The organism is Candidatus Nitrosotalea sp. FS (genome assembly GCF_011319475.1).
Classification (GTDB): domain Archaea; phylum Thermoproteota; class Nitrososphaeria; order Nitrososphaerales; family Nitrosopumilaceae; genus Nitrosotalea.
The window spans coordinates 55446-112434 of the sequence record NZ_RCMC01000239.1 but is presented as its reverse complement, the minus strand read 5'-3'; the positions used below and the strand labels follow the sequence as shown (position 1 = coordinate 112434).

At 37.8% G+C, this 56989-nt stretch carries 65 protein-coding genes, 2 tRNA genes and 12 pseudogenes (1 of these 79 running past the window's edge); 36 read left to right on the top strand and 43 right to left on the bottom strand.

From position 1 onward, the window contains the following. The first annotated feature begins 818 nt into the window (after positions 1-818). Entirely contained in the window at positions 819-1331 is a 513-nt protein-coding gene (locus DYY66_RS09595; protein WP_166288629.1) for an adenine phosphoribosyltransferase, read from the top strand. Further along, positions 1325-2122 (top strand): S-methyl-5'-thioadenosine phosphorylase, encoded by a 798-nt coding sequence (locus DYY66_RS09590; RefSeq protein WP_394352629.1) that lies wholly within the window; start codon positions 1325-1327, stop codon positions 2120-2122. Before DYY66_RS09595 ends, DYY66_RS09590 begins: the two co-directional genes overlap by 7 nt. On the opposite strand, the gene DYY66_RS09585 is transcribed toward DYY66_RS09590, so the two are convergent. Genes DYY66_RS09585 through DYY66_RS09575 form a run of 3 tightly spaced genes read right to left on the bottom strand, consistent with a single transcriptional unit; the run spans position 2119 to position 3217 of the window. After that, complete coding sequence (locus DYY66_RS09585) at positions 2119-2403, bottom strand: hypothetical protein (RefSeq protein ID WP_166288623.1); 285 nt, start codon at positions 2401-2403, stop codon at positions 2119-2121. The two genes, DYY66_RS09590 and DYY66_RS09585, sit on opposite strands and share 4 nt — an antisense overlap. Before the next feature lie 6 nt (positions 2404-2409). After that, positions 2410-2811, bottom strand: coding sequence for a hypothetical protein (locus tag DYY66_RS09580; protein WP_166288674.1), 402 nt, complete (start codon positions 2809-2811; stop codon positions 2410-2412). Positions 2812-2824: 13 nt separating this feature from the next. Beyond that, positions 2825-3217, bottom strand: a complete 393-nt coding sequence (locus tag DYY66_RS09575) for a helix-turn-helix domain-containing protein (RefSeq protein ID WP_218583700.1) — start codon at positions 3215-3217, stop codon at positions 2825-2827. 57 nt (positions 3218-3274) lie between these two features. On the opposite strand from DYY66_RS09575, the gene DYY66_RS09570 reads away from it, so the two are divergent. Both DYY66_RS09570 and DYY66_RS09565 read left to right on the top strand, forming a co-directional pair. Beyond that, positions 3275-3832 (top strand): UbiX family flavin prenyltransferase, encoded by a 558-nt coding sequence (locus DYY66_RS09570; protein WP_166288620.1) that lies wholly within the window; start codon positions 3275-3277, stop codon positions 3830-3832. A 204-nt stretch (positions 3833-4036) separates the two neighbouring features. Next, complete coding sequence (locus DYY66_RS09565) at positions 4037-4420, top strand: Hsp20/alpha crystallin family protein (protein ID WP_255496416.1); 384 nt, start codon at positions 4037-4039, stop codon at positions 4418-4420. Here DYY66_RS09565 and DYY66_RS09560 read toward each other — a convergent pair. The 8 genes and pseudogenes from DYY66_RS09560 to DYY66_RS09520 form a co-directional block, all read right to left on the bottom strand. Next, a complete protein-coding gene (locus DYY66_RS09560; protein WP_394352628.1) occupies positions 4406-5455 on the bottom strand; it encodes a DNA topoisomerase IV subunit A in 1050 nt (349 codons plus the stop codon). The genes DYY66_RS09565 and DYY66_RS09560 overlap by 15 nt on opposite strands. A 31-nt stretch (positions 5456-5486) precedes the next feature. Beyond that, the gene (locus DYY66_RS09555; protein ID WP_166288611.1) at positions 5487-7319 is read right to left on the bottom strand and encodes a DNA topoisomerase VI subunit B; all 1833 of its coding nucleotides are present in this window, start codon (positions 7317-7319) and stop codon (positions 5487-5489) included. Positions 7320-7856: 537 nt separating this feature from the next. Further along, positions 7857-8423, bottom strand: a complete 567-nt coding sequence (locus tag DYY66_RS09545; RefSeq protein ID WP_255496420.1) for a serine protein kinase RIO — start codon at positions 8421-8423, stop codon at positions 7857-7859. 468 nt (positions 8424-8891) lie between these two features. Then, positions 8892-9203, bottom strand: coding sequence for a translation initiation factor eIF-1A (eif1A, locus tag DYY66_RS09540; protein WP_166288608.1), 312 nt, complete (start codon positions 9201-9203; stop codon positions 8892-8894). Between the two features lie 47 nt (positions 9204-9250). Continuing rightward, positions 9251-9382, bottom strand: a pseudogene (locus DYY66_RS09535) (DUF424 family protein); the annotation flags it as partial. Positions 9383-9422: 40 nt separating this feature from the next. Continuing rightward, positions 9423-9698 (bottom strand): DUF424 domain-containing protein, encoded by a 276-nt coding sequence (locus DYY66_RS09530; RefSeq protein ID WP_309224001.1) that lies wholly within the window; start codon positions 9696-9698, stop codon positions 9423-9425. 21 nt (positions 9699-9719) lie between these two features. After that, positions 9720-10142, bottom strand: a complete 423-nt coding sequence (locus DYY66_RS09525; protein ID WP_148694432.1) for a translation initiation factor IF-2 subunit beta — start codon at positions 10140-10142, stop codon at positions 9720-9722. Positions 10143-10213: 71 nt separating this feature from the next. Continuing rightward, complete coding sequence (locus DYY66_RS09520; RefSeq protein WP_166288599.1) at positions 10214-10534, bottom strand: hypothetical protein; 321 nt, start codon at positions 10532-10534, stop codon at positions 10214-10216. A 320-nt stretch (positions 10535-10854) separates the two neighbouring features. Between DYY66_RS09520 and DYY66_RS09515 the strand changes: the two genes are divergently transcribed. Beyond that, on the top strand, positions 10855-11010 hold the full coding sequence (locus tag DYY66_RS09515) for a hypothetical protein (RefSeq protein WP_166288596.1): 156 nt from the start codon (positions 10855-10857) through the stop codon (positions 11008-11010). A gap of 245 nt (positions 11011-11255) precedes the next feature. After that, complete coding sequence (locus tag DYY66_RS09510; protein ID WP_166288593.1) at positions 11256-11489, top strand: hypothetical protein; 234 nt, start codon at positions 11256-11258, stop codon at positions 11487-11489. A gap of 243 nt (positions 11490-11732) precedes the next feature. Here the strand turns inward: DYY66_RS09510 and DYY66_RS09505 are convergent, their stop codons facing one another. Continuing rightward, positions 11733-11876, bottom strand: a complete 144-nt coding sequence (locus tag DYY66_RS09505; RefSeq protein WP_166288591.1) for a DUF5679 domain-containing protein — start codon at positions 11874-11876, stop codon at positions 11733-11735. 1165 nt (positions 11877-13041) lie between these two features. On the opposite strand from DYY66_RS09505, the gene DYY66_RS09495 reads away from it, so the two are divergent. The 3 genes from DYY66_RS09495 (at position 13042) to DYY66_RS09480 (ending at position 15517) form a co-directional block, all read left to right on the top strand. Further along, entirely contained in the window at positions 13042-14187 is a 1146-nt protein-coding gene (locus DYY66_RS09495; protein WP_166288586.1) for a DUF373 family protein, read from the top strand. Between the two features lie 341 nt (positions 14188-14528). Then, positions 14529-15081, top strand: a 553-nt coding sequence (uppS, locus tag DYY66_RS09485) for a polyprenyl diphosphate synthase (protein ID WP_255496415.1), incomplete at its 5' end; no start/stop codon positions are given. 31 nt (positions 15082-15112) lie between these two features. After that, on the top strand, positions 15113-15517 hold the full coding sequence (locus tag DYY66_RS09480; RefSeq protein WP_166288580.1) for a bis(5'-nucleosyl)-tetraphosphatase: 405 nt from the start codon (positions 15113-15115) through the stop codon (positions 15515-15517). Here the strand turns inward: DYY66_RS09480 and pyrF are convergent. The 3 genes from pyrF to DYY66_RS09465 are packed head-to-tail and all read right to left on the bottom strand — an operon-like array spanning position 15512 to position 17971. Next, entirely contained in the window at positions 15512-16261 is a 750-nt protein-coding gene (pyrF, locus tag DYY66_RS09475; protein WP_166288577.1) for an orotidine-5'-phosphate decarboxylase, read from the bottom strand. The two genes, DYY66_RS09480 and pyrF, sit on opposite strands and share 6 nt — an antisense overlap. Next, positions 16258-16914, bottom strand: coding sequence for a hypothetical protein (locus tag DYY66_RS09470; protein WP_166288574.1), 657 nt, complete (start codon positions 16912-16914; stop codon positions 16258-16260). Before DYY66_RS09470 ends, pyrF begins: the two co-directional genes overlap by 4 nt. A gap of 58 nt (positions 16915-16972) precedes the next feature. Continuing rightward, entirely contained in the window at positions 16973-17971 is a 999-nt protein-coding gene (locus DYY66_RS09465; protein ID WP_166288571.1) for an adenylosuccinate synthetase, read from the bottom strand. 81 nt (positions 17972-18052) lie between these two features. On the opposite strand from DYY66_RS09465, the gene DYY66_RS09460 reads away from it, so the two are divergent. Then, complete coding sequence (locus DYY66_RS09460) at positions 18053-18514, top strand: hypothetical protein (RefSeq protein ID WP_166288568.1); 462 nt, start codon at positions 18053-18055, stop codon at positions 18512-18514. Here DYY66_RS09460 and DYY66_RS09455 read toward each other — a convergent pair. Together DYY66_RS09455 and DYY66_RS09450 are read right to left on the bottom strand one after the other, a co-directional pair. Next, positions 18511-18786 carry a Fe(2+)-trafficking protein gene (locus tag DYY66_RS09455; protein ID WP_166288565.1) on the bottom strand — a complete coding sequence of 92 codons (276 nt, stop codon included), beginning with the start codon at positions 18784-18786 and terminating at the stop codon, positions 18511-18513. The two genes, DYY66_RS09460 and DYY66_RS09455, sit on opposite strands and share 4 nt — an antisense overlap. A 107-nt stretch (positions 18787-18893) precedes the next feature. Then, the gene (locus DYY66_RS09450; protein WP_166288562.1) at positions 18894-20354 is read right to left on the bottom strand and encodes a porin PorA family protein; all 1461 of its coding nucleotides are present in this window, start codon (positions 20352-20354) and stop codon (positions 18894-18896) included. 172 nt (positions 20355-20526) lie between these two features. Here DYY66_RS09450 and DYY66_RS09445 point away from each other — a divergent pair, with 172 nt between their 5' ends. From DYY66_RS09445 to DYY66_RS15315, 6 genes and pseudogenes are all read left to right on the top strand, one after another. Next, positions 20527-20733, top strand: a complete 207-nt coding sequence (locus DYY66_RS09445) for a hypothetical protein (RefSeq protein ID WP_166288559.1) — start codon at positions 20527-20529, stop codon at positions 20731-20733. Positions 20734-20783: 50 nt separating this feature from the next. Next, positions 20784-21428, top strand: a complete 645-nt coding sequence (locus DYY66_RS09440) for a hypothetical protein (protein ID WP_166288556.1) — start codon at positions 20784-20786, stop codon at positions 21426-21428. A gap of 7 nt (positions 21429-21435) precedes the next feature. Further along, positions 21436-21690: pseudogene (locus tag DYY66_RS09435) on the top strand (winged helix-turn-helix domain-containing protein); the annotation flags it as partial. Positions 21691-22291: 601 nt separating this feature from the next. After that, positions 22292-22454, top strand: a pseudogene (locus tag DYY66_RS09430) (L-threonylcarbamoyladenylate synthase); the annotation flags it as partial. A gap of 6 nt (positions 22455-22460) precedes the next feature. Further along, positions 22461-23006: an L-threonylcarbamoyladenylate synthase gene (locus DYY66_RS09425; protein ID WP_166288665.1), complete on the top strand. Its 546-nt coding sequence runs from the start codon at positions 22461-22463 to the stop codon at positions 23004-23006. Next, positions 23003-23524, top strand: a complete 522-nt coding sequence (locus DYY66_RS15315) for a THUMP domain-containing protein (RefSeq protein ID WP_166288550.1) — start codon at positions 23003-23005, stop codon at positions 23522-23524. The genes DYY66_RS09425 and DYY66_RS15315 overlap by 4 nt, the downstream gene beginning before the upstream one ends. Here DYY66_RS15315 and cgi121 read toward each other — a convergent pair. From cgi121 to DYY66_RS09400, 4 genes are all read right to left on the bottom strand, one after another. Next, positions 23513-24292 (bottom strand): KEOPS complex subunit Cgi121, encoded by a 780-nt coding sequence (cgi121, locus tag DYY66_RS09415; protein WP_166288547.1) that lies wholly within the window; start codon positions 24290-24292, stop codon positions 23513-23515. The genes DYY66_RS15315 and cgi121 overlap by 12 nt on opposite strands. A 45-nt stretch (positions 24293-24337) precedes the next feature. Then, entirely contained in the window at positions 24338-24595 is a 258-nt protein-coding gene (locus DYY66_RS09410; RefSeq protein ID WP_309224000.1) for a hypothetical protein, read from the bottom strand. 31 nt (positions 24596-24626) lie between these two features. Next, positions 24627-25295, bottom strand: a complete 669-nt coding sequence (locus DYY66_RS09405) for a TatD family hydrolase (protein WP_255496419.1) — start codon at positions 25293-25295, stop codon at positions 24627-24629. 20 nt (positions 25296-25315) lie between these two features. Continuing rightward, a partial coding sequence (locus DYY66_RS09400; protein WP_178085603.1) for a TatD family hydrolase occupies positions 25316-25523 on the bottom strand: 208 nt, incomplete at its 3' end. A gap of 100 nt (positions 25524-25623) precedes the next feature. Here DYY66_RS09400 and DYY66_RS09395 point away from each other — a divergent pair. From DYY66_RS09395 to DYY66_RS09385, 3 genes are all read left to right on the top strand, one after another. Continuing rightward, the gene (locus DYY66_RS09395) at positions 25624-25845 is read left to right on the top strand and encodes a histone family protein (protein WP_166288541.1); all 222 of its coding nucleotides are present in this window, start codon (positions 25624-25626) and stop codon (positions 25843-25845) included. Positions 25846-25886: 41 nt separating this feature from the next. After that, a tRNA-Cys gene (locus tag DYY66_RS09390) sits at positions 25887-25958 on the top strand. Between the two features lie 57 nt (positions 25959-26015). Beyond that, complete coding sequence (locus tag DYY66_RS09385) at positions 26016-27770, top strand: AIPR family protein (protein ID WP_166288538.1); 1755 nt, start codon at positions 26016-26018, stop codon at positions 27768-27770. Between the two features lie 317 nt (positions 27771-28087). Here DYY66_RS09385 and DYY66_RS09380 read toward each other — a convergent pair whose 3' ends face one another. Beyond that, positions 28088-28426 carry a YkgJ family cysteine cluster protein gene (locus DYY66_RS09380; protein WP_255496418.1) on the bottom strand — a complete coding sequence of 113 codons (339 nt, stop codon included), beginning with the start codon at positions 28424-28426 and terminating at the stop codon, positions 28088-28090. Between the two features lie 485 nt (positions 28427-28911). Between DYY66_RS09380 and DYY66_RS09370 the strand changes: the two genes are divergently transcribed. Continuing rightward, positions 28912-29172: a winged helix-turn-helix domain-containing protein gene (locus DYY66_RS09370; protein WP_166288656.1), complete on the top strand. Its 261-nt coding sequence runs from the start codon at positions 28912-28914 to the stop codon at positions 29170-29172. Positions 29173-29550: 378 nt separating this feature from the next. On the opposite strand, the gene DYY66_RS09365 is transcribed toward DYY66_RS09370, so the two are convergent. Continuing rightward, a tRNA-Thr gene (locus tag DYY66_RS09365) sits at positions 29551-29624 on the bottom strand. 53 nt (positions 29625-29677) lie between these two features. Here DYY66_RS09365 and DYY66_RS09360 point away from each other — a divergent pair. From DYY66_RS09360 to DYY66_RS09345, 4 genes are read left to right on the top strand one after another with little or no spacing between them, the layout of a single operon-like run. Then, positions 29678-30976 (top strand): phosphomannomutase, encoded by a 1299-nt coding sequence (locus DYY66_RS09360; protein WP_166288532.1) that lies wholly within the window; start codon positions 29678-29680, stop codon positions 30974-30976. After that, a complete protein-coding gene (locus tag DYY66_RS09355) occupies positions 30960-31304 on the top strand; it encodes an AIR synthase related protein (protein ID WP_166288529.1) in 345 nt (114 codons plus the stop codon). Before DYY66_RS09360 ends, DYY66_RS09355 begins: the two co-directional genes overlap by 17 nt. A 47-nt stretch (positions 31305-31351) precedes the next feature. Continuing rightward, positions 31352-31918, top strand: coding sequence for a thiamine-monophosphate kinase (locus DYY66_RS09350; protein ID WP_166288526.1), 567 nt, complete (start codon positions 31352-31354; stop codon positions 31916-31918). Between the two features lie 30 nt (positions 31919-31948). Next, a complete protein-coding gene (locus DYY66_RS09345) occupies positions 31949-32353 on the top strand; it encodes a 30S ribosomal protein S11 (RefSeq protein ID WP_166288523.1) in 405 nt (134 codons plus the stop codon). Here DYY66_RS09345 and DYY66_RS09340 read toward each other — a convergent pair. The 5 genes and pseudogenes from DYY66_RS09340 to DYY66_RS14870 form a co-directional block, all read right to left on the bottom strand. Next, complete coding sequence (locus DYY66_RS09340; protein WP_166288520.1) at positions 32350-32673, bottom strand: hypothetical protein; 324 nt, start codon at positions 32671-32673, stop codon at positions 32350-32352. The two genes, DYY66_RS09345 and DYY66_RS09340, sit on opposite strands and share 4 nt — an antisense overlap. A gap of 78 nt (positions 32674-32751) precedes the next feature. Further along, on the bottom strand, positions 32752-33192 hold the full coding sequence (locus DYY66_RS09335) for a DNA-binding protein (protein ID WP_255496414.1): 441 nt from the start codon (positions 33190-33192) through the stop codon (positions 32752-32754). Next, a pseudogene (locus tag DYY66_RS09330) lies at positions 33189-34184 on the bottom strand (RtcB family protein); the annotation flags it as partial. The gene DYY66_RS09335 and the pseudogene DYY66_RS09330, both read right to left, overlap by 4 nt. Before the next feature lies 1 nt (position 34185). Next, a partial coding sequence (locus tag DYY66_RS14875) for an RtcB family protein (RefSeq protein ID WP_394352627.1) occupies positions 34186-34516 on the bottom strand: 331 nt, incomplete at its 3' end. A 177-nt stretch (positions 34517-34693) separates the two neighbouring features. Then, positions 34694-34825, bottom strand: a complete 132-nt coding sequence (locus DYY66_RS14870; protein ID WP_255496413.1) for a hypothetical protein — start codon at positions 34823-34825, stop codon at positions 34694-34696. A 95-nt stretch (positions 34826-34920) separates the two neighbouring features. Here DYY66_RS14870 and purB point away from each other — a divergent pair, with 95 nt between their 5' ends. Beyond that, the gene (gene purB / locus DYY66_RS09325; RefSeq protein ID WP_166288517.1) at positions 34921-36282 is read left to right on the top strand and encodes an adenylosuccinate lyase; all 1362 of its coding nucleotides are present in this window, start codon (positions 34921-34923) and stop codon (positions 36280-36282) included. Here purB and DYY66_RS09320 read toward each other — a convergent pair. Then, on the bottom strand, positions 36254-37039 hold the full coding sequence (locus tag DYY66_RS09320) for an asparagine synthase C-terminal domain-containing protein (RefSeq protein WP_218583698.1): 786 nt from the start codon (positions 37037-37039) through the stop codon (positions 36254-36256). The genes purB and DYY66_RS09320 overlap by 29 nt on opposite strands. Before the next feature lie 55 nt (positions 37040-37094). On the opposite strand from DYY66_RS09320, the gene DYY66_RS09315 reads away from it, so the two are divergent. The 5 genes from DYY66_RS09315 to DYY66_RS15305 are packed head-to-tail and all read left to right on the top strand — an operon-like array spanning position 37095 to position 40988. After that, positions 37095-37373, top strand: coding sequence for a 4a-hydroxytetrahydrobiopterin dehydratase (locus tag DYY66_RS09315; protein WP_166288514.1), 279 nt, complete (start codon positions 37095-37097; stop codon positions 37371-37373). 54 nt (positions 37374-37427) lie between these two features. Then, positions 37428-38249: a 6-carboxytetrahydropterin synthase gene (locus tag DYY66_RS09310; protein ID WP_166288511.1), complete on the top strand. Its 822-nt coding sequence runs from the start codon at positions 37428-37430 to the stop codon at positions 38247-38249. Positions 38250-38252: 3 nt separating this feature from the next. Then, a complete protein-coding gene (locus tag DYY66_RS09305) occupies positions 38253-40568 on the top strand; it encodes a valine--tRNA ligase (protein ID WP_166288508.1) in 2316 nt (771 codons plus the stop codon). 50 nt (positions 40569-40618) lie between these two features. Beyond that, on the top strand, positions 40619-40774 hold the full coding sequence (locus tag DYY66_RS15310; RefSeq protein ID WP_309223999.1) for a hypothetical protein: 156 nt from the start codon (positions 40619-40621) through the stop codon (positions 40772-40774). A 7-nt stretch (positions 40775-40781) separates the two neighbouring features. Beyond that, positions 40782-40988, top strand: coding sequence for a hypothetical protein (locus DYY66_RS15305; protein ID WP_309223998.1), 207 nt, complete (start codon positions 40782-40784; stop codon positions 40986-40988). Between the two features lie 63 nt (positions 40989-41051). Here DYY66_RS15305 and DYY66_RS09295 read toward each other — a convergent pair whose 3' ends face one another. Further along, entirely contained in the window at positions 41052-41630 is a 579-nt protein-coding gene (locus DYY66_RS09295) for an NADPH-dependent FMN reductase (protein WP_166288505.1), read from the bottom strand. Between the two features lie 100 nt (positions 41631-41730). Here DYY66_RS09295 and DYY66_RS16470 point away from each other — a divergent pair. The 3 genes and pseudogenes from DYY66_RS16470 to DYY66_RS16460 all read left to right on the top strand — a co-directional run. After that, a pseudogene (locus DYY66_RS16470) lies at positions 41731-42439 on the top strand (zinc-binding dehydrogenase); the annotation flags it as partial. Between the two features lie 38 nt (positions 42440-42477). Next, a pseudogene (locus DYY66_RS16465) lies at positions 42478-42720 on the top strand (zinc-binding dehydrogenase); the annotation flags it as partial. A gap of 9 nt (positions 42721-42729) precedes the next feature. Then, entirely contained in the window at positions 42730-43212 is a 483-nt protein-coding gene (locus tag DYY66_RS16460; RefSeq protein ID WP_394352626.1) for a zinc-binding dehydrogenase, read from the top strand. Between the two features lie 263 nt (positions 43213-43475). Here DYY66_RS16460 and DYY66_RS09280 read toward each other — a convergent pair. The 6 genes and pseudogenes from DYY66_RS09280 to DYY66_RS09255 all read right to left on the bottom strand — a co-directional run. Then, positions 43476-45759, bottom strand: a pseudogene (locus DYY66_RS09280) (aconitate hydratase). A 67-nt stretch (positions 45760-45826) separates the two neighbouring features. Continuing rightward, positions 45827-46262: pseudogene (pdxT, locus tag DYY66_RS09275) on the bottom strand (pyridoxal 5'-phosphate synthase glutaminase subunit PdxT); the annotation flags it as partial. 1 nt (position 46263) lies between these two features. Beyond that, a pseudogene (locus DYY66_RS16455) lies at positions 46264-46358 on the bottom strand (pyridoxal 5'-phosphate synthase glutaminase subunit PdxT); the annotation flags it as partial. Between the two features lie 40 nt (positions 46359-46398). Continuing rightward, positions 46399-46590: pseudogene (locus tag DYY66_RS14860) on the bottom strand (pyridoxal 5'-phosphate synthase glutaminase subunit PdxT); the annotation flags it as partial. Beyond that, positions 46587-47555, bottom strand: a complete 969-nt coding sequence (gene pdxS, locus DYY66_RS09265) for a pyridoxal 5'-phosphate synthase lyase subunit PdxS (RefSeq protein WP_166288496.1) — start codon at positions 47553-47555, stop codon at positions 46587-46589. The gene pdxS and the pseudogene DYY66_RS14860, both read right to left, overlap by 4 nt. A gap of 494 nt (positions 47556-48049) precedes the next feature. Continuing rightward, positions 48050-48307 (bottom strand): annotated as a pseudogene (locus DYY66_RS09255) (hypothetical protein); the annotation flags it as partial. A 445-nt stretch (positions 48308-48752) separates the two neighbouring features. On the opposite strand from DYY66_RS09255, the gene DYY66_RS09250 reads away from it, so the two are divergent. Then, positions 48753-49385: a hypothetical protein gene (locus DYY66_RS09250; protein ID WP_166288487.1), complete on the top strand. Its 633-nt coding sequence runs from the start codon at positions 48753-48755 to the stop codon at positions 49383-49385. Between the two features lie 878 nt (positions 49386-50263). Here DYY66_RS09250 and DYY66_RS09240 read toward each other — a convergent pair. From DYY66_RS09240 to DYY66_RS09225, 4 genes and pseudogenes are all read right to left on the bottom strand, one after another. Continuing rightward, positions 50264-50503, bottom strand: coding sequence for an Lrp/AsnC family transcriptional regulator (locus tag DYY66_RS09240; protein WP_101009471.1), 240 nt, complete (start codon positions 50501-50503; stop codon positions 50264-50266). A gap of 556 nt (positions 50504-51059) precedes the next feature. Beyond that, on the bottom strand, positions 51060-51890 hold the full coding sequence (locus DYY66_RS16450; RefSeq protein ID WP_166288484.1) for a hypothetical protein: 831 nt from the start codon (positions 51888-51890) through the stop codon (positions 51060-51062). A gap of 19 nt (positions 51891-51909) precedes the next feature. Then, positions 51910-52797, bottom strand: a pseudogene (locus tag DYY66_RS09230) (phenylalanine--tRNA ligase beta subunit-related protein); the annotation flags it as partial. Then, on the bottom strand, positions 52788-54257 hold the full coding sequence (locus DYY66_RS09225; protein WP_166288478.1) for a phenylalanine--tRNA ligase subunit alpha: 1470 nt from the start codon (positions 54255-54257) through the stop codon (positions 52788-52790). The pseudogene DYY66_RS09230 and the gene DYY66_RS09225, both read right to left, overlap by 10 nt. Positions 54258-54309: 52 nt before the next feature. On the opposite strand from DYY66_RS09225, the gene DYY66_RS09220 reads away from it, so the two are divergent. Next, positions 54310-55425, top strand: coding sequence for a tryptophan--tRNA ligase (locus DYY66_RS09220; RefSeq protein ID WP_166288475.1), 1116 nt, complete (start codon positions 54310-54312; stop codon positions 55423-55425). Between the two features lie 5 nt (positions 55426-55430). Beyond that, positions 55431-55712, top strand: coding sequence for a hypothetical protein (locus DYY66_RS09215; RefSeq protein WP_166288472.1), 282 nt, complete (start codon positions 55431-55433; stop codon positions 55710-55712). 2 nt (positions 55713-55714) lie between these two features. On the opposite strand, the gene DYY66_RS09210 is transcribed toward DYY66_RS09215, so the two are convergent. The 3 genes from DYY66_RS09210 to DYY66_RS09200 form a co-directional block, all read right to left on the bottom strand. Further along, complete coding sequence (locus DYY66_RS09210; protein WP_166288644.1) at positions 55715-56026, bottom strand: hypothetical protein; 312 nt, start codon at positions 56024-56026, stop codon at positions 55715-55717. Between the two features lie 80 nt (positions 56027-56106). After that, positions 56107-56574 carry a phosphopantetheine adenylyltransferase gene (locus DYY66_RS09205; RefSeq protein ID WP_166288469.1) on the bottom strand — a complete coding sequence of 156 codons (468 nt, stop codon included), beginning with the start codon at positions 56572-56574 and terminating at the stop codon, positions 56107-56109. 22 nt (positions 56575-56596) lie between these two features. Further along, positions 56597-56989 carry the 3' portion of a hypothetical protein gene (locus DYY66_RS09200; RefSeq protein WP_166288466.1) on the bottom strand. 15 nt of this gene lie beyond the right edge of the window, so only the last 393 of its 408 coding nucleotides appear in the window; its start codon lies off the right edge, out of view — the gene reads right to left on this strand; its stop codon occupies positions 56597-56599.

Sequence of the window (56989 nt, the reverse complement as noted above, 5' to 3'; positions counted from 1 at the left end):
TATCTCATGCAGAAGAGAAAGTAGAGAAGACATTTGCAGTTGGACTTTCAACAACAGGCACTGGATTAATCAAACTAAGTACTGTAAAGGATTCGTACTTGCCTGGAGATAACATCATAATCATTGGAACTGCAAATTCAAACAGCCTTCTCCAGCTTTCCTTGACTGACCCCAATGGACAACTAATCAAGACAATGCAAACATTCTCAGATAAAACAGGCCACTTTTCTTCATTTGATTTCAGCATCCCACCTGTTGCAACTCCAGGAACATGGAAACTTGATGCCACTAGTGGAATCAACCACACACCAGTGCAATTAGCTGTAAAATCATCCAAACAAGCAATTACTGTTCACTTGGATAGACTATCTGGCACATACACAAGAGGAGACATTGTAGCAATATCTGGAACCGATGCAGGCATTACTGCAANGGAAACTTGATGCCACTAGTGGAATCAACCACACACCAGTACAATTAACTGTAAAATCATCTAAACAAGCAATTACAGTTAACTTGGATAGACCATCTGGCACATACACAAGAGGCGACATTGTAGCAATATCTGGATCTGACGCAGGTATTACTGCATCAGTGAAGATCACCATAAACAGCAACAGCACTGTTGTTGACACACTACCAACATCAGCAACAAACAGAGGTGACTACCAAACAGATTGGCAGGTTCCACGTAACATCAATCCTGGAATATACACAGTTGAAGCATCTTCTATCACAGGCAAAGCTATAATCAGCATAACAATTCAATAAAGAACCAATTAGTAATATTTTTTATATCCACCACTTGAGAACGATTTGTGAATCTAAAGGACAAGATAGCTGACATACCGAACTTTCCTAAAAAAGGAATTTTGTTCAGAGATATCAGTCCGCTCTTAAGGGATCCAGCAGCGTTATCCCTTGTACTAGATGAGTTGTCCAAGATAATACATCCAAATGATGTAGACGTTTTTGCAGGAATAGAATCAAGAGGCTTTCCTCTTGCTTGTGCACTAGCCATCAAATACAACAAAGGAATGATAATGATTAGAAAAGAAGGAAAATTACCAGGCAAGACTCACAAAGTATCATACAGCATCGAATACGGAAATGCAACAATGGAGATCCAGGCCGATGCAATAAAGAAAAACCAAAAAGTGTACATTTGTGATGATTTGCTTGCAACAGGCGGCACAGCAAAGGCTGCTGCAAAACTAGTTGAAAAGATAGGTGGCAAAGTATCAGGTTTTGCATTCATAATAGAATTGACTGATCTAAAAGGATCAAAGGTAATTAAAGATTACAAACACAACTCATTGGTGAAATATTGACAGAGCAAGCAGAGATTGGCATTTTCGGCGGAACAGGAATTTATGATTCAGGGTTACTCACAGAAAGCAAAGAGATCACAATAGATACACCATTTGGAAAAACATCAGATACCATAACAGTTGGAACTTACAAGGGAAGAAGAGTTGCATTCATGCCAAGACATGGCAAGAAGCATACAATCTCACCACACTTGATAAACTTTAGAGCAAATATTTGGGCATTCAAAGAAATGGGAATTAAAAGAATCATTGCACCATCAGCAGTTGGAAGTCTAAAAGAGGAACTAAAACCAGGAGATGTTGTACTGCCATCTCAATTCATAGATTTTACAAAATCAAGAAAGTACACTCTGTATGAAGATGGCAAAGTCATTCACATATCAGTTGCGGATCCATTTTGTCCTGAGCTACAAAACGTTGTCTCAGATGTAGCAAAGAAGATGAATTTACACATACACAAAGATGCAACATACATTTGCATAGAGGGACCAAGATTTTCAACAAGGGCAGAGTCAAAGTTTTACAAAAATGTCATAGGTGCAGACATCATAGGAATGACACTAGTTCCAGAATGTCAGCTTGCAAGAGAGGCTCAGATGTGTTATGTATCAATTTCAACAGTAACTGATTACGATGTATGGGCAGACAAGCCTGTCACTGCAAAAGAAGTACTAGAAACCTTGTCTAAAAATGTAGGAACAACAAAGAACATACTTTCATTGCTTTTTGATTCTATACCACAACAACGCGGTTGCTTGTGCCACAAGGCATTTGAAGAAGCCCAGTTCTAGCCGTCTGCAAAAGATTCTTTTTTGAGTCCTTCTGGAAGTGTAATATCACCACGAACAAGCCTTTGCTGCAGTTCGTTTATCACTTCATTTACATCATAGCCAAGTTTTACAAGACTCTTCTCTACAGTCTTTGAGATCTTGGCACCAATGTTGTGTCCGCCAATCCTACCAAACGCTATTGCTTGGAACTTGAAGGGATGTCCATCAATAGTAAAAGTACCAGTAATCTTGGCAGCTATTTGACTACCACGAACATTATTGATATGAACTTGAATGTCCATTAAGATTTAGATCTCTACTGCTTTGTTAATTGAAGTTTCGATGAGAAAGTTCCAGTGTTTATCATCATCAATCTTAAAGTCCTTTACCTTTAGTTTTATTACTTTTTCATCAACACATTCATGTTGGATTTCATCATTTTGTTTGACCTTGACTAGCTTCCACTTGTCCTTGTGTTTTTTAAGATTGCATAAAAGTACAGCCCATTTTTGATCAGCAGATATTTTTGGCATTCCCACATAGTCTACAATACTTTCTATTCCAAGTTGCTTTTCTTCACAGAAGATTTTTTTGCACTTGACACATCTCCATGTATCAACTGAACCTATTGTTCTTCTTTCATAATTCAGATTTGTGACTCCAAAGTACACTATTTCATGATTACAAGAAGACTCTTCATCTGCAGACATGTTTCCTCCTCCATTATTGGTTATATTTAGTTCTTGCATCATCATACGGTTTTTCTAAAATAATTGAGATGTTGTCTACCAAAAGATTCTTCTTAAATGGAATATTTTCCCTTTCACACATTCTCCTATACATATTGACAACAGCAAATCTTGGATGCATTGATTCAAACTCTGTCTTTGTAATATCAATAAAGCCTCCATTTTGGATAAGGCTTGTTGCCACTTGATTTGCCTCTTCTTCAGATATGTTTAGATTTTTTGCTATATCAGATGCAGACATTTTGCCTGTTTTTACAACCAAGACATATACTTTGGATTGTATTTTGGACAACCTAAGTTCTGAGACAATATTTTCTTCAACAGTATCAATATTGACACTCACAAATATTGAGACTCGCAATGCCATAAATAAACATGCCAAAAGTATAGTTGAAATTAAATATGGAACATGGTCAATCTTCTCATGAGATTAATCATAGGGTTAACTGGAAGTTCAGGAATAATATACGGCGTCAGAATGTTAGAGGTTCTCAGACAATGCAAGGTCGATGTACATTTGATAATGACAGAATGGGCAAAGAAATGTCTTGTACTAGAAACTGATTATGATTTGAAATATGTAAAATCATTGGTAGAGCATTATTCAGATGATTCCAATATGGCTGCAAGTGTTTCAAGTGGAACACACAAGACAGATGGCATGATAGTAATTCCTTGTACAATGAAGACACTTTCAAGCATTGCAAATGGATATGAAGAAACACTGGTGGCAAGAGCTGCCGGAGTTACCATGAAAGAGTCCCGTAAATTGGTTCTAGTTCCAAGAGAGACACCACTCACCAGCATACATCTTGAGAACATGCTCAAGCTTTCAAGAATCGGTGTTGTCATATTGCCTGCCATGCCAGGTTTTTACAACAGACCAAAAATTATCGATGATGTAGTAGATCACGTGGTAGGAAAATGCCTGGATCAGTTCGGAGTTGAGCACAATTTGTTCAAAAGATGGGAAACCACCTAAAGATTCAGAGTTACTGCAATTTTATCACATAATTATAAAACATGCGCATGTTTTATTTTGGAAAATTCTACGAGTGTTTATATTTGGAGCATAGTTAAATCATACAGAATATCTTTGGCAAGCTACAAAAGCAGATACTCTAATGACAAATCATTTGATTTCATAATTCCCTTAATGGTCTTGCTGTTTTTGGGAGTAGTGTACATGCTTTCACTTAGATCGTCACAAGGGTATGTCAGTTTCATACTGATAGGGGTAGCTGCTGTATTCATGATCTACTGGGTAAGAGTACTGAAAAAAATGACGGTAGAAAATAGCACTCCACAGTATACACCAAAGGAAGCAGACACAAAGAACTGGGTTTACGACCTCATCAAGGGCGAAAAGGAAATAATATTCGTAGCAGAGGTACCAGGTCCAGAAGACCAAGTAACTGTGAGACTAATTGACGGAATCTTGTACGTGCGAGGCTCGGCACATTTCTCAAAAGAGATTCCGATTGAAACAACACCAGACATGGGAATCCACGACTTCAAGTACAGAAACGGTGTTCTTACTTTACGAATTAAGAAATTAGAAACTCTTTGATTCTTCTAGTTTTGCTGGAAGATACTTGTCTGTAATATTAGTAAGACCATACTTTGAGAATGCCTCAAGTTCTGCTTTTCTTTTCAATTTGAGAAATACTTCGAGTTGTTTTTTCCAGTTTCCTTCCTGATATCGAGGATCTTTTTGAAGGTCATAGATTCTCTTTATGTCAGATTCAGTCATAGGAATTGTAGGAAGTTTATATTTTTCAATGTCTGTTGCCCAGACACCTAGCCACTTGGCATCTGGTACAGTCAACTCTCGCAAGTGAGCTGCATTTGCAGAACCAGATTTTATTACCATTGCAATGTGTTCTCCATACACATCACCGTCTGCCAATATGACAACAGGTAATCCCATTTCATTGTTTAATCGTCTCAAAAGATTTCTTGTTGATCGTGGGGCTTGGCCTGCAGTATCAACGATAATAGCTTTGAATTTTTTGTGAACTTTTTCTTCAACAAATCTTGTAAAAAGACCTCCCTTCTCTATTGCAATGACAAGTTCTGCACTAGTATCAACAAGTTCAGCACTACTCAAACTTGGTCCAATCAAATATCCATCAGGGTGATCAGACAGATTCATCCGCTTTCCTTCGTATCCAGGAACAGTATACTCTATTGTCAGGTCACCAAATACACTGCTTCTTTCTTCAGGAAATATGTGAAATTCTTCACGCGGGCTTGTTAGTACAGCTTCTAAATCCACTATGATGTTATCAGATTCTGGCTGGTCTTCAAAATCAATACTAAACGCCTGTGAGGAATAGTAAATGTCTCTTAATGTAGAAGACTTTCCCTCTCGTACAAGCCTGTTTACAAAGAAAGCAAGCCATGCAAGTTGTGTGTAGGAACGCAATTGCGACATGTTTCTTGAACTACGTACTGCACTTGCATTACCTAAGATGTATTGTCGTATTTTTTTATCATAGACAATATTACTTACAGATCTGCTCGGTATCACAAATTGTGGAAATTTGCCTTTGTCAAGATGATCATAAATGTTGATACCTTGTTGCTCCAACAATGACAGCAATCTTTTCTTTCTTGCCTCTGCTGTTTTTGCACTAGACTTGTTCTTCAATCTCACTTCCCATCCTTATTAGTTGGTTATAATTTGGTTCTTTTTTCTTGCCAGCAAGTTCAGTGGCAAATTGTGCAATAAGCGGTACATATTTTGAATAAAGATTTGCTCTCTTCTTTGCCATGTCTGCTGCTCCTTGTCGTGACATGTGAACTGCTAACTTTCTTGCAAGATATTGTAATGCATTCTTTAATTCTCTTTCAAGTTCAGGTCTATCTGCAACATTTTCTTTTCCTACAGTCTTGTATGGAATTCTAGTAGAGCAGATGTGTGATACCACTACAAGTGGCGGGTCTCCCTTTATTTTGTATCTGGCCCATTCAGTCTCGTTGACTATTTTGAGTACCACATCACTGCCCTCATCATACAAAAGTGGTATACGATTTGCAAAACGGTAAACCTTGAGACCATTTGGTGGAATATCTCCACCATAAGCAATACCCATCTCAACTACGAATGGAAATCCAGAATATGCTGAAGCGTTACGTTGCCATACTGCTGCAAACTCGGGATTGAAAAATTTCATAATTCCCTTTGAGAGTGGTTCTTCTCCAAGTGGAGCTAGACAACTTGGGTCGGGCGCAAGAAATTCCTCGAACTTTTGTAGTGCATCTGCTAGTTTTACCAATTCCTCGTTTGTCATGCTGCCTATTCTCTTGTCTGGCTTGAATTTGGCAAATTCACAGAATTTTTCAGCAGTGGTAGGTCCAACTCTTTGGAATCTTTTTGTCAAAAAGGTGAGAAGCGTATCTCCCTGGACAGTGCTTGCAAGCTGCTTGTAATATGGGCTATCTGGGTTTAATTCTACTGCGTGAGACTGGGATTCTCCAAAGTCCCAATATGTTATGGTCTTATTTGCGACGTCGAGATCGTCGATTCGGATCTTTTTGAGCCCTTCAAAATCAATGTTAAGAAATGACATGACTGAGATTACAGTCCGTACTGGTTTTGAGATGTCAGACCAGCGTTTCTGTGCACGCTCTAGAATTTCTTTTGGAGAAAGATTCTTCTTTAAGCTCAGTTCTTTTTTGACTTTGTCAATCATCTTGTTATCAATAGCTGGAATCTGATAATGTGTGTCTGTGATCATTCTTCTTATGGTTTCAACATCGATACCATGTGGATGAGGTTTGATTACAGTTGGAGGACGTGGCATGTCTTTTACAATTCTTGCATAATGGAATTTTTCACCGCTTGGATCTTCAAATGTTATTGATGCATATGGTGTGATAAGAGAAGTTTGGTAAACATAATCCCTAATTTTTGATCCTGCCTTGGAATAATCACCCTCAAGTACAATACTTACTGCAAGTCCCGTTTTTGATCCTTCTTTTGTAGTGTGTTTTTGTATAACTGGTTTGTTTTTCTGAATGTCAAGCAACATTACAAACTCATCAAGTGTTTTACCGTCAGAACAACTCTTCACAGTAACTGGTTTGTTTGTAGTGATCTGACCATACAGTATTGCCATGGTAGCACCAAGACCAAACATACCTCTTGCTTGCTTGAGACCAAACTTGGAACCATAAAGGACAGTACCAAAAGCAAGTGGAATGTGTTCTGCATCAATTCCAGGACCATTGTCTTTTACAGTCAAGATGTAGTGTTTTGGATCTGCTTGTTCAGGATCCACTGCTTTTATTGAAAGATGAATGTCAGGAAGTATTTTTTTATGGTCACATGCATCAAGTGCGTTTTCTACAAATTCTCTAACCGAAGTGTAAAGTGATCTGGTAGGATTACTAAATCCTGCAAGGTCTCTATTTCTATAAAAGAACTCACTTGGAGATATCTGGCTAAAGACTTCTTTACTCAAGTATGTTTCCCCCTTCCCAGAGTTGAAGTTTTTCTAACTTTTGTCTACGCCTTGATTCTTGTAAATCATTGTAAACTTTTCCATGAGTACTACCACTTGAAATTGAGGTTATTGCATTTACGGCAGACTTTAGNCTATTATTCTGCTCTTTATTCGTTCAATTTGTGCAGACGATTTACCAGCAAATTGTCTCAAGTCCATGACATNCTATTATTCTGCTCTTTATTCGTTCAATTTGTGCAGACGACTTGCCAGCAAATTGTCTCAAGTCCATTACATGCAATGAGGTTTCCTCTTGAACAAGACGCAAGGCGTTTTCTGCTGAGAATCCACGACCTATGGCCATCACAATTTCTTCAGCCTTAAATGGCATTATATTTTCAACGTCACCCACTCCCTTTATGACTGTCTCGCCTGTTTGGCCGTCAATGGTCAATGAAACAGAGCAGATTTTTTCTATTTTGATTTTTATTTTTCCAGATTTGCCAATTAATACTCCAACGCGATCAACTGGAATTAAGATAATTTTTTCAAAGATCATTTTGTAACCCTCTCAAATACGTCAATTGGATTGTCCACTGTTAGTCCTCTCTTAACAAAGAATCTAGTAATATTACTAATATCTCTTTCAAGAAATTCTTTTGTTTTTGGATGCCTTATATCTACCGCCGAACCAAAATCAAAAACTACCGGTCCTTCTGCTGTCTTGAAAATATTGTATTCGGAAAGGTCGGCATGGACAAGTTCTGCTTTTTGATACAGATCTGAAATGATTTGTATTGTCTTTTCATAATCAGCATAGTTTACCTCTGATTCAACTAATGTCGGAGACGGAACACCATCGGATCCTACAAATTTCATTATTAGAACATTTTTTACCACGGTTACTGGTTCTGGACATGGAATTCCAGATTTAAAAGACTTGCTCAAATTACGAAATTCTTTTTTGGCCCACAACTCTACAAGAGATCTGGTACCTCGCTTTATTCTGGTAAATCGTGGATCACCAATGAGGTAAGGATAACGTTTCTTAAAGTTAGATGTAGTTACGAGATAAATTTTTACGGCAAGGTCTAGGCCAGATGGATCAACTGCCCAATACATTTGGGACTCTTTTCCTGCACCCACTGCGCCATTTACATATGAAATAATGCCATTATTTATCATCCGTGAGAGAATCATCACGGTGGATTTATCAAATACTGCCTCAAGCACTTTGTCTTTGTCAAATACATCCTTCTCGGTTTTTCGTGCCCTTGCTTTTCCAGCAAGTCTAATGTTCATTTTTTTTGCCAATTTGTCTTGGAGCCCTAGATCAGATTCTTCAGTAGTTGAATCTTCGGATTCATCAGTGGCANCGGCAAGCCTAAGGTTCATTTTTTTTGCCAATTTGTCTTGTAGCCCGAGATCAGATTCTTCAGTTTCCGAGTCTTCAGATTCATCTGTTTCTTCAGATAAATCTAGATCATTTTCTTCTATGACACCAAACTCATCTACAGAATCTTCATTCATTTTGATTTGTTCCCAATGACAACACAGATGATAATACGAACCTTGTAAAATTGATTGCTGTTAGAAATCTTGCGGTAAGAGTCCCTTTTGTTTTAACACTTCAACTTGCGAGAGGGTATATCTCCAAGTAATGTCTCCACGATCATCTGCTTTAAAATCCCAAGGAGCAATTGTTACAACATCATTATCTCGTATCCAGATTTTTCTTTTTAATTTTCCTCTAATTCGGCCCATTCTTGTCTTGTCATCGGTACATCGTACAAGTATGTGATCACTACCCAAAAGTTTTACAACTCTTCCTAACAGTTCACCTTCTCCTGGTAACTGCATTTCTTTCAATTCACTTTCGTTTAGTACTTTTCGCTTACCCAAAATTCTCAGACAACAATGTGTTCAGTATGTATATAATCGTTGTATTTTTAAAACTTGAAAACTATGAGAAAAGGAACTCCTTCAATTTCTTTTACACCTTTTGCAGATCCTATTCCCATTTTAATTGAGAGATCAATTGTTTTTTTACCCACCATGTTGATTATCGAAGAGTTACGTAGNGACAACAATGTGTTCAGTATGTATATAATCGTTGTATTTTCAAAACTTGAAAACTATGAGAAAAGGAATTCCTTCAATTTCTTTTACGCCTTTTGCAGAACCTATTCCCATTTTAATTGAAAGATCAATTGTTTTTTTACCTGCCATGTTGATTATTGAAGAATTGCGTAGAAGAGATTCTGCCTCTCTTTCATCAACGATACGGTCTCCATAGTAACTCTTTGTAATGCGTATCTCCAGATCAGACTGTTTGAGGGTCCTACCAACTAATTCAGCGTCACAAATATTCAGCATCCTATTTCGCTGTTGATTCACTTGTTTAACTGCAAAATTCATTTACGCATATTGGCCCTTGAGTGGGGACCTGGCTCCACATGCTTCACATTTGAGAAGAGTTACCCTGTTTTCTTTTTCGACCCGAGTATCAGGACTTTTGCAAGTAGGACATTCTACATATTCCTTGAGATACCTATTCAAAAGAGCTGAAAATTCATGAGGATCTTTTTTACCTACAAAAACTGCCTTGTCGCCTCCAAATTGTGCTGGAGTTGCAAACTCCTTTGAGAGGTATTGTAGAAGCTTTTCAGGATCTCTTCGCAGTATTTTTGGAAATTCCGAAAAGTTTCTGAAGAACGTTCTATTACCTTGCCACATGATATCCACTTTAGGAAGTTCAAATCTTGATGTAGAACCAGTCTTGGTTTGAGATACTTTATCTTGAATATTCTTTAGTAATTTTTCATATTCGGCTTTTGTCAACTAGTTCACTATCAAAATCGCTACCTATATTGATTTACATGACACTAGCTTTGTCTTTAATTAAATCCGGTTCAGACAGGACCAGATCTAGATGGAGTCCTGTTTACCAATACCCTGAATCTACCGAGCATCATTTCAAGTTCTTTTTTTCTGTCTTGTACATCTTGTGCTCCTTTAAATAATTCAATCAGCATTTTTGAGTTTAGATCAAGATCCACATCTTGAAGTAATTTTGCCCCACCCCTGATTACCTCTGCTGCGTTTACCATCCTGCCTATAGTAATCAGATCAGAAGGACTTTTTTCCAGTTTTTGCAGGCAATCAAATACAAGCCTGGTCAGCCGCGAACATTCCCCTAGGAATATGTTCTCGTACGGTTCAATCTGCGTCATACAGTAGTACCGTACACATTCCCCATTTAAGGGAACCGCATTACATAAAAAATCATCATAAAGACAACCAGGTTATTTTTTTCCATAACAGGTATACCAAGAACTTATCCATACGTCCCGGACAGTATAATCAATGCCAAGAAAAGAATACAAAACAATCACAGTAAAATCAGAGGCTTTCCAAAAGTTTGTGAGAGCCGTAAAGGAAGCAAAAAAAGGCGATCCTTCACTAGATAATAGCCTATTCCTGAGTTTGCTCATAGCCAAATACCAGAAGATCAGAAGATCGTCCTGACCATAGGATCAGGAAGTATCAAAAGATGACAGGTATGATGTCAGACAAGGCAAGTTTGGATCATATGCAGACTTGGAGACTATCTACGATTGAGAAAATTAGCAAGTTCAGAGATACGGTACAGGCACAGATTCTAAAAAATGAATTGGCACGCTCTTTGTTAGATACACTAGTAAATTAGAAATCAAGCATTACAAGAGTTACTGGCCAAGTCTTATAATCAAAAAGAAATCATGTAACTCACTAGCAAGAACAAGGCNAGTTTGTGAGAGCCGTAAAGGAAGCAAAAAAGGGCGATCCCTCTCTAGATAACAGCTTATTCCTGAATTCACTCATAGCCAAATACCAAAAGGTCAGAAGATCGTCCTGACCATAGGAACAGAAGGCATCAAGAGATAACAGGTTATGACAAATTGAGTTGATAGTATGTCAGTCATAGAAATCCCCAGCAATCCATCACTTGTAGAAATGTGGCAGTTTATCGATAGAAATCTAAATCCCATAGGCATGATGCCAGACAAGGCAAGTTTGGATTATATGCAGACTTGTAGATTATATCTACGATTGAGAAAACAAGATAGTAAGTTCAGAGATACGGTACAGGCACAGATTCTAAAAAATGAATTGGCACGCTCTTTGTTAGATACACTAGTAAATTAGAAATCGCAGACACAAAGACTACTGACCAAGTCTTGCAATCAANGGCACGTGCTTTGTTAGATACACTAGTAAATTAGAAATCACAGACACAAAGAGATAGGCCAAGTCTTGCAATCAAAAAGTCATTGAAACTCATTAAGCAAGAACAACACGAGTCAATTGTATAGTGAAATCATGTAAGAATATTATAGAAAAATAGAGCTACAGACAGAAAAATTGATTTGGAAAAATAAGAAAATTGTACTAAGGCTTTCCTATTCGGAAGACATTAGTACCACATTTTGGGCATGTGCCCTTTACCGCAGGTCGTCCGTTCTTTAGCTTAACTTCCTTTGGGTTTGAGATGTCGACTTTTTTTCTGCATTTTACGCAGTATGCTTGAGTCATTTCAACTTCTTACGAAGGAAGTGGTATATAGCAAGACGCTGTAAAAATTATTTCACTATACACTAGAGGGTGTTAAATTTTTACATGGTCTAATTCAGATCATAGATCTAGTTTTTATATAAAAAACGAGATTTTTATGATATTTCTTATGAGGAAAGGATCCAACTCCATGAAATTAACAAATTGGGCATAAGAATAAGCAAATTGTGGAATGCAGTTATGCTTTTAAAAGCCACAAAGAGACTCACTTGGATGGCAAGTAAGAAAGGCATTGTTATCACGGCCANTGGAATGCAGTTATGCTTTTAAAAGCCACAAAGAGACTCATCTGAATGGCAAGTAAGAAGGGCATCGTTATCACGGCTGTCATACTAGCAGCCATTGCAGGAGCAAGTTTTGTAGTCTGGTTCCTCCCACAAAATCACGGCTCTTCTGTAATGGTCTCAGACTACAAAAGTGAGTTAGATAGCGTAAAGGAACGACATTCTCTCATCATTGCAGACATGGAGTCAAACCTCAAAGGACTATTAGACAAGAGCATGCCTCCAGATAACTTTACAACCCAAGCCCAGATCTCATCATCCCAGGTTACCTCATTGGTAAGTGAGATGGTAGAAAGCNGAGCAAGTTTTGTAGTCTGGTTCCTCCCACAAAATCACGGTTCTTCCGTAATGGTTTCAGATTACAAAAGCGAGTTAGATAGCGTAAAGGAGCGACATTCTCTCATCGTTGCAGACATGGAGTCAAACCTCAAAGGACTATTAGACAAGAGCATGCCTCCAGATAACTTTACAACCCAAGCCCAGATCTCATCATCTCAGATTACTTCATTGGTAAGTGAGATGGTGGAAAGTAACCCCCCAACAGAATGGAAACTAAGCTATGGAGCATACTTTGAATCTCTCAAAAAGTACAACGACTACCTAGCTGAGACAATATCACTTGCAAACAAGATAAAGGAAAATGCAACTACTGCAGACATTAATGATGAGATTACAAAGGTGAATGCTCTCAAACAAGAGTCAGACTCTTTGGCATCAAAGTCAAACCAGACTCGTCCATAAAATTATCAAAAATACTAGATTAGAGTAAGATACCTTGAAGCATTTGTGAAAATTGATAGAAACTACATTAATTAATAGGAAACGCGATTTTGGTCTATACAATGTCAACAAAAGAAGCCGAATTACAAAGCGGTACAACTGAGACAAAAACCAGCAGACTCTTGGTGATCTGTGTTGACAGAGACGATGACATTGGAAGTAAGGCAGGTGTTGTCACTCCAGTAATAGGACGCAATGCCTGTATCGAAGCAGCACAGAGACTGGCATTAGAAGATCCAGAGGATGCAGATTCCAATTCAATTTTTGCAGCTGTTAAGACATTTGAAGATTTGACAAGTAAGGGATACCAGGCAGAAGTAGCACTAGTTTCAGGTACACAAAACAAAGGAGTTCAAGGAGACGAAAAAATTGTTGCCCAAGTAAAGACAATTACAATGAAGTTTGCAGCAAACGGTGCAGTCATAGTATCAGATGGAGAAGATGATGAAAGTGTCATACCAATAATTCAAAATGTTTTGCCCATAGTTTCTGTAAAAAGAGTTGTAATGCGGGCAAGTAGATCAGTAGAATATTCTTATGCAGTACTTGGAAGGTATCTCAAGACAATAGCATTTGATTCAAAATATTCCAAGTTCTTTTTAGGAGTTCCTGGAATGCTTTTACTAATAGGTGGAGTAGCTACAGTTCTTGGACTGACCAGAGAAATATTTGCGGTCCTAGTTAGTATCTTGGGAGGAGCATTTTTGATAAGAGCCTTTGATGTTGACAGAGCATGGACAAATTGGAACAAACCAACACCTGGTGGATTCATACGAACATTTACTCTAGTGGCAGGAATTGTCATGATTCTTGCATCACTTACAGCTGGCATTGGTGCTGCAGTACCCGGTGTTACTACAAATCCTGACAGCATTTTGAAATTAGTTTTGAATCAGCAAACAACAGGACTCTTTGTAGCAGGAATGCTACCTTTCCTTTGGATGGGAATAGGATGTATTTTTGGCGGTTCGTTGTTGAGCAGTTGGTTCAAGGGAAGCATTAGATCAATTACAGATATTCTAAGACTCATCGTGCTAGTTACGCTATATCCAGTTGTTTCTCAATTCACTACAATCATGATAAAAGGAGAAAGTCCGTATACTCTGATTCCCCCACTACTGCTGGGTCTTGCAGTAATACTGATATCAGCATCCTTACTCTTCCATAGATACAGAAAGAAGAAGGGTGGCGAAGTACTATCAGAATAAAAGACAAAGTTCTCAACTTGGGTGGATTTTACAGTCTATACTCTAAGAGACTAGAAAGCGATATCCAAAGCGGAGATATGCCAAAACACATTGCTATAATTCTTGACGGAAATAGAAGATGGGCAAAGCGCAATCTTATCATGAAGATAGATGGTCATTTTAGAGGCNAATAAAAGACAAAGTTCTCAACTTGGGTGGATTTTACAGTATATACTCTAAGAGATTAGAGAGTGATATCCAAAGTGGGGAGATGCCAAAACACATTGCTATAATTCTTGACGGAAATAGAAGATGGGCAAAACGCAATCTGATCATGAAGATAGATGGCCATTTTAGAGGGNCTTGTACGTATTATCAGCTGAAAACCTAAACAGAAAGGACGATGAATTGGATTACCTCTATGATTTGATAAATGAAAGACTGCACAAGTTGTACAATGATCCAAGAATACACAAGAACCGAATGAAGGTAAAGGCAATTGGCAGTATTGAGTTGTTACCAGATTTCCTAAGAGAAATTCTCAACAAGCTTGAGGAGACTACAAAAGATTACGATGATCATTACCTAAACATTGCAATAGCTTATGGAGGACAAAATGAACTCGTTGATGCAATCAAGAAGATAGGATCTAAAATCAAAGATGGATCTCTTGATGTAAACCAGATAGACAAAGAAGTAATTGAATCTAGTCTGTACACTTCACATTTACCACAGTCATCTCCAGATATGATACTACGAACATCTGGAGAAAAGCGATTAAGCGGTTTTCTACTTTGGCAGAGTGCTTATAGTGAACTTGTCTTCATGGACGTATATTGGCCAGAATTTAGAAAAATAGATCTCATGCGTGCAATTAGGACTTTTCAGAAAAGAGGCCGCAGGCTTGGAAAATAGAAATACTGGAGATAAGAAACTCCTTGTGTAAATGTTAGAAGAGAGATCTGCAGGTTCAATCATCTATCGTCAATCGCCAGAAGGAAAGGTGTATTTGCTTTTGAATTACCCTTCAGGCCATTGGGATTTTGTCAAGGGAAATATTGAGAAGGGTGAGACATTCAAGCAAACTGTTCTAAGAGAGATAAGTGAGGAGACTGGAATATTAGACATTACATTTGTAGACGGATTTGAAGACAAGATAGAATATCATTATCAACGAGACGGTCAAGTAATACACAAGGAAGTTGTTTTCTTTTTATCAAATACAAAAACAGACCAAGTGGTACTATCACATGAGCACCAGGACTATACATGGTTAAACTTTGATGATGCACTTGCAAAGTTGACCTACAAGACTGCCCAAAAGTTATTCAAAAAAGTTAAAGATCTATGATCTGAGAGTTAGCTCTTGGAGCTTTTGTGCTTCAGATTGAGGATTTTTTGCATTCAGGATAGACCTTCCTACAATGAGATAGTTTGCTCCTGCATCCAATGCATCACTTGGATCTCCGCCCTGAGTTCCAACTCCAGGCGAATAGATATCAAATCTCCCCTTTGCCTTTTTTGCTGACAATTCTATTAGTTTTGGAACTGTGGCGCCAACAACTATTCCATCCACATGTAGTGAGTAGGACCACTTTAGGAAAAGATCATGAATGTTTGACATTTTTCCACTAGATGGATCTTGTACCCTAAGACCATATCCAAGCTTTGCTCCAGGATGGCTCATGTGTACCAATGCTATTACACCTTTACTATTGCCATGAGCATTTTTAACAAGTTGTGATAAATTTTCTGGTCCCATTATTGGGTTGGCAATCACAGCATCAAATTCACTGTTCCACAATCTTTGCAAAGTTACCATGTTGGTATTTCCAATGTCATTGAGTTTGATATCAGCAATAGTTTGTAAACCAAAATCGTGTGCAGCTTTGTTTATTTTTTTAATACTTTTCTCACCCAGAGGCAATAAGATATGGAAATTAAATTTTATAGCGCATAGATATTTTCCAAGTGTTTTAATATTTTTCAGAGTTTGTTTTTCAAGTAACTCTAGATTTGTACCATCAAGATCATTTGCAAGTATTATAGAGCTTGTAGAAGAAGAGCTCTGTATTCTTTTTCTAAAACTACTCATAGCTTGACTAGAGGATGCTTACCTTTGAGTTTTATCACTTTGAGGTACGAATATCCGTGGTCATTTACTGTATTGACAAATGACGGTTCTACACCATCTTTGCTAGAGTATCTTAGGAATGGTTTTGTGGGCTCGGAATCAAGCTTGACATGGCAAAAATATGAAGTCTCGTCAGATTCATTAAAGTTCATGAATACACCTACTTTCCATCCATTACCATCTGGAAAAGTAAAGAGTGGGAATGGTGACTCCTCAAATCCATAACTTAGTTTTATCAGACTTGTAAGATCCTCAAGCTCAATTGGTTGGTATGCTACCTCTGGAGGTGATGTAGTTTCAGGCTTGAGAGTCTCAGGTAGTGATTTCACTCTCACGATTGGAGAGTAGATGTACATTGGATTTGTGACAGTATTGACAACGTCATAATCTTCTTTTCCAGCCTTGAATCCATATGAGAGATAATGACCGGTTTTATCTGTCTGGACATAATAATTGACAGACCTTTCCTTGAGAAGGTCCATCTGAACTGAGATTACGCTTTTCCCATCAAGTTCAAAAGAAAAGGCAGTACGTGGAACTCTTTCTAGCGCACAGACCATTCTTGAGAATTCAGTCATATCAGATACTTCAATGTAAAAAGGAAGTTTTGCCATGGGATTTCTCAAAAACCATCCACATTAAAAGTAGTCGTTTATGATTCTTTTTTCTCTGTTATCTTCTGTCAATGATGTCGTTTACGTCAGGTCCAGTTCCAATTAGTGTAACAGGCACTTTGAGTTGGTCTTCAATATTTTTAATAAAATACTTGGCAGGAGAACTCAAATCAGAAAATGATTGCATGTGTGCACATTCAGGAAATACCACATCAAGTTTTGTGATTCCCAATTGTGTTGCACTGTTTAGCATTATGGAGCGCTTTGCAAGATCAAAATCAAATTCAGCTGCACGTCGTTGTCTTCCAGTTACTGTTCCAACTTCTTGCCATCCTTTTGCTACTGCTTTTTCTGGAGCAATTTCATTTTTTAGTGGACCCTCACCAACTCTAGTAACAAAAGATTTGAAGACAACAAGAACCTCATCAACGCTTTTCGGTCCTATTCCAACATCTGCACATATTGCAGACGCAGTTACATCCTTTGATGTAACATATGGATATGTGCCATGCCATAATGAAAGAAATGTACCCTGAGTTCCTTCAACAATTACATTCTCCTTTCTATCAAGTGCAAAATTTACTTGATTGGGAATATCATCAAGATACAAAGTAAGAGATTCTACATCTCGCGCAAGTTTGAGGGTACGCATTGCCCTATCAGCATTAGCAGGTCCTGTGCCAGTTCCTGTACTGCCTATGGATTGTTTTAGTCTTCCACCAGAATCTGTTGTTCTGTGAGAGTCTTCAATTATACCGCATTGAAAATCTACAAATGACCTATCATGAGTTCCAAACTCTTCTATTTCTTTTAAAAGCACTTCAGGACTTACTACCACTCCTGGTCCAATGAGTAATCTAGTACCTGGATTCAAAAAAGCACTTGGTAACATTCTAACTTTGTATTTCTTATTTTCATGTTCAATTGTATGGCCTGCATTAGGTCCTACTCCACCACGAACAGCTACTGTAGGATTATCTTTCATGGCAAGATAAGAGACAATCTTTCCTTTTCCCTCATCACCATAGAAACCACCAACGATAACTGTAGAAGGCATACACATGGTGAGCATAACCGGATATATTTAAGCCAAATCTTAGCAATACGATTTTAGAATAGATCCAAGTCTTAGATTCACATGTCCTCTCCAAATCATGCAGGAAATATCATAGTAAATTTGGCAGGCCTTCCAGAGTTTCTAAGAAAGCCAATACTGCACAAGCGACTGTCAGAATTTTTTTCAATGAATCAAGAGGACAAGAATGAGATCATAAACAATGCATTACAAGCAGGACCTACCATACCATTTGATAAATTTTCTACATTGTTTAAGACATGGCTTGAAACTCTTTGTAACTTGTCAGAAGAACAACGATCAGTCATGTTCTCAAATTATATCAACGAGATCACAAGCCATCCAGAAAAACTCATTGCCTTTAACTTGGATGGAATTTTTGAAATATACAAGTCATTATCGACGGATCAAAGATCCATACTTTCTGCAACCATTAGAAAATTAATTGGAATGTTTGATGAAAAAGATAGAAAGAAACTTTACATGATAATTCCAGAAACGGCAAAAAATGAGATAGGTATCTAGGTTGGCTTTTCGGGGTTTCTTTTGTTCTCATCTGCAAAATTGACAACGTCTCCTTCAGGAGTCATAACCCCTACAAACACTTTCTCATACTTCTTGACAACTTTTCTATGATCCGGCATTGACATGTCTAATTTCATTTCATTCATGACCATGACTCGGTATTGCTTCCATTCAGCCCAACATTCATTGCAGCATGGATAAGCGGATGCAAACGGATCGAGTTCAACATTATCTGGTATTTCTTTTTTACATTTGGTACATGTTCTTACCATAACAAAGCAACAAAAATGTAGCAATTTAATTCTTTAAGGTATCAACACGTACAAATCACATCAGTTTCATGGGATAACTTGGTGTTTTAGAGTTCTTTTGTTTTAGGCTACAGAATGGTAAATGTGGTAGGGTTGTTTTTTACCCAAATTTCTCCTCCGTGACTTTTTATTATCGTATAGCAACTGGCCAACCCTAAACCTGTCCCTCGTTGCTTTGTTGTAAACAAGGGCTCAAATATTTTGGACATGTATTTCTCAGGTATTCCAGGCCCAGAATCAGTTATACTGATTACAGATGCATCAGGTTTGTCTTCTGTAGATATTGTAATCTTACCTGAACCACCCATTGCCTGTATTGAATTTAGTACAAGATTTGACAGTACGATTTCCAGCTGGGTAAGGTCTCCTGTTATAGACATGTCTTGAACAGGAGTTGTAATTTTAATTCCATCTGGAACGGCGATGTCTTCAAGAGCTTGTTTTATCAGAACACTTGAGGAAAATTTTTCAATTTTCAATGGTCTCTCTCTGACAAAATCTAAGACTCCACCAATCTGGTGGTCCATTTTATCTATTGACCTCATCAGTCGTTGTAATCTTTTATTCATATTTTCATCTTGGTTTTGGATAGACATTATGGACACTTCACTTTTGAGTACTGTCAGAGTGTTTCTCAAATCATGAGATATTCTTGCAGACAGGTTTCCTATAGCAGTCATCTTTTCATTCTTTAGTACAATTTCATTTGATTTTTTGAGTTTGTTTCTGAGAATTAGAATCAAGTTTATTCCGATAGTAAGAGAAGCCAAAAGCACTGGCATGACTTTTGTATTATAATTGAAATCAGCAATTTTAGATTTGGCAGTTTCTGAAAGTATAAAGGAAGAATAAGTTGTGGTTTTCTTCCAACCTAGCTCGTTAACAGCGATTGTTTTATTGTCTTTTACCTGATAATCTTTCCAGTTTTTTTCAAACTTGACTAGATCTCCAGTGATGGGTTCAATCCAGAAGGTCGAATTTGTATCAGATAATATTTTCACATTTTCATATTGAGGAAAACTGTTGCTAATGTCTACATTATGTGTAGCTGCTCTGAAAACATATACGTCAAGTCCATTTATCATGTCAGTTTTTTGATATACTAGTGGAGCATCTGCAAAAACCAACGGATGAAGAAAATCATAATTTTGCTTTTGCACTCCAGGTTTGAATGCAAATTGTTTACCAGGCATATTTTTGTAGGTCATACTATATGCGTCAACTTGATAGGACTGTTCAGAATGAAAAACTTCCTTGGTTTCATCCTCGTTTACTCCACTTACTATTGATGAAATTGTTACATAATTTCCATCAATACCAGTCACCTTCTGAATCAGAGATTCTCTCAAGACAAACTGTTGTGATAGATTTCCTCCAACACTGTTTGCAATTTGATCTTCACCCTCCTGTTCTAGATAAACCCGAAAATCACTACGTATCTTCTCAGATTCTGGAACATATACTGCAAACCAGAGCACAACTACTATAACAGTAGACAATATCATAAGAGAGATATTTCTTGGAGTCATCTCGAGAAATTTTATAAAATGCCTATTAAGGTTCTTCTACAATAATCATAATCAATAATTCAAACAATCTTAATTTTTCAAATTAGTAATCACCAAATGGGATAAAACACCAAAAGATGTGAATACACATTGCTTAAGAAAAGATATAGCCGTGTAAGCATCATTATAGATCATGAAAATAAAATGCCCTAAATGTGACAAGATAGCGGAACTGGGAGACGATTTTACATATGTCAAATGTTCAAACTGTTCACTTGACATATCATATGGGGAGTATGTGAAACTTATTGCTTACAAGGATGCAAGGTATTCGGATGTTTTGGGAGATTATGCCAAAGATACTGGCGGTGCTACATCCGGATCTCTTGATGATTGGTAGAAAAAAATCCACTGCAAGACTTATGTAATTTCAAAAGGCAACAATACTAGTTGGAGTTTATAACTTTTGCAGAGTCCACCCTAAATCTACTAGGTTTTGTAGTAGGACTAATTTTAGGAATTTTTGCATATATTGGATTTCGAAATACTGGCAGCCCGACACTTTTTAGATTGAATATTTCTTTTTTTTCAATTGGCATAGGATTTGGAGTTGTAGGATTTGGATATCTGTTTGAGTCTCTTGTTTTGGGTTATACTAGAATAGATACATGGATTCAGACATTGGGTATAGGAATTCAAACTGTAGGATATTTTTTCATAGCATTCTCTCATGGAATAAAATCATTTTTTCCAAAGTCAAGATATTTCAAATCCATTATTGCTCCTCTCTTCATCATACCGGCTAATTCAATTGAGCATATTATAAGGTCAATTTCTTTTATCCTATTGGTATATGGGACAATCGAGACAATACTGTCCTATATGGAAAATAGAAAGAGGAGTACTATTTTCGTAGCTGCAGGGCTCGGATTACTTGCACTTGGCGAGTTCTTAGGATGGTATTCAATTGTATTTCCAAAATCAGTGTTATACTTTATTTCAGTATCTACAAAGATAGTTGGACTGGGAGCACTCTTTGTTCCAATCTCTCAGGTCCCATTGAGAGGAGGGGTAAAATTTGGCAATAACTTATAGAACTCACATGAGCATAATTGGGGACATACTTTCTACTACAAGAGATGAGGTACCGGATGAATCAGGGGCTAGTGTAACATACTTAATTCGAAAGGCAAATGTCTCATATGGCAGACTTTCAAAAATTTTGGATACACTTGTCTCACAAGGCTTGTTAGAGCAAACAAATTCTGAGAGAGCATGCAAATATAGAATCAGTGAAAGAGGTAGAGAGTTCCTTCAAGCATATCGCGGATTCAGAGAATTTGCAGATTCATTTGGGNAAGGCTTGTTAGAGCAAACAAATTCTGAGAGAGCATGCAAGTATAGAATCAGTGAAAGGGGTAGAGAGTTCCTTCAGGCATATCGCGGATTCAGAGAGTTTGCAGATTCGTTCGGATTAAGAATTTAGCCGTCACTTTCATCAGAAATATCTGCTTCATCTTCTTCTACATCATCATCTTCAGGATCATCGTCAAATTCATCTTCAAAATCGTTCTCAAAGCTATCTGACATAACAATCAAACAAAATATTTTCCTATAAAAGACTTACACAGCCCCAATGAAATCATCACCAAAGCTTAGTTGATAGGTCCTACCCAGCCATCGCAAGAAACACAGATTCGCATTNACAATCAAACAAAATATTTTCCTATAAAAGACTTACACAGTCCCAATGAAATCATCGCCAAAGCTTAGTTGGTTGGTCCTACCCAGCCATCGCATGAAACACAGATTCGCATCCCATCGTCATTTACGTAAGTTTCTCCGCCTGGAGGACAGTGACATTGTGGTATCTCATCCATGATGCATATAGTATGCGTATCAATCTTATATCATTTTCATAAAAAGAGATAATTTACTATTAAACACCAAGAAAAATCGTGATTTTACCGTGCAACGATTCAGGGATAAACTCTGCTTATGATATAATACAAAAAGGAGGAATTGTTGTATTTCCTACCGACACGGTATACGGGATAGGCTGCGACCCACGCAACCAAGATGCAGTCAACAAAATATACAAGATAAAAGGTAGGGAGAAAANATGACATAATACAAAAAGGAGGAATCATAGTATTTCCTACCGACACGGTATACGGTATAGGCTGCGACCCTCGCAACCAATACGCAGTCAACAAGATATACAAGATAAAAGGAAGGGAGAAAATAAAACATCTTCCTGTTTTGGCATACTCAAAAAGAGATATTGAAAACATTGTATTCCTTGATGAAACCTCAAAAAAAATAGCAGCCAAGTTTTGGCCAGGTCCTGTTACATTGATTCTCAAAGTAAAAGACAAGAAAATTGAAGAGACACTTGGTTTGAAAGGCAAGATTGCCGTGAGGGTTCCTAACAACCCTTGTGTGCTTGCTCTTTTGGAAAAATGTAGGCTACTCGTAGGCACTAGCGCAAATTTTTCTGGACAGCCATCATTTGGAGACTCTAAAGAATTAACAAGTAAATTTTCAGGCTATGATGTATTACTTGATGGAGGACAGATTACCAACTCTTGCGAGTCTACAATAGTAGAGGTTGTAGACAATGAATTAAAAATAGTAAGAGAGGGAAAAATAAAATTGGAGTCACTAGTGTGAATTTAATTGCAACCTGTAGTAGACATCTTGAAGAAGAGGCCTGTGATGAAATTTCAGACATCATAGAAGAACTCGGGGATGATTCGCCCAGAATAGGAAAATCAAGTTTTTCAGGCATAATTTGGGCAGATACATCAATCGATCCATTTGTGGCCATCAGAGACATCAAAAAGATAATTCTTGACGAACCATGGAGGATGAGATATTGTCATAGATTCATCCCAGTTAGACATACCACTTCTGCCAGCATTGAGAACATAGTAGAGAGTGTAAAAGACCAAGTCAAGATAATGAGTGACTCAGATACCTATAGAATTACAATTGAAAAGAGAGGTTCTGACATTTCCTCAAAAGAATTGATAGGCTCTGTTGCAGATATAATTCCAAACAAGGTATCTCTAGAGTCTTACGATTGGAATGTCATGATTCAGATAATGGGTGGCATCGTAGGTGTTTCAATATTAAAAGAAGATGACATCATAAGCACATTGAAGCTCAAACGAGATTCAATGGAATAGTGTTGCAGATCTTTCTGCCATCAAGTCTTCCAGAGGAGTTTTAGAAAGAACGCAGTCTAGTTCTTTCTGTGTTATCCCAAATTCTTTTTTGATCAGTTTGGAATTATCTTTTGAAAATACACTAGCCTCCAAAAGATCCTCAAGTTCATTGAATAATTTTTCAAGTGATGGCTTTTTGCCAAGTATTACAAGTATAGAGTCAGAGTTTGGTTTTACGCCTACTTTGGATATAGCATCACTAATCTGTCTGGTGCATGCAAATCGCATGAGAATATCAGTCTCGATCTTATTTGAAAGTAGGACATTTGCTTTTTGTGCAGATAAAGAAATTGCAACTATCTTTTTTGCATGTTCCGCGTTAAGAACATACTGAGCTCTCATACCTTGGATGACAAGATTTGAATGTTTTACTCTGAGCGACTCGAGGAATCTAACTGGATCTTTTACAGTTTTCTTGAGCCTTACCAGTTCTACAGATGTATTCATTAGACTAAATTGTACCCTTTTTGATCTTCCTCCATGAACCAGTGGGATTATGCTCACAATGTCGCCATTTTTCAATAGAGTTTCTTTTCCTTGTAGCGCGGACGAATCAACACCATTTACTGCGACAAGAATATTGTTAGAATCAAGCGGAGGCAAGGTTACAGGAATTGATGCTTGAAGATGATCTAATAGACTAGAAATTGACATGGAATCACTTTGAATCTCAAGTTTATCAGATGCAAATGACTTTCTTGCACCTCCCAAGAGCTTGACTGTTATCATAATATCAAAAGAAATACTGGACTATATCGAATTTTTGTAATGTATCTAGTTGAGTATCTGTTCTTCAATCTCTTCAGTCTCATCAACTGATTCACTTTGAGCAGATACCGATTCCTTTTCTTCCTGTTCTTCTAGTTCACGTCTAAGATATGAAGAGATGTAACCAGCGATTTCGTTCTTTAGACCCTTTGATCTTACAACTGCAATTTCATTTAGAACCTTTTTGTTGTGTGCAAAATCAGTATCAAATTTTCCTTTATAAGTAGTCATTAGTTCCGTGGAAATTCGTCTGATTCTATTCACAAGTTGAATGTGCTAAAGGGGTTTTTTATACCTATACACCAAGATACGAATCAGTGTTTCTTTCTGCAACAAGCAACATTTCATCATACGACTTGTTGAGTATGCTCGCTGCACAAAAAAGAACGCTTGGAAGGAATTCTATTTGCGCAGTTTTAAGACCAAAACATCTCGAGAATCTCACAGGTCCATCAGTCTCCAACAATATTTTATCAAGACGTGTTTGTGAAAGAAGAACTTGTTTATCCTCAGAGTATACCATTGCAGGTCCATAGGATACAAAACAGTCAAGTTCCATCGCTTTTTGCAATTGTTTTTTGCTACCAGAAAACCAGTGAAGCAAGACACCTTTTATGGAATATGAAGGAAGTATAGAAAATATTTCATCAAGAGTTCTCCTTGAGTGAATAGATACAGGTTTTCCTAAATTTTCTGCAAGCGAGAGCATATTTTGAAACACTAGCACTTGTCTTGAAAATCCAGCTTCGTCAGAAACATAGGTTTTGTCAAGACCAATCTCACCAATGCCAGATATTTTGTCAGAGTTTTGAGTAACTAGATCTATCATGGCATTTAGATCATCAGCTGCTTTTTCAGGATGGATTCCAATAAAAGGTAGAATCAGTGAGCTTCGTTGACTAAGAACAAGAGTAGATTTTGAGCTTTGATTATCCATTGATACACAACAGGCTCTGATTTTCATTTTATCCATCGCAGTAAGGNCATCTGCTTTTTCAGGATGGATTCCAATAAAGGGCAGAATCAGTGAGCTTCGTTGACTTAGGACAAGAGTAGCTTTTGAGCTTTGATTATCCATGGACACACAACATGCCTTGATTTTCATTTTATCCATCGCAGTAAGTGTGTATTCCACATCATCAGAATATTCATTGTCTGATAGATGTATGTGAGCATCAGTCAGCCAGGCCATTTGTTACATATCAGACCATGAAATAGTGTGTATAAATCGATCCTTGCATAGTTTTTTTCCACTCAAAGTCTTTTATCAAGGGTTTTTGGATTTATGGCATATGGTAACATCCGAATTTGGCCTTTCTGTAATGTACAGAATTTTGAAAAAAGCAGGTGCGGAAAGAGTAAGTGATGAATCTGCCAACGAACTTCGAAGAATACTAGAAGAAATCGGTGTTTCAATTGCAAAAAATGCAATAGAGATGTCAACGCATGCTGGCAGAAAGACGATCAAGTCAGAAGACATCAAGCTTGCTGCAAAGCAATTTTCAAAATTTTAATCTAAAAGATTTAATTGTTCAAGTAAGGCCATTTTGATCGCGGTGAGGTGGCAGAGTGGCTATGCGTTCGCCTGCAAAGCGAATCTATAGGGGTTCAAATCCCTTCCTCACCTTGAATATATCATAATAACCTGGTTTTCTAAATAGGGCAGTTTGTAGACAGAATGAATTTGGCTGAAAGAGGCAACGGATTACTAGAATACATTCCAGGTGCAAAACCTGTCGCATATCAATACACCAACGGTCAGCCACTAGACGGATTTTCACAAAATGTCAAGGACAGCATAAAAGAATATGCGGAAAGCGCACAAAATGAAGTTGAGAAAGGTCACAATTTCTTGCAATGGGTATTGACCAGAGTCTTTGAGGCAACTGAAGATGATGCAACTGACGCAATAATAGATGGAGCAAATGATCTAGGAATAGACGCATATCTTCCAGTGGATTTCTCTGAAGACAAGATCTATCTATTCCAGTCAAAATATGGAACATCGCATTCAATTGAAGCCATTGCAAAATTCAAAGAAGATGTCAAGAGATTACAGGGAAAAGATATTGCCAAAATGCGCCCAGAACTTGCCCACCTAGTTACAAAGATTCAAGAGAAAAATCTCAAGATAGAATGCATCTATGTGACAGACCAGAAGGTAGAGGACGAGAGCTTTGATTCAGTTGAGATATACGATGTCGATGTAATAATACAGAAACTTTGGGACAGGATAAAAAAACCGGCAGCAGGCAAAAAAGCCCCCATCAAACTTGAAACTAAACTAAGATACCAGAATACGCTTCTTGGAATTTTAAAGCTAAGAGAGCTTACCAATTTTGTTACAAAGAACAAAGACTATGTTTTTGAATCAAACATCAGACAATGGATGCAGTTCAAGACTACAGTAAACAAGGGGCTAAGGGAGACTTTGCAAGAGGTGCCTCACAAGTTTTTCTATTATAACAACGGCATAACAATAGTAGTAAGCGATTTTGAAGAGTTGGAGGACAACTCCATAATGTTACACTCACCTCAGATAGTAAACGGTGCACAGACATCTAACTCGGTATTAGATCATGCAAGACGTACACATAATTTGGATGGAAGTATAACAGTCACAATCATCAAGGCAGCAGATGAACTTGATCAAAACAACATTACAAAATACAGAAACTCGCAGAATGCAGTACGCGGAAAAGATTTGGTATCATTGATGGATTTTCACAAATCACTAAAATCACAAATGGAAAATATCCACTATTTTTATGAGATCCAGGGCGGTTCATTTGACACCAAGACAAAGTCTCACCAAAGTGAGTTTGTTGGAGATGTAATTTACAACAAGTACTTGCCTGACAACCATAAAAAAGTAATAGTGGCAAAAGATGCCATACAGGCTTTTGTTGCAGGAATAGAACAAAGACCTACAGAGGCATACAGTTCTCCTGCACAGTTCTTGCCAAGAGGTAGCAAGTATGACGAGGTCTTCAATGAAAAATTAAAGGACGATTACAGGTTACTTCTTTATCCATATTGTGTTAAGGAATATGCAAAAAGGAATCTAAACTATGGAAAGAAAGGAGGCCACAAGACAAAAAGATATGCAACCTTGTTCTTTGTTTCAGTCTACTTTAAGATCCTGCATGAAAAGATCCTGTTTACAAAAGACGACTTTAAAGAAGACATATCAAAGCTAGAGCCCATATTCAAGAGCGTCAAGCTAAACCAGCGCATACTCAAGTTAACAGATACTGTTGTCACCAAGTTCCTAGAGGATACGGTTGTAGACGATGAGATGACCGCTGCAAATACCTACCACAATTTCTTCTCTCATCACGTATGGCAGGATTCAATGGTTCGTGTAATAGAGAAGAAAATAAAGCAAGAGGAAGAAGAAATAATCAGCATCCAAAAAGTAGTCCAAGATCTTTTTTAGAAATTTAATTCAATCGCGGCAGAACGATGACTGATAGGTTCTCTTGCAGGAGGTCCACATTAGCCATCTGTCCTACCGCTGTTTTATTCTATACCGGCTAGTATTTAATATGGTTTTTACGAACATGATTTTTATAACGAACTGGATCGAATGTTATCTGAATGGTAGAAACACAGCAATGTGCAATATGCAAAGGTCCTCTGGATCATGTTTATGTCCCGATGGAATCCTGGAACATAAAGGGCCAGCTGTGCAGTAAATGTTACTCTAAAAAAATTGCAGAACATTACCCAGGCGGTCACGAAAGAGTAAACAAGTCAGACTAGAAACCAGCCAGTTTTGATAAGATCTTTGTCTTTAGATTCTCCTATTCCAGTAGCATAGCGCCAGATGTATCGCGCTTTGGTATCCATCTTTTTCTGTATCTGGATCAAAGACTCTAATTCAGAATTTACATTTCCTGATGGAGTTCCGCAGTTTTCACAAAACTTGCATTTTGGATCAAGGCTGATTGGCACAGACTGGATTACAGGATATGCCCTACATGCAAGGGGTCGATTTTCATAGATTTTACAGGCATATCCACCATGTGGCGATCTTTTACTTGACTCGGTATCAAGAAATGGGCACGTATTACCATCAGATTCTCTCCCCATCATCTGATATGCAAGTATTGTCTGAGGTTCTTCAGATTCTACTTCGGATACACCTATCCTAGGCAAGACGGTTACATTGAGGCCATTTTTTTCTGCCAGNCATTAGATTCTCTTCCCATCATCTGATAAGCAAGTATTGTTTGAGGTTCTTCAGATTCTACTTCAGATACACCTATCCTAGGCAAGACCATTACATTGAGTCCATTTTTTTCTGCCAAGGACTCTATCTGTTTTTTTTCATCAGGCATTACAAGTACGCCAATCTTGCCAAACTTTATTGTGGGATAGTATTCTCTTTCAATACAACACTTGGCGCATTCCTTTACACAGGAAAAATCCAATGACTAGTACTCTTAAAAAAAGGATAAATCTCCTTTTATCGAGGCAAGATCGGATACCTATAAGGTTTACAGAGGAGATAAATAGTAATACCCTTATATCAGCAAACCCAATACTTGCTAACAATGGTAGTATATAGAACAAGCATGCAGATAGTAAGAGATTTGCTTACTGTAACAGAAGAGAGCGGCATGAACGGCATTAACGTAACATCACTTCTAACCAAGGCAAACTTATCACATTCAAGACTTTCAAAATTCATCGACAACCTAACCGGTGCAGGCCTAATGAACAAGATAGAATTCGACGGCAAGAACACATTTGTCATAACTACAAAGGGTAAGCAATATCTGGAAACATACGAAAGATTCCAGAATCTAGCAGACTCTTTCGGCTTAGATCTCTAAACTTCCCACTTTTCCATTATTTTCATTTTATAGAAATTATATAACATTTTTGAAAAATTTTTAAAAGTTTGATAAATAATTTTTCATAATATTTTCAAGTTAGTGTAGTTACAAATTTGTTGTAAACAACTCTTTGGACAAACCAAATGGTAGAGAATTTAGATCAAACAGTTGGTTTTGCGGATCAGCGATTGACGAACCGACAGATCTATAAAGGTGTACTTTGGTTTATGAAAAGGGGAGTAATTGTGGGAGAGACATTAGTATGGTGGAAGGGACTTGCAAAAGAACTCGAACTAGACATAGAATCCCTTGATGAAAGAACAGACGAAAACAGACTTTAGAATTAATCAGTATCACAATTTTATAACATAATAAAGCCTCGAGTGGGATTCGATCCCACGGCCTAACGCTTACGAGGCGTTCGCTCTACCAGGCTGAGCTATCGAGGCAGTGGTTCGCAATGTAATCAGAGTTTATAAAAAGCCTTTGCGTTTTTGATTTATTGAAAGTCTCAATTTCTGGAGTTCGTGGGATTTTTGGCAACGACCTCAATATTGAGGACGTAATCTATTACTGTAGAAACTTTTCGTATCTTGCCAAGTCAAGAAAGTGTGTAGTAGGAAGAGATACACGACCATCAGGCGAGATAGTAACTAATGTTGCAATTGCCTCACTCTTAGAGAGAGGAATCTCAGTTTACAATCTTGGCATATCTCCTACCCCGGTGATATTCAGAGAAGCAAGAAAATATGGAAGCGGCCTTATCATTACATCTTCACATAACCCATTAGAATGGAACGGCCTCAAGTTCATCCTAGACGGAAGAGGCATTAATGAATCAGAACTAGAATATCTGGAAAAAAAGGACAAGTTTCAAAGAGAGAAAATTGGTACTGAAACACAGGTTAATTCAGACTACATAGATCAGGCTGTAAAAGTAATTGGAGATATAAAAAAATCATCTAAAATAGCAATTGACGTGGGCGGTGGTGCAGCGTTTGATGTTGCCCCAAAGTTACTAAAAAAATTAGGTTGCAAGGTAAGTGTGATCAATGGCACACCGGGCAAATCAACGCGAGGTCCAGATCCTACAAACGATCAATTATCAGGACTTGTTCAAGCATCAAAAAAATCAAGCATTGGTTTTGCTTTTGATCTAGATGGTGACAGACTAGTAGTAGTACGAAACGGAAAAAAACAATCTCCAGACATAACACTAGGTCTTGGCGTAGCAGGTGCACTTGAAAAAGGTTACAAAAAATTTGTTCTCAGTATAGATACCAGTGTTGCGATTGAGAAGTTTATCAAAAATGAAGGAGGACAAGTCAATAGATCAAAAGTTGGAGAAGCAAATGTTGTAGACTTGATGTTAAAAACTAAATCTCAAGCTGGAGGAGAAGGAAGTAGCGCTGGATTTATTTTGCCAGAGTTTAACATGTGTAGAGATGGTCTTCTTACAAGTGGACTAATTGCATCAATGGTTGGAACAAAACAGTTCGATGAAATAAACAAATTCATGGAAGGATATCATCAGGTGCGAACCAAAGTAAGTGTAGATTCTAAATTCCATAAAAAAACACTTCAAACATTTTTGAAAAAGATGAGAAAGCAATCAAGTCAAATCATAACAATTGATGGAATAAAATCCATAATAGATGAGGATAGTTGGGTTCTTGTAAGACAGTCAAATACTGAACACATCATCAGGGTCTCTGCAGAGTCAAATGACTTGAATAAAGCTAAAACAATAGAAAAACAGGTCAGCAAGATGGTTAAACAAAGCTATGAAGAATCCAGATGAGGTAAAGGTAATCAGGACATTTCAAAATAGATTTGGGAGAAAATCCAAGTTTCAAGCCGACGACATTGAAGTTGTAAAGATAGGAAATAGCAAATTTGTTGTAAAATCAGACATGCTGGTTCAGAGTACGGATGTACCTGCAGGGATGAAACTTGACGAGATTTCAAGGAAAAGTTTGGTTTCATGTGTCAGCGACTTTGCATGTAAAGGAATCAAGCCCAGATTTTGCACCATAGCAATAGCAATACCTCATGGTTTTACGCAGAAAATGGTCAACAAATTAGCAGACGGCTTTCTTAGATCCTCCAAAGAATTTGGCTTGCCATAATTGGTGGAGACACAAACGAGGGAAAGGAACTGGTCATCGAGGTATCCATGTTTGGCCCAAGCAGCAAAAAAATACCATCAAGGGGAGATGCAAGAGTCGGAGATATCATAATGACATCTGGACCTTTTGGTTATTCTTCAGCAGGATTGAAGCTTGTTTTGGAGGGTTGTAAGACAGACTCCCAGTCTGCAAAGATATTCAGAAAAGCAATTTTTAGACCCTATCCCAGATTGGCTTTTGGGTTAAAGGCTGCCAGATACTTTTCTTCATCAATGGATTCTAGTGATGGACTTGCCATAACACTTGATGACATGAGTAAGCAGAGCAAAAAGAAATTTGTGATAACTAGTCTGCCCACAGTGAATGATATAGTCAAATTTGCACATCAAAATAAAATGAATTTGAAAGATCTAGTCTTTTGTGGTGGTGAAGAATATGAAATCGTGTTCACAATACAACCAGGAGATTTGAACAAGGTAAAAAGAGTGGCAAAAAAGACCAACACGCCACTGTTTGAGATAGGTCATGTGGCCAATGGAAAAAATGTGGTTCTAGTTGACAATGGCAGATCCAAGGTCGTCAAGCGATGTGGCTGGACACACCTAAGATCCTAATGTTTTTTAAACCCGTTAAAGAGTCTTGAAATGTTGTCCACACAAGAAACTAAGGAAAAATGGGGTATAGCTCACATTTTCAGTAGTTTCAACAATACCATAGTTCACATCACAGATGTTTCAGGTGCAGAGACTGTGGCAATTAGTTCCGGTGGACGACATGTCAATGCAGACAGATACGAGTCATCTCCTTATGCAGCAATGAAGTCAACTGCAGCAGTAGTAGAAGCAGCACACGACAAGGGCTTTACAGGTCTTCACATAAGAGTAAGAGCAGTAGGTGGAGTCGGTTCACGTGTTCCAGGCCCAGGTGCACAAGCAGCAATTAGAGCACTAGCAAGAGGCGGATTTAAGATTGGAAGAATTGATGATGTAACACCAATCCCTCATGATACCACTAGAAAGAAGGGTGGTAAAAGAGGAAGAAGAGTCTAAGCATCTACCAGTTTAACTTTTACTTTAGCATTTTTGCTTTCAAAGAAATTTGTCATGAAAGTGACAAATTTTTGTTCAATTTTTTTTCCCTTGGTTTTTGCAATTTGATCTCCTAGTTTGAGTTCCATCCCAGAAAGTAATTCTATTTTTATCAATACTTTGAAAAATGCCCATCCGAATCTCTCCATTGGATTACTTACCAGAAATCCTTCCTTGATACCACAAAGAGATTGTAATTCATCCATGGCAGTTACAACAATCTCTCTATCAATTTCATATTTTGTTGTCGCAATCTCAAGTATAGTAGCTCTACCGTGCATAAACAACCATCCAACATGATGCACAAATAATAAACTTACTAGAGTAGAATACCAGAAATTGTTTGCACTTGATAATTGTTAGACAGTTCCACTGGAATTATCAGAAGATTCAGGCTCTGATATTGATTTTGCCTCACCTTTTAGTTTGTCAGACCAAGATACCATCTTTCCATCTTGCTCAACATTTATGGTAGTTTGTATCCTTACGTGAATTCCGACAGACCTAAACAATGTCAATAATTTTCCCCCATCAATAATTTCAGTAACCTCTCCACCTTGGATAAGCTCTGCAAGTTTTTCTATTACAACCTTGGTCTCATTTGGAAACTGAGATTCTGCATTCTGAAGCACTTCTTCTCCCCTATATCCAAGTTGTTTGAGAACAATGTCTCTAGGAGAGACCTTTTGGGTCGAAGGTTGCGGTTTTTCATCAACTCGCTGCCTTTGTGAGATATTTTTTTGCATCTCAAGCATCCTTTTTGCCTTGAGAAGTTCTAGTTCTTTGTCTTCCTCAGTCAACCCTTGATTACCCCAATTGGAACAAGCTTGGCTACTTTTGTAGCGATTCCAAGTTCATGAGATACATTTGCCACAGCATCAACGTCTTTGTATGCCTCAGGCGTTTCTTCTACCACGCCCTCTCGTGTGAGAGCTTTTATGAAAATTCCTTTATCCCCTAATGATTTTTGCACTTGACCTTCTGTGAAATTTCTTCTTGCAGCAGATCTTGACATCATTCTACCAGCACCATGAGCAGTAGAACCAAAGCTCAAATCCATAGAGCCTGGTTTTCCAAGTAAGATCCAGCTACCAGTACCCATAGAACCTGGTATGAAGACAGGTTGACCAATATCACGATATTTTCTTGGAATCTCTTCTCGTCCTTGTGGGAATGCTCTTGTTGCACCCTTTCTATGAACTACAACGGATCGTAGTTCACCATCAATTTTGTGTTTTTCAACTTTGGCGATATTATGAGCAACATCATAGATTAATTTCATGTCAAGATCAGATTCTGTTTGTTTGAAGACTCTTTCGAAGGCCTTTCTTGTCCAGTGTGTGATCATCTGTCTGTTACTCCATGCATAATTTAATGCAGCAAACATTGCTTTTCGATATGATTCTCCTTCTTCTGAAGAATTTGGAACACATGCAAGTTCTCGGTCTACTAGATTTATTTTATATTTTGAAAGCGCTTGCTCTGATACTCGCAGATAATCACTACATACTTGGTGTCCAAAACCTCTTGAACCACAATGAATCAATACAGTAATTTGTCCTTCATTGAAGATCCCCATCTTCTTAGCAGCTTCTTTATCATGGATCTGGTCAACACGTTGTACCTCAAGAAAATGATTTCCAGAACCAAGGCTTCCTAGTTGTGGCGCACCTCGTTTTCGTGCAGTAGGAGATATTTTTCCAGGATCAGCATTTTTTATTTGCCCGTTTTCTTCACACACATCAGCATCATCTTTTGAACCATAACCGTGATCAACTGCCCATTGAACTCCNGTACCTCATCAAGATCAGATGAGGATAATTTTACAGCACCTTTAGATCCTACTCCAGACGGAATAGATGTGAATAATTCCGTAACAAGATCTCTAAGTCTTGGTCTGACATCATTTTCTGTAAGATTTGTCTTGATTAGCCTTACACCACAGTTGATATCATAGCCTACACCTCCCGGACTTATCATTCCGTTTTCCGCGTCCATTGCAGCTACTCCCCCAACAGGAAATCCATAACCCTCGTGACCGTCTGGAAGAACCACAACATGTTTTAGCACTCCAGGTATAGTTGATACATTTACTGCTTGTTGGATTGTCCTATCTGTAAGCATTTTTTGTAATAATTTTTCATCAGCGTAAATTGTCACTGGAACTTTCATACCCTTTGATGGATCAGCTTCAATGCGATACTCCATCTCACGTATTTTCTTTGGAATTAGTGATGACATTGCTTTCTGCGAAAAAAGGTATTTCTACACAATTTAAATCATGAGTATGCTATTGGTCAATCACTTGATCAGTTTGGCAGTATGTCGATACAGATCATGTAATGCTTTACCATCAAGTAAGACGGTATCATCACGTTGATCATCAGAAACTTTGTTTTCTAGGTTTTTGTCTGGTTTCTTGTCGGAGCTCATAGATTTGTTCTATCCACCAAGTATAGAAAAAAGTGTCGATTTACATCCAAATTCATACAAGTAGATTTATTTTCCTTGATCAACTGATCCAAGATATGGCAATTCTTCCAATCGATGGAGGCCGTTATGGTACTGCCGAGATGAAGGAGATTTTTGACGATCAAAAAAAGATAACATATCAACTAGACATAGAGGCAGCAGTTGCCTTGTCTCAATCAGAGATAAACATGATTCCAAAGGATGCAGCCTTGAACATATCAAAGATGGCAAGGTCTGGAAAGATTTCAGTAAAGAGAGTAAAACAGTTAGAAGCAAAAAGTGATCACGATACAGCAGCTCTGGTAGAAGCTCTAAGCGAAATTTGTAAACCATCTGCAAAACCTTGGATACACTATGGTTTGACTAGCAATGATCTAGTTGATACAAGTAATTCATTACAGATTCGCGATACTTTACGAATCATAAGGCCAAAGGTCGCAAGATTGGCTATCATTTTAGCAGACCAAGCAGTCAAGTACAAGAAACTACCAGCAGTCGGAAGAACCCATGGCCAGCATGCAAGCATCATTTCATTTGGTCTAAAGTTTGCAAACTGGGCACTTGAAATGTCAAGCCATGTGGAAAGAATTGAAGAATTAAAGAAAAGAGCTCTTATCTGTAAAACACTTGGTGTTGTTGGAACAGGTTCTCTTATGGGTGCAAAAGCTTTGGAGGTGCAAAAAAGAGTTGCAAAGAAGCTAGAATTGTACCCAGCAGATGTCACCACTCAAATAATTGCACGTGAAAGATATACAGAATTTATTTTCGACATGGCATTGATAGGATCTACACTTGAAAAAATGGCAGTAGAGATTCGCAACTTGCAGAGAACCGAGATAGCAGAGGTTGCAGAATCTTTCAAGAAGGGACAAATGGGAAGTAGTGCAGTTCCAGTAAAGAGAAATCCAGTAAAAAGCGAACGGGTAACATCGCTTTCAAAATTGTTGCGTAGTCAGATATCAGTGGCCTTTGAGAACATTCCTTTGTGGCATGAAAGAGACTTGACAAACTCTGCAAATGAGAGATTCATCCTTCCTACTAGTGCAATCTTACTTGATGAGATGCTTGAGACCATGACAAGAATCATCAAATCTCTATTTGTAAACGAGGAAAAAATACGAAAGAATCTTGAAATCACAAGAGGTCAAATATTTGCAGAATTTGTTCTTGATGCATTAATACAGAAAGGTGTCCCAAGATTTGAGGCATATCGAGACATACAACGAGTAGCATTTGCATCTTCAGAGGACGAGACAGACTTTAGAGAGGCAGTTAGAAATGACAAGGCATTCTCATCTCATTTGACTGATAAAGAAATAGACAGAATCTTTGTTCCAGAAAACCACCTAGGTGCATCATTAGACATAATAAAGAATGTATCAAACAAAGTCAGAAATTCATGTTCCAAGTTTTCTTGACTTTTAACAGATTTTTGTGAATCAGAGAACCATATTGCATTGCTTTTTTGAGTTTTAGTGCAGACTCTTCTGGAACTCCAATTGATATTGCAAGTTTTCTAACAATGTGTTTTCTGACAAGATCATCCTTGTCTTTTATTTTGTATTCCAATGGAATGTTTTTTGCAAATTCTACAAACTTTTCAGATAAGAATGGTTGTACTATTTTTACTCCAAACTCAGATGTGATTTTGTTCACTGCCTTCATCATTCTTGTCTCATTGTCTAGTTTATCCTTCATCATCTCAAGAACTATATCATTTCCTTCGGAGATTGAATCTCTGTAAGCGTTATACCCACAGAAGAGCTCATCTATGCCATTTGCAGTAATCACTTGGTCAATTTTGTGTGTTTTTGCAAGTTTTGCCACATAATAAAATGCAATACAGTTTTCATTCCAGGATAAATTATCCACATTGATTGTATCCCAGATCTTTCTTGCTGCATCTGAAAATGTTTTCTCGGAAATTATTTCCACTTCATGATTCATACCAAGAACTTTTGCCATTTTTGTTGAAAACTCAATATCATGAGAATCCTCAAAACCCATTGTGAGAAGCAATACATCATAACCTAGATCTTGGCAAATTTTTGCCAAGAGGCAGCTATCAACTCCACCAGAAAATGACACGCCCATCTTTGAGTCCTTTACTCTTTCAATGGCCTGAATCATTTGTGTGTGTAATTCTTTTTCAAGTTCGGATATTGCAGTTACCATTTTTACATTAGACTCACTTTGAGAGTTAAATATAGGATTCTGTAAAAGTAAGAGAATGCACAAGTTATCAGAAGAGCAGATCAAGGCAGAATTGCAAGGATTACAAGGATGGAGTGTAGTAAATGGAAAACTACACAAAGATTTCGTATTTGATGACTTTATCGGAGCTTTTGGTTTTATGTGCAAAGCTGCAATACACATAGAAAAGATGAATCACCATCCGGAATGGTTTAACGTATACAACAAGATTGCAATAGACTTGGTGACTCATGATGCAGGAGGCATAACACAGAACGATGTATCCCTTGCAAGAACTCTAAACTCATTGAAATAGCATTGTCATAACACCTGTACAGAATTTATATACGGATTGAGCAGAATTTTTCAAATGTCAACAGGCTCTACAATTCTAGATTCGGATTTTAAGTACATTGACGGCAAAGGAAATCTTTTGAAAAGTAGAACCGAGCTCTCAATAGCACAGATGCTAGAATTTTTACAAATGGAATACCAGTATGATTATCCTATAACTCTAAAAAATGGAAAGAAGGTAAATGTTGATTTTAAGACAGACAAGGGCTTGATTGAAGTAATAGATACCGAAATAGATATTGCAAAATACAAAGAACTCAAAGCAGAACTATCAGATGTCAAGATAATCGCATTAGGACATCCAAAATTTGCAGCAAGACTATCAGAATTACAAGACATCATCTTATACAAGACCCAGGAAGTACAGACAGGTTCCATATTCATGGAGGATCCTTCGTTTGCATTTGATTATGCGCACATACTTCCATTAGTAGAAAAATGTTCAATTCTGCATGGACATACATCGTCTGTAACCGTAGAACTGGTTGGACAGATGAAGAATAATCTATTGATGGACTTTGGAGAAGCAAAGAAGATAATCAAGGAAGTCATCTCAGTGTTGGATCATAAATTTTTCATCAACGAGAGATATTTAATCAAAGAAGATGGTGAGCATTACAATATTGGGTTTGACGGTCCAAAGGGAAGATTTGATCTCCAAGTACCAAAGAACACAACCTATCTTTTGAGGGGAGAGGCAACTGTTGAAAACTTGTCAACAGAATTAATCAAACTGCTTGTTCCAAAGATGCCAAAAAATATTGAAGCTGTAGGAGTCTACATTTATGAGGGCTACAACAAGGGGGCTCATATCATTTCACAAATCTCAAAGATCTAAGACATGGAACCAACTATCAAGGAAACTGCTTGGAATCCTGAGATTGAAAAACAAATTCTAAAACAGTGGGAAGAGTCACGCATCTACGATTTCAAACCAGAAGGAGACGTATTTGTAATTGATACACCTCCGCCATATCCATCAGGTAGACCATGGCACATTGGTGCAGCATCACATTATGCCCAGATAGACATGATTGCAAGAACTGCAAGAATGTTTGGAAAAAAAGTCCTATTTCCAATAGGAATTGACAGAAATGGTCTTCCTGTCGAGATGTATACAGAAAAAAAACACGGAATCAGGATGCATGAGACAGAAAGGGGAGAATTTCTCAAGCTTTGTGCTACAGCATTAGACGATTTAGAGGCAGAGATGATACAAATTATGAAAAGTCTTGGCCTCAGTGGAAACTTTGCAGAATATTACAGAACAGACTCTGAGAAATATCGTACGCTAACACAATCTACATTCATTGAGATGTGGAAAAAGGAACAGATCTATCTTGCAAATAGACCCAACAACTATGATTGGGTAACAGGAACTACCATAGCAGATGCCGAGATAATCTATGAAGATATTCCTACCAAGCTAGTTCACATGAAATTCAAGGTAAAAGAATCTGAAAAAACCATAATCATTGCAAGTACTAGACCAGAATTGTTATGTGCATGCCAGACAGTGATCGTAAATCCAGAAGATGAACGATATACAGACGTCATTGGTAAAAAGGTAACAATTCCACTGATAAACAGAGACGTAGAGATCAAGACACACCTTTCTGCTGAAAAAGAATTTGGTTCGGGTGCAGTGATGGTTTGTAGTTATGGTGACCAAAATGATGTTGCATTATTCCGAGAACTCAAACTAGAAGAGATTGCAGCAGTTGGAATGAATGGTAGAATGAAAGATGTTGCAGGACCCTATGCAGGTCTAAAAGTGAAACAGGCAAGAGAGAAGATCATAGAAGATTTGCAAAATCAAGGTCTTGTAGAAAAAATAGAAAACATCAACCACCGAACTCCAATATCTGAGAGAAGCAAGACTGCAATTGAAATTATTTCCATGGAAGAATATTATCTAAAACAAAAAGACTCTGTAGATAAAATAAAGGAACTCGGTACAAAAATAGACTTTCATCCTCCAATGCACAAGCAGATTTTGATGAACTGGCTAGAGTCAATCTCGATTGATTGGCCAATCTCAAGAAGGAGGTTTTATGGAACCGAGATACCTATCTGGTACTGTAAAAAGTGCAACGAGCCACACGTACCAGAACCTGGAAAATATTATAGACCTTGGAAGGACCCAAGCCCCATACCAAAGTGTACCAAGTGTGATTCGACAGAATTTGTAGGAGAACAACGCACCTTTGACACCTGGATGGACTCTAGTGTATCACCACTTTACATCACCAAATACAAGCAAGATGAAGAATTTTTCAAAAAAACATATCCTACCACCATAAGACCCCAGTCAAAAGACATCGTCCGCACATGGTTATACTATACAATACTACGATGTGAACAGCTCACTGGCAAGACCCCATGGAATGACGCATGGATAATGGGATATGGTGTAGACGAACACGGTACCAAGATGAGCAAAAGCAAGGGAAATGTAATTGATCCTTTACCAGTCATACAAAAATTTGGAGCAGATACGTTCCGATTCTGGAGTGCAAGCGAGATAAATCTAGGATATGATTTTAGATGCTCTGAGCAAAAGATAGAGACAACTAAAAAATTCCTAAGCAAACTTTGGAATGTTTCAAGATTTCTTTCTGGATTTTCAGTGATAAAATCTGGAAAGCCCAGTCCTTCTGACAAGTGGATATTATCTGAGCTTGACAAGGTAATTGCAGAATGCAAGAAAGGGTACAGTGAATACAACTTTTTTGTTCCAGCTACTGCGCTAAGAGAATTTACTTGGAATCTTTTTGCTGCACACTATATTGAAATAGTAAAGGGAAGAGCATACAGTTCAGGATTTACAGAAGAAGAGCGAGACGGAGCAATATTTACACTTCACAAGGTCTTGTCGTCAGTTTTGATACTGCTTGCACCAATTACGCCTTTTATCACAGATTACCTCTGGCAGAATCTTTATTCTAAAAATACTGTACATCACGAAAAGTTTGTAGAACCTGAAGGTCATGAGGACTGGACAAGCCACACAAAGGAAATAACTGAATTCAATTCCGAAGTATGGAACAAGAAAAAGAGTATGAACCTATCACTAAAAGATACGATAGAGATTGCAATTCCTGCAAGCCTGGAGCCATTTGCAAAAGACCTCAAAGCTATGCACAACATAGTTTAGGGAACAAATATACTCAGAGCTTAAATAATATACGATGCATATTTTGTACAATGCCACGAATTACACATTTTGATATTCCTTCTGACAACCCAGAGAGAGCACAAAAATTCTACCAGAATACATTTGGATGGAAGTTTGACAAGTGGGACGGTCCCATGGAATATTGGATGATACGAACTGGAGACGATAGCCCAGCCCGGAATTAATGGAGGCATGGCAAGAAGGATGCCAGGTCAGATAGGCATGACAAATACTATCGAGGTTCCATCCATTGATGAATACATAAGCAAGGTCCAGTCAAGTGGAGGCCAAGTGTTGATGCCAAAGACGCTAATTCCAGGAGTAGGTCATTATGCAACATGCATGGATACAGAGGGAAACATTTTTGGAATGATCCAGATGGATCAAAATGCAAAATAAAAATTCAGCATGTACACAGCGCAAACATGTTTTGATCAAAATTCTATCAATATGATAATTATTTCAGGGAGATAACTTTAGTAATAATTTTGCAACGTTTGAACCAATCCTTTTTACTTGGTCCTCTTGTTTTTTGTCTTTTAGAGTTCCATCAGCATTGAATACTTCATGGGCTTTGCTTACTGCAATCTGATCTGGAATTACAAGTACACTGATATTTTCAAGAATTGCACGCACATGAACCAAACCACGAAGACCGCCAAGACCGCCAAGAGATGTACTCATTATTCCTGCAACCTTACCCTTGAAACAAGCAAGAGGTTCTTCACCTTCAGACGGTCTAGATACCCAATCAATAGTATTTTTCAGAACACCTGATATCGAGCTGTTATACTCTGGTGCTGAAATTAAGAATCCCTGATGCGACAACATCAGATCCTTTAGTTTTTTTGCATTAGATGGAAGCCCTTGTTGTTGCTCCAGGTCTCCATCATAAAGAGGCATGGCAAAATCTCGAAGATCAATCACAGTAACATCTGCACCACCCTCCAGTGCACCTGTTGCCGCAATCTTTACTAGTTTTTTGTTAAACGAGTCAGCACGGGTACTTCCTGCAAATGCAAGAATTTTTGGCTTTGTCAATTATGATATGACGTGATCATAGTTTAACAAGTTTTCCCCGCCATGGATGGATTCATGCATGTGATGTTCTTTAAATAATAATTTCATCTTTCACAAAGAGTTGAAGGCCATAATCATTAGAAAGCATGGAGGACCTGAGGTCTTATCATATGAACAAGTTCCAGACCCTATTGTCCAAAAAGGACATGTTCTTGTAAGAGTGAAATATTGTGCGGTAAATCACTTGGATATTTGGGTAAGAAACGGAATTCCCGGCAAGACAATATCATTTCCACACATCCTAGGTTGTGATATCAGTGGTACATTGGAAGAAGGATTTGGAAATTTCAAAAAGGGGGAAAAGGTGGTTGTGTATCCTGCAATAGACAGCAAAGTTCCTAGAGTATCTTTTGGAATCATAGGTGGATTTGGAAAATACAAAGGTGGATATGCAGAATTCATTCAAGTTCCAAAGAAGAACATAATAAAAAAACCAGATTGGTTTTCAGATCAAGAGGCTGCTTCAATCAATGTGTCATATCTTACGTCGTGGAACATGTTAGAAAAATCAAAATGCAAAAAAGGTGATACCATTCTAATCTGGGGTGCAAATAGTGGAGTAGGATCTGCTGCAATATTACTTGCAAAAGCAAAAGGCTTGAAGGTCATTACAGTTGCATCAGACAAGAACAAGATGACATTTGCAAAAAAACTTGGAGCAGATTTTGTAATAGACAGAAATACCAAAGATGTAGAATCAGAGGTACTTAGACTTACAAACCAGACAGGAGTGGATGCGGTAATAGATCATGTCGGAGCAAAGACATGGTNTGCTTCAATCAATGTGTCATATCTCACGTCGTGGAATATGTTAGAAAAATCAAAATGCAAAAAAGGTGATACCATCCTAATCTGGGGTGCAAATAGCGGAGTAGGATCTGCTGCAATATTGCTTGCAAAAGCAAAAGGCTTGAAGGTCATCACAGTTGCATCAGACAAGAACAAGATGACATTTGCAAAAAAACTTGGAGCAGATTTTGTAATAGACAGAAATGTCAAAGATGTAGAATCAGAAGTACTTAGATTTACAAACCAATTGGGAGTTGATGCANCTGCAATATTGCTTGCAAAAGCAAAAGGCTTGAAGGTCATAACAGTTGCATCAGACAAAAATAAAGTAAGATTTGCAAAAAAACTTGGAGCAGATTTTGTAATAGACAGAAATACCAAAGATGTAGAATCAGAGGTACTTAGATTTACAAACCAGATAGGAGTTGATGCGGTAATTGATCATGTCGGAGCAAAGACATGGCCTGTAAGCCTTGAAGTTCTCAAGATAAAAGGAAGGATGATTGCGTGTGGTACCACAACTGGAGGAGAGGCAATGGTAAACATTAGATCGTTTTACAGTAAAGAGGCCCAGATAATTGGAGCATATCTTGGATCAAAATCACAACTTGTTGCACTACACAAATTTATGAAATCAAAGAAGATCAAACCAGTAATTGATAGCATATTTGATCTAAAGGACGCCAAAATTGCGCATCAAAAGATGGAAAAAAGCAACCAGTCAGGAAAGATATTGTTACAAGTATCTAACTGACAAACTTTCTACAATCACAATCAATAACAAGGCAAGTTTCGCTGTGTCGTATATGGTCATCTAGGCCATGGCCACAGCTTACATTCTTACATGTGTGCCTACTTTTTTCTCGCTCTACAACCTTTCTGGCTATTTGATTTGCCTGTTCTTTTGAATATCCCTTTTTGTCAATGTAGTAATGTACTACTCTATTGTAGAGTTCATTGGGATCAAATGTATGACTCACACTGATAGAAAATAACGTCACTCAAACTATTAGTTCTTTAGTTGGCTTGTGCTTCTCTTTCACGCATTATGTTCAAGGCAGAACCTGCTTGGAACCATTTTATTTGAAAGTCATTGTATGAATGCTTGAGTGCAATCTCATCTTTTGTTCCGTCTTTGTGATTTAGTATGCATCTGATATTTTTTCCAGGTTGCATATTGGATAGATCAAGAATGCTTATTTTATCAGACTCTTGGACTTTATCATAATCAGATGGATTGACAAAAGTGAGTGCAAGTACTCCTTGTTTCTTTAGATTAGTTTCATGTATACGTGCAAAACTTCGTGCAATAACTGCGGCACATCCAAGATATCTTGGAGACATGGCGGCATGTTCTCTGCTACTACCTTCTCCATAATTATTATCGCCAATTACAATCCATTTTAGTCCCTTCTCTTTGTATTGTCGTGCTATGACCGGAAACGATTCTGTGTTTCTGTTTAGTTGATTCTTTCCCTTGCCAACATCATCGGTAAATGCATTAACTGCACCAAGGAAGATGTTGTCACTAATTTTGTCTATATGACCACGCAATGACAACCATGCACCTGCCGGAGAGATATGATCTGTTGTGCATTTTCCTTTTGCCTTTAATAAAAGTGGCAATTCCACAAAATCTTTACCATCCCATTTCAGAAATGGTTCTAGTTTTTGCAGTCTTCCGCTTGCAGGATTGATAACTACTTGAATTTCATCAGGATTTGCAGCTGGTGGAACGTAGATTTGTCCCACATTTGAGAATCCTTTGGATGGTACCTCTGCTGCTTTTTTCGGCGGCTCTAGTTTGAATTCTTTTCCGTCAGAACCCTTCAGTGTATCTTTTAGCGGATTAAATGAGAGTCTTCCACCAAGAGCAAGTGCCACAATTAATTCAGGACTACCCATAAAGGCCATTGTCTCTCTTCTGCCGTCATTTCTTCCAGGGAAATTTCGGATTAAATGATGTCACAATAGTATTTGGCTCTCCAGGTTTTATCTCAGGTCTATTCCATTGTCCTATGCATGGACCACAAGCATTGGCTAGTACGGTTGCTCCAATTTCATTTAACGTATGCATCTGTCCATCGCGTTCAATTGTTGCTCTAATTTGTTCTGAGCCTGGAGTTACAAGAAGAGGAATTTTCACATTCATTCCGTGAGATTTTGCTTGTTCTGCAACAGATGCAGCTCTTGTCATATCCTCATAAGATGAATTGGTGCAGCTTCCAATAAGAGCAACAGAGATAGTATCAAGATATTTGTTTTGTTTTACATCTTCTGCAAGTGCAGATATTGGCCTTGCAAGGTCTGGCGTGTGCGGGCCTGCAATGTATGGCTCCAGTGCAGATAGATCAATCTCTATTACTTTATCAAAATATTTTTCTGGATTTTGTTCTACTTCAGGATCTGCCACAAGAATATCTCTGTGTTTGTTTGCAATATCTGCAATTTGTTCGCGATTAGTGGACTTGAGATAAACTTCCATTTTATCATCATATGGAAACACAGAGCATGTTGCGCCGATTTCTGCACCCATGTTTGTTATGGTAGCTTTGCCAGTACAGCTGATTGACTTGGTACCAGGTCCAAAGTATTCCACTATGGCATTTGTCCCGCCTGATACTGTAAGCTTCCATGCTACATACAATATGATGTCTTTTGGAGCAACCCAGCCGTTTAGCTCTCCTTTTAGATGTATACCAATTCTTTTAGGATACAAGAGTTCCCATGGAAATCCTGCCATTACCTCAGTTGCATCCAGTCCTCCTACTCCAATAGCAAGCATACCTAGACCACCTGCATTTGGAGTGTGAGAGTCAGTTCCAATCATTAATCCACCAGGAAAAGCATAATTTTCCAATACAACCTGATGAATAATTCCCGCACCAGGCTTCCAGAATCCTATTCCATATTTTCTTGAGGATGATTCTAGAAACTTGTAGACCTCACTGTTTTCATCTAGTGCAACTTTGATATCTACATCTCCACTAACTTTGGCTCGAATAAGATGATCACAGTGAACAGTTGTTGGAAGTGTGCTTCGTTTAAGACCTGATTGCATGAATTGTAAAATCACCATTTGTCCTGTGACATCTTGCAGTGCAACTCTATCTGGTCTAAGAAATGAATAGCTTTTTCCTGGTTCTAGATCTTTTGCACTTTCAATATCATCAAGATGGCCAACTAGGATCTTTTCAGTTAGAGTAAGCGGCCTGTTGACTAGTTTTCTATATTTAGAAATGTTCTCTTCAATTTTTTTGTAAACCTTTGAAACTAGTTCTGGAGTTGTCTCTATTTCCATTACAATAACAGTATACAATCGATTTGAATTTAATATAAACGGTATTCCAGTAATTTAATCTGTAGATCTAGTTCTTCTTTTTAATCATGCTTACAAAGTATTTGTGAAGTGAAATATCCCCTGTAAGCTCAGGATGAAATGAAGTACCTAGTATGTTGCCTTGTTTTACTGCGATTATCTTTTCATTAAACTTGGACAGCACTTCTACATCCTTACCTATTTCTATGATTGAAGGCGCACGAATGAACACTCCTGGAAACTTTGGAATTCCAATCTTATCCATCGAGATTTCAGATTCAAACGAGTCCTTTTGTCTGCCAAAGGCATTTCGTTCTATTTTCACATCAAGAAAGTCTAGCAATGGCTGGTCCATTTCGCCAACTACCCTATCTTTTGCCTTTTTTGAAAGCAGTATCATACCTGCGCATATTCCAAATACAGGCATTCCACTTGCAATCTTTTCTTTAATTTTCTTTAACGAGCCATTGACAAGAGAGAGAGTANCCAAAGGCATTTCGTTCTATTTTCACATCAAGAAAGTCTAACAATGGCTGGTCCATTTCTCCAACCACTCTATCTTTTGCCTTTTTTGAGAGCATTATCATACCAGCGCATATTCCAAATACAGGCATTCCACCNAGAGAGCGTGCCTATCACAGTGCTTTCCCCACCCGGTATTACCAGTCCATCAAGATCAGATATTTGTTCAGGAGTTTTAACCTCAGTTACAATACCTTCCATACCTAGTTCTTCAATTGCCATCTTTGTTGCAAGTATGTTTTCTGCAACATCGCCTTGAACTGCTAGAATTCCTATGTTAATTCCGCTCATGCTGTGCTACCACGTTCTTGCATTCTAAGCTCAAGATTCTTTGTGTCCAATCCTAACATTGATTGTCTTTCATCAATCATTTTTTGTGCTTCTTTTACCTTGTCTGGATCTTCCCAGAATGTTGTTGCTAAAACTATTGCTTGTGCTCTTTCTTTTGCGTCGTCAGCTTTGAATATTCCAGATCCTACAAACACTCCGTCACAACCCAGAGTCATCAAGTATGCAGCATCGGCAGGAGTTGAGATTCCTCCCGCTGCAAAGTTGACAACTGGCAATCTACCCAAACTTGCAGTCTGTTCCACAACAGAGTATGAGACTTTCAACTCTCTTGCAACACTTATCAAGTCTTGTTCATCACCTGCATCATAGATTGATTTTATACGTCGTAGTTCGGTGTTTACATTTTTAATATGAATAACTGCTTCTGCAACATTGCCAGTTCCTGGTTCTCCCTTTGTTCGAATCATTGCTGCACCCTCTTCTATTCTTCTGAGAGCTTCACCAAGATTTCGTGCACCATTTACAAATGGACTAGTGAAATCCCATTTCCAAATGTGACGGTTTTCATCAGCAGGAGTTAAAACTTCAGATTCATCAATCATGTCTACATTTGTTTCTTGCAAAACCATTGCCTCGTATACATGACCTATTCTGCATTTTGCCATGACTGGAATTGTTACAGAATCCATAATCTCTTGAATAATTCTAATACTTGCAGTTCTTGCAACACCGCCAGCTTTTCTTACATCAGATGGAAGTTTATCCAAAACCATTACTGCAACTGCTCCAGCGTCTTCTGCAATTTGAGCTTGCTCAACAGTTGTAACATCCATCACCACTCCATTTTTGAGCATGTGAGCAAAACCACGTTTTAGTGTGGAAGTTCCTCTGGTAGTACCAAATGATCCTATCTTTTCCTTTACTACCCCTTTAGTATCGCCCAAATCGCCGGAAAGTGGAATCATGAGATTTGATCGAGTCTTACGCTATTTATTTTATTATTTCTGCAATTACAGCGTCCAAGCTGTCTTGGACCTGGCCTATCAACGGAGGAATGAATTCCTGAGTGGAATTCTGGTCAGGCCACTGTACATTGATGGATTTGTCATTAAGTGTAACTTGTAATCCATATTTTTCATACTCGTCTAGATCACTTTTTACGGGAAATGTTGTTGTTGGAATTTCCATAAATCCAGTCTCTTTTATCAGGGCAGTCAGTCTCTTGACCTCATCTTTTGACAGCNACTTTTTACTGGATAGGTTGTTGTTGGAATTTGCATAAATCCTGTCTCTTTTATCAATGCAGTAAGTCTCTTGACTTCATCTTTTGATAGTTGATATTTTTTATCAGGCTCAGAATAGCCGTTTTTTGTGAGACTATAGGTAGTTTGACCATCATTTGATATTGTTAAAACTTCGGTTGTATCAGCACCAATGCTCTGTGTCAGACCAAATGAGNATAGCCATTCTTTGTGAGACTGTAGGTAGTTTGGCCATCGTTTGATATTGTTAAAACTTCGGTTGTGTCAGCTCCAATGCTCTGTGTTAGGCCAAATGATATTTTTTTTAGGTGTTGTTTGCTATATTCTATTGATATAACGTCATCAGCATTAACTGCAACATTTGGAATTTCGGGTCGAAGAAGTGTTGGTACCACAATGAAAAGAGCAGCAAGCACTGGAATTGCCCCCAATATTATGATTATAGGTCTAACCAAGTTTTACTCCCCAAGTTATCAGAGTCTGATTTAGGCATGTAATTGATCAAGATACAGAAATTATGACATGCAATTTTCTTGTAACAATCCAACGCTCAAAAAGAGTTATGATGGTACCAATAAATCTTCAGAAGTCAAGTAAATTAAAATTCAAGTGCATTTATGGTCATTACGTGGGGTCGTAGCCTAGCCTGGTATGGCGACAGTTTAGATCACATGATCACCGCTAAGGGCTCCAGTGGTTTCACAAGCTTCACTGACGCAAGGATGATGTACAGTTTGGAGCTGTAGTGACCCGTGTGTCGCCGGTTCAATTCCGGTCGGCCCCACCATCCGATCTCTCTCCGCTAGATAACAGTTATAAGGAAAAAGGCACCTAGTATTTCTGCTAGGGGAGATAGGATTTGAGTTTTACAATATCAAAAATACATCGAGGTAGACTGAATTGAGCAGAGGCAATTTCCCAACATTTGGAGCCTCTAAAACTGGAACTTTTGTTTCCACTCTGAAAAATTATAATCTGCCACCTTTCATTTTAGAAAAAATTGCTGCAGACTGTAAATCAGATCTGGTCAGAAAAGGCAGAATTGAAGAACGCTTGCAAAGCATGAATGATTCCGCTCTTGAACTTTTACACAAGGTTTTTGTTGATTGTCACGAAGATTCCTCCGGCGTATACGCCAACTATCGATTTTTTGCATACATCTCAAGCATGTTCCACAAGTGTGAAATTTTGTTAAACGAAAAAATCCCAGGTCATTCTGGCAAAGTCTACAAGGTACCCATCGCAGTCAAAAATAATGGAATGTACATTGCAGTTGGTTTTAACAAATCTTCAGGCGGCCCAACAACAAAAAGAGAGGCCATCAAGTTTTATGAAATGGTTGACGATATCAAGAAAGGAGAGCATGGAAATCAGCTCTCCGAAGGAGTTTTCGGATCCTCAGTCGGATTTGATGGAGAGGCACTTGTTACCTTGGAAAAGCTAAGTACAACTCGAAAGAAAGATCCACAAAATAAAATAGATTTCAAGACAGCTAGTTTTCAAGACAGAATATACTCTGTCACAAAGTGCTAGTGCTTCTTTTTAGCAGGGCAGAATTTTAAGTGGACTTGTTTTTCAACAGTCAGCGTAGTTTCATTTTCATGAAATAGTTTCTTACCACAATCTGGACAAATAAATTCTGGCATAAAAAAACTCCAAACCACTTACTTATAGTCTTTTAGGAGATAAAAAATATCAAAATGGATCATTCTACTATAACCGTAAACTAGAAGTATCTATAGTTGCAAACAGAGCATCTTTGTCTGTTTGTTTGTTATTGGCATCATAGTGTTCATAGGGCAACGATGCAAAGAGATGCTTGTCCCATATATCATGGACTAGTTCCTTGTAATTTTTGTATCCAGCTTGTCTTAGAAACTCATGAGCAAGTTCATGTGAGACCTTCGAGCAATTAGTTTCCATTAGAAATTTCAAGTCATCTTTTTGTGGACTCTTGCTCCATAGGACCATGCCAAAATTATCTGCAAAATATCCCTCACATGTACAGTCAGTCCAAATAGGCCTAAAGTACGTCAGATAGAAATGAAAGATATCTCTTCCCCTATCAGCATGGTCATCAAGCAAAGCAGGTGTATCTACAATCCTGAATTTCCCTCTAGATCTGACTACCATCTCNCTTACTTCTGGATCTTACTATCATCTCATCTGCCTGAACCTCGACTTTTTGCGAAAAAGTCTTTTCAATCCAAACCTTGTAGAACTGTGCCATCTTTGTAACGTACTCAAATTCCCATTTTTTATTTTCCAGGTCTTCCTCTTTTACCAAGAAAATGAAATGAAGTAGCATGTGATGAAAAGATTATAACGCAATTAAAAGTTCTTTGAATAAAAAATTAGAGTACTCTATGGTGTAGTGTTCAAAAAGATGGGTAAAATTTTTCCACAGAGACTTAACTTTGACCTTCTATTCCCATCAGGGTTAGAGTTGAGCGAATCTTCTCTATTTTACGAATTTTCCAAGTGATTATTTCTCTTAATGCTTCCACTGTTGGAGATTCGATCTTTGCGAGAATATCGTAGGCCCCGAAGGTACCGTGAACTTCCTTGACTCCGTTGATTGCTTTCAGCTGAGAGATTATTGATTCCTCAGAGCCAAGTTCACAATTTATTAGCACATATGCAGTTGCCATGGTATACCTATACAACGCAAATATATCAATAGATCTGTTTTCTCTTCGTAAATCAAAGATTATATCATAGTTGAAAATTGAGAACTAGATTTTTTGGATGAATTTCGGAGGTTCTTTTGATTTTTGGCATTTTTGAAAAGTTTAGGAAAAAAGAATGTTCCCCGGTTCTGACTCACATAGAGTCATTGGTACGTTAGCCTTAATCCTCATCTTGTTCTATTACCGGGGTGCCCTGTAGCACGGCTGGGTGGACCAAAAATCATATTTCATCATCCCAGTCCGTCTGCGTGCTGTATTGGGGCGATTGATTATTTTCCAGGCAGTAATTTATTGTGATTGATTAGAATCGGATGAATTTGAGCGTGTTTTTGAAGTCTGTGCATCTCTTTTTCAGAAACAATATTGTAATATGCACAAATCCCCCAAGAAAAACATCAAATTGGAAAAAAAGTGCCTACTCTGTGGTTGTAAAGACCACAAGTTAATTGGTTGTAACCGACATCTGTCTAAGCATTGTAGCTGTTTCCAAAATGATTCTCAAAGGTAAAACAAACCATCAAGATAAAAGATCAGTGAGTTTGATCTCAAACCCAGCTACTGGAGTTCTAAGCTTGAAATTGTCAGCAACTTTTGCATCCATTTCACCTAGTGAACCAAGTTTCTTACCATTAACCACAATACTGCCAGTTCTTCCATCAACAAACATGGATTCCTTTTGTGGTACGGTGTTACAGGATAAATTAAAACCAGTTTTAAGAAATGATTGTAAAACAGATTTTACTTCTGTAAAGTTGACATCTTTATGTGCACTAAGACAGGACAAATGAATTCCTTCTTTAATTGGTGAATCTTTTTCAAATATAGTTCCAATCTCAAATATTTTTTGAGGATATGATTCATGAATATTTCTTGACAACACTTCCATCATACCAGGAAGCAACATGTCACGCAAAATAATGTGTTCTTGACTTTTTGAATCAGCGACAGATATTATCTTGGACGATTCTCTACCAGTTTTGTCATATAGAATTTCTTTGCTTGTAAGCTCAAAGTTCATCACTTCAAGATACCCTAGTCCAATCATAAGTGAGCGAACAGTCTCAAGTGTCTTTGTGGTATGATTTCTCTCACCTGCTGAGACGGACTCAGGCATCGTAGGTGCCAGATTTTGAATTCCATATCCAAGAGCAACTTCTTCTACGAGGTCCATCACTCCAAAGATATCGGTTCTATATCTTGGAATTGTACATACAATTTTTTTGCCTCTCAACTTTGCATCCAGTCTACTTTTTTTGAGAGACTTTACTATGAGCTGGTTTGATATCTCAATTCCCAGGGTCTTGTTTACAAGTTCTGGCTCAAGTACAAGATCTCTAGATTTTAGCACAGGAGTAGCGTTTCTCGANTACTATGATCTGGTTTGATATCTCAATTCCTAGTGTCTTGTTTACAAGTTCTGGCTCTAGTACAAGATCTCTAGATTTTAGTACAGGAGTAGAGTTTCCCGCTCCAGTTATTTTTACTGAATATAGTTCAAATCCTGCAATCTGTAAAGTATTTGCAACAACTGCAAGCACTCCCTCTGCAGCATTCTTGTCAGTTGCAGTAACCTCTACAAGTAAATTGCGTGTCTTTGTATTCATTTCTGTAAGTTTTGCATTAACAATAGGAGGAAGCGATATAGTTTTTCCATCCGAATCTACAATGACCGGAACCTTGGCATGTCCTTCCAAGGTGTTCTTGTATTTTTTTCCTGTCTCTGTTTTTTCTAGTATATCTTTTACAGTCATTGATGCATCAGATTCAAGAGGAACAAAGCTGTGCTCCTGTGTTACAGTTTTGTAGTATAACGGGAATTTTATTTTTTCAAGATCATGTATTCCAATAGATGCCTTCTTTCGTCGTCTACCTAATCCATTATGGAGATCTTCTTGCATTGTAATTATTTGTCGAATTGTTTCATCATCTAGCTTGCCATTTCTTGCCTCTATTGCTGTGACATATGGTCGTATTTTGGATACAGAAGGATCTGCTTTTATGAAATATTTTCCATTTTTGATTTTCAATACAGGCATACCAAGTTTTATTCCAAGTAATCCCTGGAGACCTGTAATAATTCCATAATCAGTAGAATAATCTGGCCTGTTTGGGCTGTATTCTACGTTAATGTGATCAGCTGTCTCATCTTCAATATCTAATCCAATGAACGGCAAAGTGTCAATAATTTTCCCCTTTGGAATGCTCCTACCTAGAATTTTTTTCATCCTGTCAAAGTATAGTGTAACTACTGGCATTTTGGCACACTCCTTAACCAACCAAATTTGTTTTCATACAACTCTCTGACATCTTCTAAGCCATATCGTAACATGGCAATTCTTTCTATCCCTCCACCCCATGCTAGAACTGGATTTTTGATTCCAAGTGGTTTTGTTACCTCTGGTCTGAAAATTCCCATTCCAAACAACTCTACCCACTTGCCAAGTTTTTCATTGTATATCATGGATTGCAGCGACGGTTCGGTATATGGAAAGAATGTTGGCCAGAATTTGATTTTCTTTATTCCCATCTTGTGATAAAATTCAGTCTGCAATCCCATCAGGTCTCGTAGTGTGACATTTTTACCAACTACAACTCCTTCTACTTGATGAAATTCTGCAAGATGTTTGTAGCTTAACTTTTCATTTCTAAACACTTTGCCTATTGAAAATAATCGTGCCTCATCGTATTTTTGGTCAGCAAGAGCTCTAATGGTTACACATGTAGTATGTGTCCTCAGAACAAGTTTTCTTGCTTCTTCATTTTGCCATTGATAATTCCAACCCTTCTTGTGTGCATCAGATACTTTTTTTATCTGATCAGGTTTTGCGATATTACTTGCTTTTACATCCTTGAGGTAAAATGTATCTTGCATCTCTCTTGCAGGATGGTCTTGTGGTGTAAAGAGAGCATCAAAGTTCCAAAAGCTAGATTGGACGTTATTTCCAATTATCTCAGAAAATCCAAGACTGACAAATATTTCTCGTACTTCATCTATTACATCTCGTAACGGGTGACTCTTTGCTGCAAATATTATTGGAGCAGCGGCTTCAACATCTATTGCTCTGACGACTTTGGCTTCCGGTTCTACTCTAGATGATGTCTCAGATACACTTTCAAAATCAATGTTATCTGGTACGGTCTTGGCAGTTTCCATACCTTTTTCGGTTAGAGTTACCAAGGCAGATTTTTTTGAGCTAACAACAATAAACTCGGGTCTTTTTTTCAGTGATTCTACCGCATCCTTGTCTTCAAATTCCTCGAGAAAAGTTCCAGTAGGATTTTTCGATATGGTTTTGATAATTTTTTCCTCAGATGTGGCATCATGATATCCCTTTAACATGATCCTATTTTCATGAATCTCAACCCAACCATTCTTCTTTGCATTTGCAATAGCTGGACCAAATTCATTTTTTAGTAAATTTTTTACGTCATTCATTTCACACGAATATCCATCTAGTGATCGTAGATGGTTGATCAACTGTCTTTCAGGAAATCCCTTTTCAGATGCTTCAATTCCCCTTTTGCCAAGTGTTACAAGATTTTTTTCGGATTCTACAACACTGGCTAGATCCTTGAACTTGAGCCATTCAATACCTCGTCGTATCTGGTCTAGTGAAAGTTTTGTCACAGTAGCAAGTTCTTCAGGTGTTAGACTCTTCTTGTCAATCAAGGTCTTGAGAATTTTTTGCTCAATTGGATGCAGAACTTGTGACATTACCACAAAAAGCCAAAAAGACTTTTTAAACCTTAACCTAACTAAACCATGAATGTCATCTGAAGAGTTTACAGTAACTCCTTGGAGCGTAGAAGGAGATATTGACTACGATAAACTCATGCAGAAGTTTGGCACGGAAAAGATTTCTCCTGAATTAGAGGCACGTATTGAAAAAATAACTGGCGAAGTACATCCAATGCTAAAGCTGGGTTACTTTTTCAGTCACAGAGATTTAGACAAGATTTTGACAGAATATGAGAAAGGCAACAAGTTTTACCTGTACACTGGAAGAGGTCCGTCAGGCAAGATTCACATGGGACACCTGTTACCATGGATTTTTACAAAATATCTCCAAGAAAAATTTGATGTCAATTTGATATTTCAATTAACTGATGATGAAAAATTTCTCTACAGTGATGGAAAATCAATGGATGATGTATCAAAATTTACGCAAGAAAATATTCTAGATATCATAGCCATTGGATTTGATCCAAAAAAGACAAAGATCCTAATTGATACAAAAGACATCAAAAGAATTTATCCCTTATCACTTGAGATAGCAAAAAGAATTACCTATTCTACCGTAAAAGCTGTTTTTGGATTTGAAAATTCTACAAATATAGGTATGATTGGATTTCCACCAATACAAGCAGCACCCTGTTTTTTGCCATCAATAATTGAGGGGCGCCCTACACCGGTTCTCATACCTGCAGCAATAGACCAGGATCCTTATTGGAGGGTAACAAGGGATATTGCAGAAAAATTAGGATATCCAAAACCTGCTCAAATCCACTCCAAGTTTCTACCAGGACTTGGAATGCAAGGAAAAATGTCATCCTCAATTCCAGAGACTGCCATATTTACCACAGACAGCGATGACGTGGTAGACAAAAAGATCTCAAGCACATTTACTGGTGGTCAGCCAACTGTTGAGCTTCAGCGAAAACTTGGTGCCAACTTTAACATATGTCCAGTATTTTGGTACCTGAGATACTTTTTTGACACAGAAAAAGAATCTGATGAAAGGGCAAGAAAGTGCAAGGGCGGACAATTATTGTGTGGAGAGTGCAAATGTAACCTAAAAGATGCCACCAAGCCCTTCTTGTCAGAATTCAAAAAACAGAGAGAAAAAGCAAAAGACCAAGTAGACAAATTCATGTTCGATTAGACAATATGAAAAAAGACATTACATGTACAGATAGTTATGAAGCTCAGAAACTTGCAAGTCTGATATACATAAAAGATGATAATGAAATTTTCATCAATGGTATCTTGGAGATAATTGAAAACGAAATAATAATATCTCTAAAAGACAAGTCTGCCCACAGCATACTTTTCAAAGACAGGTTTCAGGCAGAATCTTTTGCAGATTTCATCCAGTCTGTAATTGATGGCACAAATAAGATCACAGAAACCAAAGTTCACGAAGACATTGTGGAAATAACAAAAAAGTAATTTCAGACAAGAGACTTGTCCATTTCTTGGCTTACTAGTTCCTGCACCTTGAGAAAATACAATCTAGTCGTATATGGCATGTCATCGAGGTTATTTGATATGGCCATCATGAGATAACGAACCGCTCGTTTTGATATATTGAGGTTAAATTTCAGATAAAGAATTGGGTCCTGTTTTACACCAATTTTGTCCACAAGCCACGGAGGCGCCATCTCCTTTGCCTCCTCAATTACTTTGTTGTACCAGAGAGCAATATTTTCAGGATCAAGGCCTTCCTTTAGACCTGTGATATCTGACGACATTTTGCGAAACATTCGGTCTGTTAATTCTTTCAATACCTTACAAGACATTTTAGAGTTTTATGGAACCTACTCAAAGATTGAAAAGTTGTTTGTCAACTAAGTATATTGCCATTAGCATCAATCTCAGATCTCTTTATTCGTGTTGTAGAGATACGTGTACCATCCTTGGCTAGAGCCATTGGAACTACAATCACTGCAACAGGAGGAGAGTTTCTCTGAGACCGTAGCTTGTTCAGTTCTGTGCCTTTTGATGAAGTCTCTTCACTTACCACCAAAGCTTCTACTTCTTTTTCTAATACCGCAGGACCAAAATCATTGTCAAGTTTACTTATTTCATACTTGGAGTTTGGAAAATTTTCTTTGATTGTATTTTCTAGTGCCTTGTATCTTGTAGAATAATCATGGTTTGGTTTTTTTCCTTTCTTTCTTGCAAGCTCATCACTAGTCAGACCAATGATTACCTTGGATGATATTGAAAATCCATTTCGCAAGAGTTCTAGGTGTCCCTTGTGAATAATATCAAACGTGCCACCCAAAGCCACAAGTTTGAATCTAGCCATGACTATTGTATTTAGGGTCTTGTCATTTAACAAGTACTACGTTGATTTGTGGTACTGCAGAAGAAAGAGGAACTGCATCATAATTCCACACATAAGTCTCTACAAAATATGATCCTGCTGTATTTGGCTTCCAGTCTACAGATGCATTTTGAGTATCAGGTCCAAGAAATATTCCTTCATACTTTCCTATGAAATCAACTTGGCCATTGAATTGTTTGACTTGAACGTAGTAGATGAATGGCTGAGTAGAATTGAGTATATGATTTAGATTGCTAGTTATTTTCACAGATGCATTAACTGGAACAGTGGAATACGAAGTTCCATTAGGATCAGTTACCATGGTGTTACTTACAATCACCGGTAGTGTTTGAAAGTCATTCTTGGGAGTTGGTTTTGATTGATACGTGTCAGATTC

Coding starts and splice junctions, on each gene's coding strand:
- DYY66_RS09585 (WP_166288623.1), bottom strand. CDS start 2,403: ATGGACATTCAAGTTCATATCAATAATGTTCGTGGTAGTCAAATAGCT.
- DYY66_RS09395 (WP_166288541.1), top strand. CDS start 25,624: ATGGTAACATCCGAATTTGGCCTTTCTGTAATGTACAGAATTTTGAAA.
- DYY66_RS09240 (WP_101009471.1), bottom strand. CDS start 50,503: ATGGCAACTGCATATGTGCTAATAAATTGTGAACTTGGCTCTGAGGAA.
- DYY66_RS09465 (WP_166288571.1), bottom strand. CDS start 17,971: ATGCCTTCTACAGTTATCGTTGGTGGTTTCTATGGTGATGAGGGAAAA.
- DYY66_RS09570 (WP_166288620.1), top strand. CDS start 3,275: ATGAGATTAATCATAGGGTTAACTGGAAGTTCAGGAATAATATACGGC.
- DYY66_RS09470 (WP_166288574.1), bottom strand. CDS start 16,914: ATGGCAAAACTTCCTTTTTACATTGAAGTATCTGATATGACTGAATTC.
- DYY66_RS09345 (WP_166288523.1), top strand. CDS start 31,949: ATGTTGTCCACACAAGAAACTAAGGAAAAATGGGGTATAGCTCACATT.
- DYY66_RS09320 (WP_218583698.1), bottom strand. CDS start 37,039: ATGGTAACTGCAATATCCGAACTTGAAAAAGAATTACACACACAAATG.
- DYY66_RS09310 (WP_166288511.1), top strand. CDS start 37,428: ATGTCAACAGGCTCTACAATTCTAGATTCGGATTTTAAGTACATTGAC.
- DYY66_RS09355 (WP_166288529.1), top strand. CDS start 30,960: ATGAAGAATCCAGATGAGGTAAAGGTAATCAGGACATTTCAAAATAGA.
- DYY66_RS09565 (WP_255496416.1), top strand. CDS start 4,037: ATGCTTTCACTTAGATCGTCACAAGGGTATGTCAGTTTCATACTGATA.
- DYY66_RS09225 (WP_166288478.1), bottom strand. CDS start 54,257: ATGTCACAAGTTCTGCATCCAATTGAGCAAAAAATTCTCAAGACCTTG.
- DYY66_RS09405 (WP_255496419.1), bottom strand. CDS start 25,295: ATGAAAATCAGAGCCTGTTGTGTATCAATGGATAATCAAAGCTCAAAA.
- DYY66_RS09445 (WP_166288559.1), top strand. CDS start 20,527: ATGAAAATAAAATGCCCTAAATGTGACAAGATAGCGGAACTGGGAGAC.
- DYY66_RS09450 (WP_166288562.1), bottom strand. CDS start 20,354: ATGACTCCAAGAAATATCTCTCTTATGATATTGTCTACTGTTATAGTA.
- DYY66_RS09380 (WP_255496418.1), bottom strand. CDS start 28,426: ATGGGGAGAGAATCTGATGGTAATACGTGCCCATTTCTTGATACCGAG.
- DYY66_RS09480 (WP_166288580.1), top strand. CDS start 15,113: ATGTTAGAAGAGAGATCTGCAGGTTCAATCATCTATCGTCAATCGCCA.
- DYY66_RS09510 (WP_166288593.1), top strand. CDS start 11,256: ATGTCAGTCATAGAAATCCCCAGCAATCCATCACTTGTAGAAATGTGG.
- pyrF (WP_166288577.1), bottom strand. CDS start 16,261: ATGAGTAGTTTTAGAAAAAGAATACAGAGCTCTTCTTCTACAAGCTCT.
- DYY66_RS09205 (WP_166288469.1), bottom strand. CDS start 56,574: ATGGCTAGATTCAAACTTGTGGCTTTGGGTGGCACGTTTGATATTATT.
- DYY66_RS09220 (WP_166288475.1), top strand. CDS start 54,310: ATGTCATCTGAAGAGTTTACAGTAACTCCTTGGAGCGTAGAAGGAGAT.
- purB (WP_166288517.1), top strand. CDS start 34,921: ATGGCAATTCTTCCAATCGATGGAGGCCGTTATGGTACTGCCGAGATG.
- DYY66_RS15305 (WP_309223998.1), top strand. CDS start 40,782: ATGGCAAGAAGGATGCCAGGTCAGATAGGCATGACAAATACTATCGAG.
- pdxS (WP_166288496.1), bottom strand. CDS start 47,555: ATGATTCCACTTTCCGGCGATTTGGGCGATACTAAAGGGGTAGTAAAG.
- cgi121 (WP_166288547.1), bottom strand. CDS start 24,292: ATGATAACAGTCAAGCTCTTGGGAGGTGCAAGAAAGTCATTTGCATCT.
- DYY66_RS09215 (WP_166288472.1), top strand. CDS start 55,431: ATGAAAAAAGACATTACATGTACAGATAGTTATGAAGCTCAGAAACTT.
- DYY66_RS09370 (WP_166288656.1), top strand. CDS start 28,912: ATGCAGATAGTAAGAGATTTGCTTACTGTAACAGAAGAGAGCGGCATG.
- DYY66_RS09545 (WP_255496420.1), bottom strand. CDS start 8,423: ATGTATTGGGCAGTTGATCCATCTGGCCTAGACCTTGCCGTAAAAATT.
- DYY66_RS09520 (WP_166288599.1), bottom strand. CDS start 10,534: ATGACGCAGATTGAACCGTACGAGAACATATTCCTAGGGGAATGTTCG.
- DYY66_RS09505 (WP_166288591.1), bottom strand. CDS start 11,876: ATGACTCAAGCATACTGCGTAAAATGCAGAAAAAAAGTCGACATCTCA.
- DYY66_RS09495 (WP_166288586.1), top strand. CDS start 13,042: ATGTCAACAAAAGAAGCCGAATTACAAAGCGGTACAACTGAGACAAAA.
- DYY66_RS09305 (WP_166288508.1), top strand. CDS start 38,253: ATGGAACCAACTATCAAGGAAACTGCTTGGAATCCTGAGATTGAAAAA.
- DYY66_RS09340 (WP_166288520.1), bottom strand. CDS start 32,673: ATGCACGGTAGAGCTACTATACTTGAGATTGCGACAACAAAATATGAA.
- DYY66_RS09460 (WP_166288568.1), top strand. CDS start 18,053: ATGTCCTCTCCAAATCATGCAGGAAATATCATAGTAAATTTGGCAGGC.
- DYY66_RS09350 (WP_166288526.1), top strand. CDS start 31,352: ATGTTTGGCCCAAGCAGCAAAAAAATACCATCAAGGGGAGATGCAAGA.
- DYY66_RS09575 (WP_218583700.1), bottom strand. CDS start 3,217: ATGGCATTGCGAGTCTCAATATTTGTGAGTGTCAATATTGATACTGTT.
- DYY66_RS09315 (WP_166288514.1), top strand. CDS start 37,095: ATGCACAAGTTATCAGAAGAGCAGATCAAGGCAGAATTGCAAGGATTA.
- DYY66_RS09580 (WP_166288674.1), bottom strand. CDS start 2,811: ATGTCTGCAGATGAAGAGTCTTCTTGTAATCATGAAATAGTGTACTTT.
- DYY66_RS14870 (WP_255496413.1), bottom strand. CDS start 34,825: ATGAGCTCCGACAAGAAACCAGACAAAAACCTAGAAAACAAAGTTTCT.
- DYY66_RS09210 (WP_166288644.1), bottom strand. CDS start 56,026: ATGTTTCGCAAAATGTCGTCAGATATCACAGGTCTAAAGGAAGGCCTT.
- DYY66_RS15310 (WP_309223999.1), top strand. CDS start 40,619: ATGCCACGAATTACACATTTTGATATTCCTTCTGACAACCCAGAGAGA.
- DYY66_RS09455 (WP_166288565.1), bottom strand. CDS start 18,786: ATGGTAAGAACATGTACCAAATGTAAAAAAGAAATACCAGATAATGTT.
- DYY66_RS09515 (WP_166288596.1), top strand. CDS start 10,855: ATGACAGGTATGATGTCAGACAAGGCAAGTTTGGATCATATGCAGACT.